Below are 56,996 nucleotides of genomic sequence, written 5' to 3' on the forward strand. Positions count from 1 at the left end.
AGGTCCGGGTCCTCGGCCCCCACCACCCCGACACCCTCACCACCCGAAACAACCTCGCCTCCTGCAGAGGGGAGGCGGGGGACGCAGCCGGAGCGGCACAGGCCTTCGCCGAGCTCCTCGCCGACCAGGTCCGGGTCCTCGGCCCCCACCACCCCGACACCCTCACCACCCGAAACAACCTCGCCTCCTGCAGAGGGGAGGCGGGGGACGCAGCCGGAGCGGCGCAAGCCTTCGCCGAGCTCCTCGCCGACCAGGTCCGGGTCCTCGGGCCCGACCACCCCAGAACGCTCAACACCCGGAACAACCTCGCCTCCTGGAGAGGGGAGGCGGGGGACGCGGCCGAAGCGGCACAGGCCTTCACGGACGTGTTGGCCGACCAGGTGCGGGTGCTGGGCCCCGACCACCCCGACACCCTCACCACCCGGAACAACCTCGCCTCCTGGAGAGGGGAGGCGGGGGACGCGGCCGGAGCGGCACAGGCCTTCGCCGAGCTCTTGGCCGACCAGGTCCGGGTCCTCGGCCCCAACCACCCCGACACCCTTGCCACCCGTAACAACCTCGCCTACTGGAGAGGGGAGGCGGGGGACGCGGCCGGAGCGGCACAGGCCTTCGCCGAGCTCTTGGCCGACCAGGTGCAGGCCCTCGGGCCCGACCACCCCAGAACCGTCAACACCCGAAACAACCTCGCCCACTGGCAGGAGCGGGAGGGGGATGTGGCGAGGGCGACGGATGGTCGCCCGTGAAGGGGCCGGATCGCTTCTTGCATCCGCTGCGCTACCCACCCGGCTTGCCGGTAGCTCGCTGCCGGTCCCACGGTGCCCACTCCGCATCCGGCGTTGAGGAGGTCAAGGATCTTCTGCCTGGCGGGCGGCGCTCGAGCGTACGGATCGACGGGGCAGCCGCGATGCCCGGGGCCGGCTGCGCCTTCATGACCCTGACCCGTGGTGGCCCGGCTTCCGCTGGGCACCGCCTGGACGGTGTGGGCCGCGGCGCCGGGTCGCAGTGGCGGTGTCCTACACGGGTGCGTCCTGTCCTGCCCCGAGGGGGCGCCCCACCCGGGCGGGCCTGCGCTCGGCCAGAGCGCTCACCGCGGTGATCACCACGGCGACCACGACCCCGCCCAGGATGGCGGTGGACGCGTCGGCCACCTGCAGGACCACCGCCGACAGCGAGGCCGTCAGGCTGTATCCGGCGCCCTGGACCGCGTACATCATCGAATACCCGGCGGCGTGGGCGTGTTCGGGCAGGCGGTCGCGCAGGCTGAGGCTGCGCGACACCATCACCCCTGACTGGAGCACCCCCGCCGCCGCGAGGGCGACCGCGATCCCGGGGAGGCCCGGCAGCACCGTCACGAGGGCGACGCAGCCCGCCGTCGCGGCGAGCAGCACCAGGCTCTGCACCCGTACCGAGCCGGGCCAGGTGCGCGACCCGTAGCAGAACGCCCCGAGTGCGCTGGCCAGCGCGAACCCGGCGAGCAGGATCCCCGACCAGCCGAGGGCGATGCCGCGGTCCTCCAGCAGGGCGGGCAGGACCAGTTCGGCGGTGGCCAGCATCGCCATCGCGGCTGCGCTCGTCAGGTAGACCGGCCAGCCCTCCAGCAGGGTGCGCGTCATCGGGCGGCCGGTGTGCTCCTTCCCGGGCGCGGCGGCCGCGGGCTCCGGCAGCAGCAGGAGCAGGGGGCACGCTGCTGCGGCGAGCACCGCGGCCAGGACCAGCGGCGCCCCGGGGAAGACCTGCAGGGCGAGGAGCACCACGACGGCCGGGGCGGCCGCCCAGGTGATCTGGGTGAGTACGGCCTCGGCGCTGAGCGCGCGCGGTACGGACTCCTCCGGGACCAGGCGGGTCAGCAGGGACCGGACTCCGCCGGGGCAGGCTGCCGGGGCTCCGCCCGCGAGGAACGCGAGGGCGAGCCGGACGGGGGCGGGGGCGTCTCCGGCCAGCGGCAGCGCGGCGAAGGCGGCGGCTCCCACCAGCAGTCCCGCGCTCAGCTCCCGGCGCATCGGCCTGCGCGCGAGGCGGGCGCCGAGCAGCGGCGCGCACACCACCTCCCCCAGGACGTAGGCGGAGGCCAGCGTGGCGCCGAGCGCGTAGCCCCCCGGATTCCCGCGGCTGAAGAAGACCAGCGCCAGGGGGGCCATGGCCACGGGGGCCTTGCCGGCCAGGGCGGCCAGCGACCAGAGCAGCACGTCCCGGGTCAGGAGAGCCCGGTAGCCGGACCGTTCGGCGGCCATGGCGCTCAGCCCTCCGCGCCCAGGCCGGCGAACAGTCGGGCCACCCGCTCTTCGAGCTCCTCGGCGTGCGCCAGGGTCTCCCCGACCACGCAGTACTCGCCGAAGCCGCCGCTCGGGCTGTTGTCGTCCACGGTGATCAGTACGCCGGTACGGGTGGCCGGGTCGTAGCCGAGTCCGGACTCCTCCAGCGAGCGCACCGTCTGCGCGAAGGGCGGGAAGGTGCAGCGCCGGAGCTCGACGAGCACCCGGTCGGTGAAGTAGTCGCCGCCGACGACGCGTTCGCCGATCCGGTGGATGTGCGTGGACCCGCCGGTGCGGCAGTTGAACTCGTTGACGAGGATGTCCCGATCAGGGGTGACGATGGCGTCCACGCTGACGATGCCCCGGTAGCCCATGGCGTGCAGCGGCTCGCACAGCCGGGCCGCCGCCTCCAGGAAGCCGGTGAAGTCCACCGCGTCGGCCGAGGCGGAGGGGGCGGGCACGATCAGCCCGTTGAGGACGGGCTTCATGCGCATCTCGCCGTGCCCGGTGAACTCCACTCCGTGCTCCTCCACGCGCAGTTCCGCGTAGACCGGCACCGATGCGGGGACGTAGTGCTCGATGACGACGCTGCCCCGGCCCCCGTCGGTCAGCCACGGCCAGCGGTCGGTCAGGTACTTCTCCAGCTCCTCGCGGTCGGCGGCGACCACGGTCCGCTGCGCGCCGAGGGGATCCACCCCGGCGACCGGGCTGACGATCTCGTTGCCGAAGCCGGCCACGTGGAAGTCCTGCTTGAGGATGGCGGGCAGTCCGCGGGACAGGAACCGCTCCCACAGGAACCGGGCCGCGTCCTCCTGGGCGGTGAAGACCCCGCCTTCCGGCACGGGGGCGCCGACGCCTCCGGCGATGGCCCGGAAAGTGGCCTTGCTGTTGAGGAGGCGGCCGCCGCTCTGGTCGAGGAAGCCGAAGCCGGCCGTGACGCCGTCCAGGCCGAGGGCGCGCACCAGGACGGCCACCGAGCTGTCGAAGTGGAACGGCAGGACCTGGTCGACGCCGTGGGCGGCGACCGCCTCGCGCAGCTCCGCCACGAACGCCTCCCCGCACAGCCGGTCGCGGGAGAGGACGCCCTCGCCGTACCGCCCCGGCGGGGGCACGAGCACACGTACCGCATCCCGGTCGATGCCCAGCTTCCCGGTCACATGGCGCAGGAACTCCTCGTCCGGGGCCGTCGGCAGGACGAGGACGTCCCCCTCGCTCAGGCACCAGGCCATCCGCTGGGCCTGGTTGCCGACGTAGCGGCGGTATTCCGGCGTGAGCGAGTCGAGGTCTCCGACCATTTCCTCGGTGCGCTGGTTGCTGATGATCAGGGTTGCCATGGTGGGATCTCTTGTTTCCTCGGGGGATGTCGACGGGAAGGCGCGGGGTGAAAGGGCCCGCGGGGCCGGGCCGTACGGGGTCCGGGCCCTCACCATGCTGGTGTCGGCGCCGTTCGGCGGCCACTACCCGACCGTGTAGGAAGGGGGCCGGGGGCAGGACTACCCGGGTGAGTAGTCCCCCTTGCGCGGTCCGCTGCCTAGCCTTTTCCGCATGATCACTACGACGGAGAAGCCCGTTACTGATGCCGAGATATTCGCCGCCCACACCGGCGGAAAACTGGCCGTGGAGGTCACCACCGCATTCGGCGACGCGCGGTCCCTTTCCCTCGCCTACACCCCGGGCGTGGCCAGGATGAGCGAGGCGATCGCGACGGATGCCGCGCTCGCCGCCCGCTATACGTGGGCCGGGCGCCTCGTGGCCGTGGTCACCGACGGCACGGCCGTACTCGGCCTCGGCGATGTCGGCCCGCTCGCGGCAATGCCGGTGATGGAGGGCAAGGCGGCGGCGCTCAAGAAGTTCGCCGGTCTCAACGCCATCCCCCTCGTGCTGTCCACGACGGACGTGGACGAGATCGTGGACACCGTGGTCAGGCTGCGCCACTCGTTCGGGGCGGTCAGCCTGGAGGACATCGCGGCGCCCCGCTGCTTCGAGGTGGAGGCGCGGCTTACCGAGGCGCTGGACTGCCCGGTGATGCACGACGACCAGCACGGCACCGCCATCGCCGTACTCGCCGCCCTGCGGGGGGCAGCCACGGTCCTGGGGCGGCCCTTGCACACCCGCCGGGTGGTGGTGTACGGAGCCGGGGCCGCGGGTGTGGCCTGCGCCCGGATCCTGCTGAGCGCGGGAGTCGCGGATGTCACCGTGCTCGACTCCCGGGGCATCCTCGTCCCCGGCCGGGCGGGCATGAACCCGGTCAAGGCGGAGCTGGCGGCGGTGACCAATCCCCGGCGGCTGCGCGGCGGCCCGGCCGAGGCGCTGCGCGGAGCCGACGTGTTCGTCGGCGTGTCGGGGGCGCGTGTCGCGCCCGAGTGGATCGCCTCCATGGCCCCGGATCCGGTGGTCCTCGCGCTGTCCAGCCCCGAACCGGAGATCCACCCGCATCTGGCGGCCCGTCACGCCGCGGTGGTCGCGACCGGCGGCAGCGACCACCCCAACCAGGTCATCAACACCCTCGCCTCGCCGGGCATCTACCTCGGCGCGCTGGACGCCGGAGCCACCCGCATCACCGAGCGCATGAAGCTCGCCGCCGCCGAGGCGATCGCCGCGGTCGCCGCGCCCGACTTGGCCGCGGACCGGATCGTCCCGCACTCCCTGGACCCGCGGGTGACGCCGGCCGTCGCCGCCGCGGTCCGCGCCGCGGCCCAGGGGAGTTGATACTTCCGGCCGCACGACCTGACGTTCTCCGTCTCCGCCGTGGTGCAATACCGGTCGGTCGACCGGAAGGCGGTGGGCCGGGGTGCTCAGGGAGAGAACGTATGTCTGCGTTGACGGCCCTTTACGGACGTGAGAGGGAACTCCGGCGGCTGGGCGGCTTCCTGGACAGAGCGGCGCACGGGCACCCCGAACTCCTCGTGGTCGGAGGGCAGGCCGGCGTCGGCAAGAGCCGGCTCCTGCTCGACGCGGCGCACCGCGCACGCCGTCGGGGGTTCGCCGTCCACCAGCACCACGCGTCGGAGCTGCGCGGCGGTGCCGGTGCCGTCCTGCGCGAGGCGGTGGGGTCGGCCGGCCCGCCGCCGCTGATCGTCGTCGACGATGCGGAGCCGGGATCCGCCGAAACCCTGTTCGACCTCATCCGCTCCACAGGCCCGGCGGCCCGGCCCCCGGTCCCCGTCCTGCTGGCGCGCAGTGCGGGCACCGGGGGTCTCGACCCGGCGGCGGAAACCTCCTGGGAGGGCGCCGGCAGGCCGCCGGCCGCCGGTCTGGAGCTGGCGCCGCTGGAGGAGGATGCGGTGCGCGAACTCGTCGCCGACCTCCTCGACGTGGCGCCCCAGCCGGCTCTGCTGGACGTGGCGGCCTGCGCCGGCGGCAATCCGAGGCTGATCGTCGAACTGCTGGAGGGCCTGCGTGAGGAGGGCCGGATCGGCCCCGACGGGGAGCTGGTGCGGCTGACACCGGGCCGGCTGCCGTCCCGGGTCCAGGCGGCGGTGGCCGGCCTGCTGCGCCAGCTGTCCCGGGAGTCCGCCCAGCTCCTGCGGGTCGGTACCGTGCTGGGCCGCACGTTCCAGCTCTCCCAGGCCGCCGCCATGCTGGGCACCGGTACGGCGGCCCTGCTTCCCGCCCTCGACGAAACCCTCACCGCGGGAGTCCTGCGGCTCACCGACGAAGGAGTCACCTTCCGGCAGCCGCTGCTGTGGCGTGCCGTGTTCGAGGCGATACCGCCCAGCGTGCGCTCCGCCCTGCACGAGGAGGCGCGCCGGCTCGCGCCGGGGCACGACCTCCCCGCCCGTGACCTCGCCTCGCTCGGCCGTCAGGGCGCCGCGCGGGCCAGGCCGGGGAGCGCGGCGGACGACGGGGCGGGGGTGACGGGCGCCCTGGCGACGCTGCTGGGCTCGGGGTACGTCGAGTCCGCGCTGCTGCTGGCCCGCAGCGCGCTGAACGGGCCGCTGCCCCGCAGCGAGGTGACCGCGCTGCGCCGAGTGGTCCTGGACCTGGTGATGGTGGGTGCGGGCGGGGCCCCGGGCGGCTTCGGCCCGGTCGGCGCGGAGCAGGCCCTGGCGGCGATCGACCGCCTCCACGACGGCGGTCCCGAGGCCCGCCGCGCCGCGGCGACCGCCCTGGCCGGACTGCGGTGGAGCGAGGGCAGGGCGAGCGAGGCGCTGCGCTCGGGCGCGGCGGCGGTCGAGCAGCCCGTCACCCCCGACACCGCCGCCGAGCGCGCGTACCCGCGGGTGGCGCAGGCCCGGCGGCTGATCTGCGCGGGTGAGCCGGACGCCGCCCGCGCGCTGATCGCCCGCGTCCTCGCGGACACGCCCGCCGGTCCCCTCGCCGTCTTCCGGCCCGCGGCCGATCTCGTACGGGCCGAGGCCCACGCCCGTGCCGGGGAGTCCGCCGAGGCCGAACACGCCGCACGCACCGCTCTCGACGCCTTGGAGACGGCCGCCGACGGGGGGCCGGCGACGCTTCTGGCATGGGCCCGGTCCACCCTGTGCCGGGTGGCGCTTCGCCGCGGTGACGCCGCAGGTGCCGCGGCGCAGCTCGCGCGGCTGCGGGAGTTCGGGCCGGAGGTGACGGAGCTGGCACCCGTACCGGCCGCGTGGCTGGAACTCATGGTGGCGCACGCGCAGGGCGAACACCTGGCCGCGACAGCTCTGCTGACCGGTCCCGGGCGGCACCTGCCGTCGCTGCGCCCGCTCCACCTGGCCGAACCGGGTGCAGCCGCCTGGTTCGTCCGCTTCTCCCGTACGGCCGGGAACCCGGAGCCGGGCCAGGCCGCCCTGCGTACCGCCGAACTCCTGGCCGCGGCCGACCCCGACGCCTCCTCCTTGCGGACGGCGGCCCTGCACGCCCGGGCCCTGTTCGAATGCGACCCGGACGGTCTGACCCGGGCCGCCGCCGAGCACACCGACGCCTGGGCCGGGGCATGCGCGGCCTCGGACCTGCGGACGCTGCTCGGGGCGCGCGGCACGTCCGCCGCGGGGCGCGGCCGGTCGTGGCTGGTGAGGGAGCACGCCGGCCGCTATGCCGTGGTCGACACCTCCCCCGAGCCGGCCCGTGCGGACGCGGCGGTGGCCGGCTGGGACGAACTCGGCGGAACCGAGCGCACGATCGCCGCGCTCGTTGCAGACGGCCTGACCAACGGCGAGGTGGCCAGCGCGGTGCATCTCTCCCCGCACACCGTGAACTACTACCTGCGCAGGATCTACGCGAAGCTGGGTATCCACTCACGCGTCGAACTGGCCAGGCTCGCCCTGTCCGCACACCGGACGGCATGACGCTGATCCGGGAACCGCCTCGCGGGATGGCAGGATGTCCGCCACCTCCACGTCCGCCTCGTCCCGCGCGGCAGGCGAGCCGCGGCTTCGGCCCGACGGGTCACGGTTCCGGGGTGGCCAGGCCTGTTTTCCAGGCCCAGGCTGCGATGCCGACCCGGTTGACGGTCTTGAGCTTGGCCTGGATGTTGGCGATGTGGGTTTTGGCGGTGCCCGGGGAGATGAAGAGATCGGCGGCTATCCGGGCGTTGGTGTGGCCGCGGGCTATCAGGCGGACGATTTCGCGTTCGCGGTCGGTCAGCGGATCCGGCTCGGGGGCCCGGGCCGGCGGTGGCGCCGGTTCTGTGAGGCGGCGCAGGAGGCGGACGGTGATCTGGGGGCTGATGAGTGCGTCACCCTCCATGGCCGCCCGGACCGCCTCGATCAGCAGCGCGGGCCCGGAGCGCTTGAGCAGGAAGCCGCCGGCGCCGTGGTGGAGGGCGGTGTGCACGTAGTCGTCCAGGTCGAAGGTGGTCACCACGATGACCCGGGTGGAGTGCGGGGCCTGCGGGCCGGCGAGGCGGCGGGTGAGCTCCAGGCCGTCAAGGCGCGGCATGCGGATGTCGGCCAGGACGACGTCCGGGCGCAGGCTGCGGGCGAGGTCGTAGGCCGTGACTCCGTCGGCGGCTTCGCCGACCACGGTCATGTCGGGCTGTGAGTCCAGGACGAGCCGGAATCCGCTGCGGACGTCGTCCTGGTCGTCGGCGATCAGGATGCGGGTCGGGGGTGTGCCGTTCACGAGGGTCCCTTCGTCCGGAAGGGGGCGTCCGCCGGTGCGGGTGCCCCGGGCAGTACGGCGACGAGCCGCCAGCCGCCTTCGGGGCGGCGGCCGTGGGAGAGGGTGCCGCCCGCGGCGTGTACGCGTTCGCGGATGCCGGCCAGGCCGCGTCCGCCGTGGCCGTCACCCGCCCGCCGCAGGGGCATACGCCCGGCCGGCGGTCCGCCGCCGTCGTCGGCCACCTCGACCCGGAGCGCCCGATCGCCGCCGGCGGTGCGGGCCGGGGTGAGGGTGATGTCGACGCGCGAGGCGCCGGGGGCGTGGCGGCGGACGTTGGTGAGGGCTTCGACGACCACCCGGTAGGCGGTCGAGCCGGCGGCCCGTGAGAGGCCGGTCGTGGCACCGGGCGCCACGTGCAGGCGGGCTGCCGGGGCGGGTGCCGTGGAGGAGAACCGCTCGACGAGGGCGGCCAGGCCGTCCGCGCCGGGCAGCGCCTCGACGCTGCCGGCCCGGGCGTCGCCGCCGTCCGCTTCATGGAGCGTCTTCACCATCCGGTCCATCGACGCCAGCGCGCTGTGGCCGGCCGCCTCGATGCGCTCCAGGGCTCTCAGGGCCTGCCCGGGGTCCGACTCGGCCACGAAGCGGGCGGCCTGGGCCTGCGCGACGATGCCGCTGACGTCGTGGGCGACGAAGTCGTGGAGGTCGCGGGCGAGTTCGAGCTGCTGGGTGCGGCGGGTCTCCGCGACCAGGCGCTGCCTGCGGTGTTCCATCAGCCGCGGATAGCCGCCGGCGGCGGCCGCGCCGAGGACGGGCAGGGACCAGAACGCCGCCGCGCCGGCGAGCGTCAGCATCGAGGGGTCCGGGAGCAGCGGCAGCGTCCACGCCGCCACCGCCGCGCCCGCCGGCAGGGCCGCCCCGGCCGCGTACCGCGAGGGGGCCCAGCGGACCGCGATGACGAGGAGCACCAGCAGGACGGCGGCTTCCCCGAGCCGGGCCCACGCTGCCTCGGGGGCGGCGGGCGGGGCCGCGAAGGCGGTGGTGGCCAGGGACAGGGCGGCGGCGAGCGACAGGGCCGGGGCGAGGCGCGTGCGCGAGCGGGGCCAGCAGAGGGCCGTCCACAGCAGCACCGTCGCGGCGGCGATCGCGGACGGCGCCCCGTAGGACTGCGGCGTGCCACCGTGTACGGCGCAGAGGGCGGCGAGCGCCGTACCCCCCGTCATGAGCGCGGCCGCGGTCAGGACGGCGTCCCGGCGCCCGTACTCCGTTGGTTTCCCCATTCGTTGATCTTAGGGGTGCATGCCGGCCGGCTCCCTCTGCCGAACGGGAGAGGGGGACGGCCCGCCGGGGCGGGGGATCCGCTGATCGGCAGATGGTCCGGGTGCGGCCCGTGCGGCGAGGGTGGAGCCCGTCGTCGAGACCACGGCCGCCGACGCGGCGGCCCACCACCCAAGGAGCTCCCATGCCCGGCATCCTCTCCACCCCCCGCCGCCGGTCCGCCGTCGTGGCGCTGGCCGCCACGGCGGTCCTCGCCGCCCTGGGCGGGCCGTCCTCAGCCGCCGGGAGCGGGCAGGGCAGCCCGGCCAGGGTCGGTGGCAAGGGGCGGATCTTCTACGCGTACGCCCCCGACGACGAGATCCGCTTCACCGTCGACGCCACCGCGGCGCCCTTCAGCCGCCCGCTCGACGGGCTGCCGGCGGGCATGCCCACCGACGCCCGCGGGACGGTCGCCATCTCGCACCGGGTGGCCCGGACGCAGGAGATCCGGACGGCGGAGGCCGCTGTGGACTGCCTGGTCACGGCAGGTGACACCGCGACGCTCACCGCTGTGGTCACCAAGTCCGCCGACCCGGCGGACATCGGCACCCGCTACGGGATCAGCGTCAGGAGCGGGGGGCCGGGCCGCGGCCGGCTCGGCTTCAGCTGGGGCGTCGGGAACCTGGACGTCGTCGACGGCAAGCCGGTCGCGCCCAAGGTCGGGACGTGCATGGCGCCCGCTCCCTTCGCCCCGGTCCGTTCGGGCGGCTTCACGGTGGCGCACCGGGAGCTGCCGCCGCTGCCCGCCGGAGCGCAGGCCGGCACGGCCCGGTGACGGGCGGACGCCCGGGGACTCGGCGTCACAGGCCGGCCTCGGCCCGCTCTCGGAGCGCCGTCCAGCCTGCGCCTCGCCTGCACGGCGGCGGACGTGCTGCTGTGCCCGGAGGCCGCCAACCCTCCGCCATCGATGATCAGAGGGGTCACCGCGGCTGGCCCGTGTGACGGCGCGGATGAAGACGCCTTGGCCGCCGACCTGGGCCAGGGGTCCAATCCAGTGGGCGGCCGAGCCCGTGGTCCTCCGTCAGGCGGCGGCGCCGATCCGCTCCGCGAACCGGCGGATGCCCGGCGGGCAAGGAGGAGAACCAGCGGGCGGCGGTCACATACCAAGCCCAACACCAACCTGACCAAGCACCACTAGCAGCGGAGACGAGGGGGCGGGCGCAGCCGGTACCGCTTCTCAGTTGTGGGGGGTGGGTTTGTCGCTGCGGCGGAGGGCGCGGGAGGCCAGGGCGTGGAGGAAGCGGACGTAGGGCGACCAGCGGGCGGGGCGGGAGACCGTTCCGGTGCAGGCGAGTTCGGCTCGGTCGAAAGCGTCCTCCATGCAGGCGTCGTGCATCGGGCGGAAGACCAGGGGCCAGGTGATCCGGGCCTGGCCGCGGGGGGACATGGTCAGAGTGTGGTGCAGGCGCGTGTGGTCCGGGCCGGCGGGCAGGACAGCCAGTTCGTGGAAGCCGTGGAAACCGCTGGGGCCGGTGAACTCGAAGCGGATCCACTGCCCCGGCACGTATCCGGCCACGGTGTACCGGACCGGTCCGTGGCCGCCCACGGCGCCCGGTTCCAGCGGGCGGTCGAACTCCATCGGTGACCAGTGGCGGCCGGGCCAGAGCCGGTCGCCTTCCCCGCTGGCCAGCGTGTCGATGAGTGCGCCCACCTCGCCGGTGTGTGCGGCCAGCAGGCGCTCGTGGACGTTGTAGACACCCATGCCGTCTCCCCGTGCATCTTATTGGAGGCATACCTCTAATAATTTGGAGGGTACCCTCTGTTTCATGGCGAGACCACCCCGCTTCGACACAGGGCAGTTCCTCGACGCCGCCGTCCACCTCGCCGCCGCCGGCGGACCGGCCGGCGTGACCATGTCGGCCGTCGCCCAGGCCGTCGGGGCGCCGAGCGGTTCCGTCTACCACCGCTTCACCGGCCGCACGGCTCTGCTCGCGGAGGTGTGGCTGCGTACCGTCGAGCGCTTCCAGGCGAGCTACACCGACGTGCTCGGCAGCCAGGAGGACCCCCGCTTGGCGGCGCAGGCGGCGTCCCGGCACGTGATCGCCTGGAGCCGCCACCACCCCGAGGAGGCCGCCCTGCTCCTCTACGGCGCCGCCGACTTCGACCGCGCCCAGTGGTCGCCGGAGCACACCGCACGCGCCGATGCCGGCAACCGCCGGACACTCACCGCGGTCCACGGCCTCGGCGAGGCCCTGGGCGCCACCGGCGAACAGGCGCGGGAGCGCATCATGCTCGCCCTGATCGACCTCCCGCTGTCCATCGTCCGCCGCCACCTCCGCGCGGGTATGGAACTTCCCCCGTACGCGGAAGCCCTCGCCGAGCAGTGCACCGCAGCGCTCCTTCCACCGGGCTCCGCTCCGGCGGCCCCCGCGACCGGTGATACCCCAGCCGGCGACATCGGTCCGGAAGAACAGCGCGGCGGCGACCGGGACCGCGTCTGAAGACTGCGTGCCGGAGCACGCCTGCCCACAGACCGCCGCCGGCTCCCGCATCAGCTGCGGCAAAAACCGCACCGCGCGCGGAACTGCGGCCTCCCGCCCCTCGCCGCCGCGCGCTGGGCAAGGGCAGGACGGCTTCGAAGGCCCCGTCCGCCGCTGCCGACCGCGGACCGGCCGCGCTGCTCATCTGCGGTCGTGTCGACGCGGCGCTCGTGCCGGGTGCGTTCCTCCGCGCTGACCGGCACCCCGGTCATCCTCAACGCCCTGCCCGGCGAGCACAGCGCCCCACCGAACATGCCCGCGGCATGTGGCAGCGCGCTCGCTCCCTCGCACCGCACATGAGCATGCCCTGCGAACCGGACTCGCACCTGGCCGATATTCCATACGAGTCGACCCGTATGGAATAGTGGGGAGCATGATTTCTTCCCCTGCGGGGCGAGGGCGCCCCAGAGACCAGCGATCCGGTGCAGCGATCATGAAGGCGGCCGGCGAACTGCTCATGGAGAACGGCTACGCGGGGCTGTCCATCGGCGCCGTCGCCGCGCGAGCGGGCGTCGGAAAGGACACCGTCTACCGCCGCTGGTCCGGCAAGCCGGAACTGGTCTACGAGGCCGTCTTCACCACCGCCGACACCGCGGACGTACCGGACACCGGGACCTTGGCGGACGATCTGGCGGCCGTGGTCCAGTCGCTGATCGAGGAGTTCTCCGCGCCGCCGGCCGCAGCGGCCCTGCCGGGACTGCTCGCGGACTTCGCCGCCGCACCGGAACTGCGCGCGACGATCCGCTCCCGATTCCTCCGGCCGGCCAAGGAACGGCTCGTCGTCGTGTTCGACCGGGCCGAGCAGCGCGGCGAGACTGGCGAAGACCTGCCGGTCGATCTCGTACTGGACACCCTGGCCGGGGCGGTCTTCTTCCATCTGGGGCTCATCGGCGAACGCCCCGGACCGGATCTGGCCCGGCGTATCGCCCAAGTGATCGCCAAGGGAATCGAGGCCCGGTGAACGGCTGGCTGCTTACCGCTGGAGGCATCGCGGCGGCGACCACGCTCATCCACGCCGCCGCCGGCGGCCGCTCGGTCGTCCGCCCGCTCCTGGGCAGCGAGCTGGCCGCCGAACCCAAGCGGACCCTGCACGTCGTTTGGCACATGGTCACCGCCGACCTGCTGATCAGCTCGATCGCGCTGCTCGCACTCGCCTTCGCGGCCGCGCCCAGCACGGCGCTCGTGGTCTTCATCGCGGCCCACTACCTCGCCTACGCGGCGGTGTTCCTGGCCGTCACACTGGCCGCCGACTGGCCACGGCCGCTCCTGCAGCTCCCCCAGTGGATGCTGCTGCTGCCGGTCGCCGGCCTCGCCCTCATCGGCACCGGCTGAACCGGCGCCTCCACCTGCCGGATTGCGGACGCCCCACGCGCTTGGCGCCCGGCCGCGTCCTCGCGGCCGCGGTCGGGCGTGAGCGCGCACGGCCGGTGGCTGGGCCGCAAGCGCGAGCCCGCCCTCCCAGCCGGCCGAAGACGCTGCGTCTGATTCTCGGCGAGGAGGCGGGCGTCCGAGGTCCGGTGCCGCCGCGCCGCAGGAGGAGCGGTGGCGGGGGTAACCGTCGGGGGCCGCGATCACGAAGGTGACCCCCTTGCCCGTCAGAGGCCGGCCTCGGCGCGCAGGCGGGCGGCCGTCTTCGTCGCGTCGTAGTCGGCCGGGACGCCCTCGACCAGGACGGCCTCGCCCGCCATGTGGTTCGTGCGCAGCGGGAGGATGGCCTGGTAGGCGTCGGAGGCGTACCAGGCGCGGGCCCGTTCGATGTCGGGGAAGCCGATGACGACGACGGTGCCGGGGAAGGGGCCTTCCAGGACCTCGACCTGCTGGCCGTGCACGAGGAAGCGGCCGCCGAAGGGGTCCATGGTCGACTGGACGGCCTCGATGTAGGCGAGGATGTCCTCGTTCATCGTCTCGGGGCGGAGGTGGGCGATGGCGTAGGCGTTCATGGTCTGCTCCCCTGTCGGCTGTCGGCTGTCGGCGGCAACCGGTCCGCCGGTGCGGACCGTTGGTCCGATCCTGTCAGCGGGCGGCCCCAGTGGCGATTACCCCGGAGGTCATGCCGGAGCGGCGGGCTGGAAGGTGCGGCGGCAGGCGGTCAGAGAGACGTTGACCTGGGACCAGGGCTCGGAGATGGGCGCCCACGGCTCGTTCACGGTCGCCGCCGCCGTCCCGGGCTGCTGACGGCTCTCGCCGCTCGTGGCCCGTGCCTCAGGCCGTTTCGTACTCGCCCTGGATCCGCATGTGCGCGCCGGCTGCCCAGGTGTAGGGGATCCGGCCCGGGGGCACCCAGCCGCCGTCCTTCGGGCGGCATGCGAAGACCGTGGCGACGCTGCCGCCCTGCGCGATGACGGGAGTGAGTCCCTTCCATGTGCCGCGGGTGCCGTCGCGGTAGCGACCGGTGCCCTGCCAGCCCCACTCGGCGCTGCCGACTCCCGCCGCCGCGAGCGGCAAGGACGCCTTGACGTCGCCGGAGCCGAGCTTGCTTCCGGGGCCCCAGGTCAGCTCGGCGACGTACAGGACGGTGTCGCCGATCCGTGCGTACCGGCCGCCCGGGACGGACGAGCCGAGGGCGGCCAGACCCGACCAGGCCGGCGTGTACGGCGTCCAGGTCAGGCCGTCGGCCCGTCGGTAGGTGTCCCAGCCGGTGCCGTTCCAGCGCAGCAGATCGCTGCCGTCTCCGTGGTACCGGCCGCTGTGAGGGTCTGCGGCTGCGGCCAGGGAGAGGGCTTGCTTCACGGTCGGCCGGTCTCCGGGCCTCTTCGCGAGCAGGGCGGTGATCAGCGACGCCAGCGCGGTGTCGCCGCCTTGCAGTGGTGGCGGATCGTGCAGTGCCACCGCCGCGAACGAGGCGGTCGGGGTGTCGCGCCGGAAGGGCGAGGTGCCCTCCACCGCCTCGTACAGGGTGGCGCCCAGCGAGAAGAGATCGCCGGCACCCTGGTCCTCGCCCCCGTTGAGCCTCTCCGGGGCCATGTACTCGGCCGAGCCGACGACCCCGCCGGTCGCGGTGAGTCTCGCGTCGGCCAGGTGGACGGCGATCCCGAAGTCGGTGAGCAGCACGTCCCCGTCCCGGGTCAGCATGACGTTCGCCGGCTTGAGGTCACGGTGCACGATCCCCGCCGTGTGGGCCGCCTCCAGGGCTTTGAGCAGTGCGGTGGCCACCATGGCCACGCGCGGCGCCGGCATCCTGCCCTCCACCCGCAGGTACTCGCTCAGGGAACACCCTTCCACGAGGCGCATCACGATCCAGGGAGTGCCTTCCTCGACCACCACGTCGTGGACGGCGACGATGTGCGGCTTGTCGCGCAGCTTCGCCGCGTTGCGGGCCTCTCGTGCTGCACGGGCCAGCCGTTCCTCCCGTTCGTGCTCCGAGCCGGCCTGCTGCGGCAGCCAGACCTGCTTGACGGCCACCCCCACGTCCAGGACCTCGTCGTGCGCCCTCCACACCCGTCCGAACCCTCCGGAACCCAGGAGACCGACGAGCCGGTAGCGCCCGCCGATCGCCCGGCCCGGCTGGGCCTGCTCCGTCAACTTCGCCCGTCCTTCCGTGGGTTCCGTTCCGGTCCCGCGTAGGGCGGCCGGGATCCGAGGCTACGGACTCGTGACGCGGGCTTCAATGACGCGGCATCTGCGCGCTCGCGCCAAGGCGCGCGGATGCCGCTCCTCACCGCCGCCCTCGCCAAGACGCCACCGCCGCGGAAGCCGCCGGTGGCCTCGGGGAGGATGCCGGACTGCACCGTCCCGAGCGTCGGGGTGCGGCGCAGACGGGGCGCTCGACGACGTCGGCGTACGCGCTCCGGTCGGAGACCGGCACGACGGCGGCGCCCACCCCGGCACCCGGATACCGTCGAGCGCGACCAGGCGGTGCTCGTCCGGCTCGGCGGCGTCAAACGCCTCCCCCACGCAGGCCAGTGTCTCGAAGGCGGCGTTGCCCTCGTGGAGGCCCGGCTGGTGGATCGCCACCCGTTCGGCGGCCAGGAACGCACCGAGGATGGAAAGCTGGTCCGGATCAGGGCGGGCGGACAGGAATTTCCGGAACGGGGGACGTAGCCGTGCGAGACCGAGTCGTCGGAGGCCGCTACCGGTTGGTGCGGGAGCTCGGCGAAGGCGGCATGGGGAAGGTATGGGAGGCGCAGGACGAGACGCTGGGCCGACCTGTCGCCGTCAAGGTGATCTCCCTGCTCGCCGGTGGCGGAAGCCGCGGCGACGAGGCACGCGCAAGGTTCCTGCGCGAGGCACGGATCACCGCCCGACTGCAACACCCCAACGTCATCACCATTCACGACTTCGGTGAGACCGATACCGGGGGCAGCAGGGTCCCGTTCCTGGTGATGGAGCTGCTCCGAGGCGAGGGCCTGGACGCGATGGTGCGCCGAGGTGCTGTCGCCCTGCCGGACGCGGCCCGGTGGGGCGCGCAGATAGGGGATGCCCTCGCCGTGGCGCACGAGACCGGGATTGTGCACCGGGACATCAAGCCGTCCAACATCATCGTCACGCCTTCCGGCAACGTGAAGGTCCTCGACTTCGGCATCGCCAAGGCAGCCGACCCCTCCGCGACCGCGGACCGACTCACCCGGACCGGCTTCATCGTGGGCACACCCCCCTACATGGCGCCCGAACAAGCACGCGGCCTTCCGGAACCGCGGAGCGACCTGTACGCACTCGGCTGCCTTCTCTTCGAGCTGATCACCGGCCGACTGCCGTTCCAGGCCACCGACGCCCTGGGCTACGTCACGGCCCACCTCACCCAGGAACCCCCAGCCCCCAGCCGGGTGTCCCCGAACATTCCACCCGCCTGGGACGACCTCGTACTGAGGCTGCTGCGCAAGGACCCCGATCAGCGGTACCCGAACGCAGCCGACATCTCACGGGCGCTGCGACAGCTTGACCACGCGCCGGTGCCCCCGCCACCGGGCCAGGATCCCCGAGGCATACTTCTGGCCAAGACGGCGCGCGCCATGCGGACGTCACTCGAGCACCGGACGGCCGTCTCGAAGAATTCGCCGGGCAGCGGCGTCCCTGTGCGGCCACCGCAGGTGATGACGCCGACTCAGGCGCCGCGCACCTCGTCGCACGCCTCCTTCGAGATGTCCTGGACCGGCCAGGAGCAACTGGACACCTACGTGGCCACACCGCGCCCGGCTGCTGTCTCGCTCGCCGCCCTGCTGTCCTCGGCGGTGGCGGCGGCCGGCATCTACTTTCCGCTGCGTCTCGGGCTCGTTACGCCGGGAGCTGCTGACGGCCAGGAGGGATGGCTCGCCGTCATGGCGCTCGGAGGGGCGTTCGGCGGGTTGGTCGCACTGTGCTGCATCGCCGGTGTGATCGTGGAGACACTCGCGATCTTCAAGCACGCGAGGATGCCGAAAGTGAGATCCCGGTGGGCGCTTCACGTCGGGCCAGACGGGATCACAACCGGAAGCGCCGCCGGACGGCTGAAGATTCCATGGGACCAGATCCAGCGCGTCAGCATTGAACAAATCCGGAGCCCTCTGGCGTACCGGTACACGGGAATCCATATCGACCTGGAGCCCGGCGCCGGCAAGCCGACTGTGCAGCGGCCGGCAGGCTGGCCCTATCCCCAGCCGGACACCCTCAAGGACGGCGCGCGCCTCCCGCTCTGCGTGCTTGGCCCCATGACGGAAATGCAGCGAAACGAACTCATACAGGCCCTTGCCGGGCACGGCGCTCACCGATGGGTCCCGTCATTTCAGTTCACGACGCTCCCGGTTGACCTCGGGAGGGCCGCCTCTCCGTCTGCTCCGCGCAGTCGGTGAGCTGGTCGGTGAACCGCCGCACACCGCGGAGTCGGGTGTGCAGGGTTCGTTGGGTTGCGCGGCTGTCGAGGCGTACGTCGAGGGGGCCGGGGTGGGGGCTGTGGGCGCGTAGGGCTGTGGGGAGCCGGGATGGGTCGAGGCCGTCGCGTCGGGCGATGAGGGTGCCGAGCTGGTGGCGGCTGACGGCGTCGGGTCCGGCGGCGTGGTGGATGCCGGATGTCTCGCCGGCTGTGACTTCCAGGAGGGCGGCGGCCAGGTCGGTGACGTGGACGGGGCAGCGGATGTCGTCGGTGTAGAGGGCGCCGTGGCGGGTGCCGGTGGCGAGGTCGTGTACGAGCTTTTCGTGGGTGGAGCGTCCGTGGCCGATGATCAGTGAGGTGCGGACGACGGCGGCCTCGGGGTGGACGGCGAGGATGCCGGTCTCGGCGGCCGCCTTGGCTGCGCCGTAGGGGGTGGTGGGGTCGGGGAGGCTGGATTCGTCGTAGTGGACGCGGGTGCCGGAGAAGACGGCGTCGCTGGAGACGTGGACCATGCGGGTACCGTGCTTCGCCGCAGCGATGGCCAGGTGGATCGGGCCCTCCGCGGTGACCCGCCAGTCCGCCCCTCCACTCGATACGTTGATGATGGCGTTGGGGCGCACCCGGGTGAGGGCGGAGTCGATACTGTCTGCGTCTCGCAGGTCGAGGAGGTGCCAGGCGGTGGGAGCTGTGGTGGCGGGCTTGGTCGCGTAGGTGGCGGCCGTGGTGTGCCCGCCTGCGCTCGCCTGCCGGATGAGCTCGGCACCCAGGAACCCGCTGCCACCGATGATCAGAGTGGTCATTCCCGGCACGCCAGTGCCGACAGGGCGGGCTTCGGTGCGGGTTCGAAAGCTTCCGCATCGGCCGGACCCGGGCGTCTCCGCGTCGGACTTCGGATCGGCGTACGGCGAGAGCTCACCCGGCCCTGCGCGGTCCACCCTCCGGTGCCGGAGCCCGGCCAGACGGGCATGTCCGGATGTGACAGAACATGGTCATTGCGGCCGTCGCAGCGGGGCGAAATGATCGGCACATGCTCCCACCGCACAGGGTCGTCATCGCCGCCTTCCCCGGCGTCGACCTGCTCAACGTCACCGGTCCCGCCGAGGTGTTCTCGATGGCCACCCGGGTCGCCGGCACCGCTCGGCCCGGGTACACCGTCCGCATCGCGACCGCGGCCGGCGAACCGGTGGCCACCGCGAGCGGGATCCGGCTGATGGCCGACCTGACGCTGGACCAGGTGCACGGCGACGTGGACACCCTCCTCGTGTCCGGTGCCGTCCGCGTGGACGGCACCGGGGTGGAGCCGGTGCTCGACGGCGGGATCATCGACTGGCTGCGTGAGGCGGCGCCCGGTACCCCCCGGGTCGCCTCCGTCTGCTCGGGCGCGCACCTGCTGGCCGCGGCGGGCCTGCTGGACGGGCTGTCCGCCACCACCCACTGGCGTACCGCAGCGAGGCTGGCCGCGGACCACCCGAGTGTCACGGTCGATCCGGACCCGATCTTCGTCCGGGAAGGCCGTCTGTGGACCTGCGCCGGCATCGCCTCGGGAATGGACATGGCGCTGGCCATGGTCACCGAGGACCACGGACCCGAACTCGCCCTGGCCACCGCCCGCACAATGGTCATGTACGTCAAACGCGCCGGTGGACAGAGCCAGTTCAGTGTGCCGCTGACGGTCCCGGCCGACCCCGGCGACCGGATCGACGACCTGCGCGTCTGGATCGGCGAACACCTCACCGAGGACCTCTCCGCCCAGGCCCTGGCAGGGCGGCTGCACGTGAGCGTGCGCCACTTCTCCCGGCTGTTCCTCCGCCGCACCGGCGTCACCCCGGCCGCCTACGTCGAATCCGTCCGGCTGGAGGCAGCCCGCCGGCTGCTCCAGGACAGCAGCCACGGCCTGGCCGAGATCGCCTCCCTCAGCGGCCTCGGCTCCGTGGAGAGCCTGCACCGTTCCTTCCGCCGCCGCCTCGGCACCACCCCCGCCGAATACCGGCGCCGCTTCCGCTAGACCCGAAGCCCACCGACCGCCCGCGGACCACCGCGCGGCGGAAGACCGCCATGCCCAAGGAGAACAGCGTGTCCCGAACCAAGGTCATACCGATCCCGGTCATGGGCCGGCACACCGTCAACGCGTACCTGCTGCTGGGCCGCCGGCCCGTCATCGTGGACGCGGGGACGCCCGGCAGCGGCCGCAGGATCCACGACCAGGTCGCCGCACACGGGGTGGACCCCGCCGACGTATCCCTGATCATCGTCACGCACGGCCACATCGACCACTTCGGCGCCGCCGCCGAGCTGCACCGCCTGACCGGGGCACCGGTGGCGGGGCACGTCGCCGACCTCGGTCCCTTCCGCGCCGGACGGGCCCGCGAACCCTACCTGCCCACCGGTCCGATGGGCCGCCTCATGGCCCGGCACAAGAACCTGCACCTGAAGGTCGAACCGTTCGAACCCGGGGTACTCGTGACCGGCGAAACCGACCTGGAGGACTTCGGCGTCACAGCACGCATCATGCCCACCCCCGGACACACCGCCGGATCGATCTCGGTCCTCACCGGGGAAGGAGACCTCGTCGCCGGCGACCTGATCGCCAACTCCTTCTTCGGTCTCGTCCAGGGCCGGCCGGCCAACCCTCCCTTCCACGACGACCCGCTGCTCAACCTCGCCAGCCTGCGGAAGATGCTCGCCCTGAACCCGACCCGGCTCCACGTCGGGCACGGCACCCCCCTCGAACCCGACCGCGTCCGGCGCTGGGCCTCCCGGGAACACCGGCGGCTGTCCCGGCTCGAACGAACCGGACGCATCCGCACCCGCGCGGAAGCCGACACAGCCTGACCGCCGGGCCGGGGACGGGGACGGCGCCGGCCCGGCCGCGTAGAGCGCAGGCCGGCCGGCTGCGGCAGCAGCGGACCGGAGAAGGGCTGGAGATCGGCGGGTCGTTTGGCGGGGCGGTGCGCCCCCGATCGCGCGGGGGCCCCGGCCTCGCCGGCGCCGTCGGGCATGGGGCGGGAAGCCGCGAAGCCGGGGTGCCCGCAGGCATCCCGGCTTCGTCGTCGACGGCGAGGAAAGCGGGGGGACTAGTTCAGTGGAGTGGTGAGAAGGAAGTCCGCCCATGGCCTCGCCGGGGCCAACGGTAGCAGTCAGGCCGGGATCAGTGCGCGCAGGTTTTCCGGGGTGATCACCACTGACTGCGGGTGGAGTCCTTCCGGGCGCTCCAGGCCGATGTACGTGACCGGGCCGTTCGGGGGCTGCGTGCCGTCCCACCACGTGGTGGCCGTGGCCCCGTCGGCCATCAGGCCGATCAGGTGCCGGACCGTCAGCTGGTCGCGTTCGACGATGCCGCGCACCAGGGTGGCGACCGACACCCTGTTCCCCTCCACCCGGTTGGCGGTCGGGCTTCCCTTCAGGTACAGGTGCAGCCACTTGGCGCGCCACCTGCCGTCGTCCCCGCGCAGGAACACCAGCGGCAGGGCGACCCTGCCCGTCCCCCGCATCTGCGACTTCATGCGGACCGTGCGGGGCTCGAAGGGGCGGCCCCTCTGATCGGCGTCGCGCAGCATGAAGCCGAAGAACGACTCGGCGACCTCCTCGAAGCCCTCCCCGGAGAAGATGTTGACCTGCGGGACGATGAAGTCGCCGCGTACGGCGTCCAGGCGCAGGTTGATGAACTCCGAGGCGCCGTCGGGCGCGCGGGCGTCGGTGATGTCGCCGGAGTGCTCGCCTTCGATGTCCTGCAGGGCCGTGTACGACAGCCAGGTCAGCGTTTCGTACGACCGGTCCAGCATGAGCGCCGACAGGTCGAAGTCGGTGCTGCGCTGCGCCTGCCGCCAGTGGACGAAGAACCGCAGCAGTTCCCCGTCGACGGGGGAGACGGAGCCGCGCGGGAGTACGCCGAGCCCGGCGGCCGTCGCCTTGCCGCTGAGCGGCAGCGCGACGTCGAGGACGGCGGGGTCGACCAGCAGGTGCCCCGGCTCGGGGAGCCGGCGCCGCGTCTCGGCATCAAGGGCCGCGACGAGGCGCTTGGCCTCGGGCTCCGGAACGGGCGGGCGGGTGTCCGCAGTGACCCAGGCGCGGCCCCCGCGGTTGACGAAGAAGCGGCGCGGGCGCGGTATCCGCTCCCGGATGCGGTTGTGGAAGTGTTCGCGTACCGACAGCAGGACGCGGCCGGAGACCTGCGGGACCGCCTCCTCGGCGGCGGCCGCGACCGCGTCGCGCTCCGCCTGCCCGGGGCAGGCGCGCAGCAGGCGGTCCAGGGAGCGCAGCAGCTTGCCCGGGGCGGCGGATGCCAGCAGCCGTGCCGCGCCCGTGACGTCGTCGGCGCCGAGCAGTTCCTCGACGCGGCTGTCGAGGGTACGGGCCTCCTTCTCGCCGCGGGCGACGGCGAACACGTCGGCGGCGTGCGGCCAGCGCGGGTACTCGTGCGGGTGGAGGCGCTCGCCGAGGCGCTTGAACGCCTCGCGGTGCGCGGTGACGTCGGCAAGCTTGGCGGGGGACGCGGCGACGACCGCGTCGAGGCCGGCGAGGAGGGCCCGCCGGACCGGCCGGGGCAGCGGCCGGAAGCGGGTCGGTTCGGCGAGGGACACGTCGCCGTCCGACAGGGCGCAGGCCAGGCGCAGGGCGTCGGTGACGGTGTCCAGCAGGAGGTCCGCGCCGCGGTCGAGGCGGGCACGGTTGACGACGGCGCGGTTCTCCCGGACCGGGATCTGAGCGGGCTGCGGGCCGTCGGCGCAGTGCCCGGCGAGCACCGCGAGGTCGCGCAGGCCGTCCTCGCCGAGCGGCGCGGCACTGCCCGCCAGGGCCAGGTACAGGGCGGTGGCCTCGGCTTCGGGGGTGCTGCCCGCGTGCAGGACCGTCATGCGGTCCCCGGCGGCGGCGATCAGTTCGTCGTGCGCGGTGAGCATCTCTTCGTAGGTGTGCCGGTAGGTGCCGTACGTCGGGAGGGTCAGCAGGTCGACGACACCGGACCGGAGCTGGTCGAGGGTGCCGGCCCGGGAGGCGTCGCCGTCGAGCGCCTCGCGGATGCACTGCATCCAGAAGTCGAGGGTGTCCGGCACGTTGGCGGGGAAGTCGACGAAGTAGACGTTGTGCCGGACGTGGTCACCGACCATCGCGCGAACGGTGTCGAGGGTGCGTGACGCGGTGTCGAGGACGGTCTCCTCGGCCAGGCACGAGAGGCGCTCCAGCAGTTCGCCCGAGAGCTTGAAACCCACGGACATCAGCGCTGCGTCGAACTGCCGCGCGGCGGCGCCGCCTTGCCCGACCGGCCCGGAGGGGGCCGGGAGGCGGTGGGTGTGCCGGATGACCAGGGATTCGAGAGGGTGGGCCATCCGCGCATGATCCCAGACCGCCCGGCCGGCCGCACACACGTTTTCGACAGCCGGGGCCCGGCCGCAGCCGGGTGCCGGTTCACCGCGGGAAGCGGGGGCGCGTACCGAGTACGCCTGCCAGACCGCCTGCGCCTTGCAGACGAATGCTTCGGCCTCAGCCGCGCCTGCACTTCCTGCCACGCGCGCTGAGCACCTGCACCATGAGTACGGTGACAAGCTGACCTGAGTACGGTGACCGTTCAGCGCCCGGCCGCAGCCGGAGTGTGCCGTTGGGCAGGACTCGTGGCGCCGCTGCCGCAGGCCGTCGCAGTCCTGCTGACCGTGAGCTTGTGAACGTCCCGCTCAGGATCCGGCTTGCCGGCGGTCAGGCGCGCCCCGAGGCGCGGGGGCGGGGACGGCTCGCTCCCGCGCAGGCGCGGGGTCAGCCGGCCAGCCCCGGAACCGAGCGTGCCCGGCGGGCACTGGCAGATTGCACCTGCTGCTCGTGCTCGGCACCGCAGCCGCGGTATCCGGCTTCTTCGTCGTCACCTTCCCCTCACGTGGACGCCGCGGAGGACGCGCCTGGGCCCCGACCCAGGGGGAGGAGGTCGGGGCCCAGGCGCGGGACAGCAGTCAGCGGCGGAAGGTGTCCTTCACGTCTTCCTTGGCGTGGCGGGCGTGGCCCTTGGCCTGATCAGCCTGACCCTCTGCGGTCATCCGCTCGTTGCCGACGGCCCGGCCGACGGTCTCCTTGACCTTGCCCTTGGCCTGCTCGGCGTGCGCCTTGCTCTTCTCCGTGCCCGACATCGGGGACCTCCTCGTTGCTGTACCGGATTGGTCGTGACCGCTCTCTTGCTCCCGATCGCCGGCCGTAAACAGCACCAGATGGCCGGGTGGCTGTGGCAAGGCACCGGCTGCCCGCTCCTGCCGGCCGCTGCTCCGAGCCGTAGAGCCCGTTTCATCGGTTGGCGCGGGGGCTGGCCGGCGACGTCCTTTGGACTCTGGCAGGACCGCCCGCCGAGACGGACGCTCGGCGATTCAGCCAGACATGGTGGGCGCGCGCATCACAGGCCTGCGAGGGCGAGTAGCTGGTGCATGGCTGTGGTCGGCAGGTGGGGGTTGGCGGCCGCGGTGGCCGCGACGGATTCTGCGCAGGTCAAGGTGTCTGTTCAGGGGTGGAGGCGGAAGAGGCGGGGGGCGGCGGGCGCTGTGGGGGTCGAACGTATGATCCGGCCATGCAGCGTGACGTGATCGATGACGTGCCCGTTCTGTGGGCGGAGGCTCCCGGACCTCTTGAGGCCGCCCTCATATTCGGGTGTGGGGTGAACGACGAGACGTTCAGGCACCTGGGCGTGACGCATCTCGTCGAGCACCTGGCGATGAGTACGCTGCCCCGGCTCCACCACGAGCACAACGCGTCGGTCTCGCTCGCCCTCACGGATTTCACCGTGTCGGGGAGTGCCGTGCAGGTGACGGAGTTCCTGGCCCGGGTGTGCGAGGCACTGTCCGCGCTGCCTCTGGAGCGGATGGAGCGCGAGGCCGGTGTGCTGGCTGCCGAGGGCGCCGGGGTTGCCGATCCGACCAGCGCGGAACTGCTGTCGTTCCGGTACGGCACGGTCGGCGCCGGACTGGCTTCCTGGGACGGGCCGGGGCCCGACCGGATCCCCGCCGAGGCCGTCCGTGACGTCGCCGCCCGCTACTTCCATGCGGGCAACGCCGTCCTGGTGCTGACCGGCCCGCCGCCGGAGGGGCTGCGCCTGCCGCTGCCCGGCGGCCCGCGGCCCGAGCGCGGCAAGCCGCAGCCGGTGGTGAAGGCGGGGCCGGGCTGGTTCCGGGCCGAAGTACCCGGCCCCGGTCTGGCCCTCCACGGCGACCTCGACGACCCGGCGCTGGTCCTCGCCCATGCCGTGCTGCAGGAACGGCTCCGGCAGCGGGCACGGCACCAGGAGGGCTTGTCGTACGAGGTGGGCGGCGGCCGTATCGCCACCGGCGCCGGGCACGGCGAGTACACCCTGTGTCTGGATGCCCGGGAAGGCCAGGAAGAGCGCGTGGCCGAGCTGCTGTGGCAGGAGGCCCTGCGGATGGCGAGCACCGGAGTCACCGAGGAGGAACTCGCTGAGGAGCTGGCCGGTTTCCGCGAGGCCTGGCTCGACCCGCGGTCGACGCCGTCGGAACTCGGCGAAGCGGCCGCGTGCCTGCTGCTCGGCCTCGACTACCAGGACGCGCAGACCCGGCTGGACGCCCTCGCGGAGGTCACTCCGGAACGGGCGCGTCAGGCGTTCACCGCTGCGCTCGCCACCGCCCTGCTCGTCGTCCCCTGCGATGTGGAGGTGCGGTTGCAGCGGCTCGACGGCGCCCCCCTCGCCTTGGAGCGCTGCTCCACGACGGGGGTGCTCCCGCCCGACGTGCGGGTTTTCAAGCCGTCGCTGCTGAAGCGGACCGTCTCTTCCGCCGCCCGTGCGGCGCGGCTGGGCGTGGGGCCTTCGGGACTGTGGTGCCACGACGCCGACCATGATGTGCACCATGTGCCTTTCGACGAGGTGGTGGGCGTCGAGATGCGGGGCGCGGGCCGCGTGGTGTTCGGCTCCCGCGGCTGTCTCGTCCCGGTGGTGCCGGAGCTGTGGGCGAAGATCGGGCCCGCCGTCGCCGCCGTCGACGCCGCCGTACCGGAGGCGCTGCGCTACGAGACCTCCGGCCTCCTCGGCGGCGGGGACGACTGACCGGCCGGTCGGACAGGGCCGGCGCCTGGCCCGCGCGGACGTCCGCCACGCCGGGGGAGGTTCCTCGTACGCGAGCGTGCTCGAGCGAGGTCGGGCCCGGCGCTGCTGCGGGCGCGGGACCGCAGCAGCCGGTGAACCGGATGCCGCCGTCCCGCCCCGGCGGCTGCCGGTCGGCTGGGCCGTCGGCTGAGACGAGCCGCCTTGTGCCGCCCGTGGCAGGAGGCAGTTCCTCGGGGGCCCCTTGAGCAGTGTCAGAGCGCCAGGTCAGGCACCGGTCTTCTTGTTGAACCATCCGAGTGAGTGGGCGGCCACCGCGCCGACGCTGAGGATGCCCAGCGGGACGATCTTGAACCAGACGGCAGCGGCTTCCACGGCCACGAGCAGGGCGATGGCGCCGGCGGCCAGCGCTCCGAGCACGAGCATGCCCAGCACGACACGAATCTTGGAAACCAACGGACGACCCCCCGTGTTCAGCCGCACTCTCCTGACCGGACAGCGCGCACTATCGAATGGACAAGAGACCGTACAGGTACGGGAGTTGGGTGTGTCAATCCCGGCAGCGTCGCGTCGGAGCGCCCGGCGCACGAAGGCTCGGACGGCCTCCGCGGCTCACCGCCCGGCCCCGGTCCGCCCTGCTGGACACCCGGCACCGGGGGCCGCTGCCGGGGCTGCTGCCGGGCGAGGCGTCCGCGACGGCCGACGTGCCGCTGGAGCCGGGCGACCGCCTGCTGCTCTGCACCGACGGGCTGGTCGAGCGGCGCGGTGAGGACATCGAGGCGGGCATCGGCTCCTTGCGGGAGCACCTCGCGGAGTGCGCGGGCGGCGACGCCCGCCGGACCCTCGACGCGGTGGTCGCCCGGTACGCCGGGGACCGGTTGGAGGACGACACCTGCCTGGGGTGGTCGAAGCCCTCTGCCACCGCGCCGCCACCGCGGGTCCGGCGGTAGCCGGCCGTGGTGTCAGGCCGAGTCCGCGCGCTGTCCCGCGATCGCCTCGGGGCGCAGGAGGGCGGCGAGCCGCTCGGGCGGGAGCAGGCCCTGCTCCAGGACGAGTTCGGCGACGCCGCGGCCGGTGGCGAGGGCCTCCTTGGCGATGCCGGTGGCGGCGGTGTACCCGATGTGCGGGTTGAGGGCGGTGACCAGGCCGATCGAGTTCTCGACGGTCGCGCGCAGCACCTCGGTGTTGGCGGTGATGCCGTCCACGCAGCGCTCCGCGAGGGTGAGGCAGGCCGCGCGGAGGTGCGCGACGGACTCGGAGAGCGAGTGCAGGATGATCGGTTCGAAGGCGTTGAGCTGGAGCTGGCCCGCCTCCGCGGCCATGGTGATGGCGACGTCGTTGCCGATCACCTCGAAGGCGACCTGGTTGACGACCTCGGGGATCACCGGGTTGACCTTGCCGGGCATGATGCTGGAGCCGGCCTGGACCGGCGGCAGGTTGATCTCGCCGAGGCCGGCGCGCGGGCCCGAGGAGAGCAGGCGCAGGTCGTTGCACGTCTTGGAGAGCTTGACGGCGATGCGCTTGAGTACGCCCGACATCTGGACGAACGCGCCGCAGTCCTGTGTGGCTTCGACCAGGTTGGCCGCGGTGACCAGGGGCAGGCCGGTGATGTCGGCGAGGTGGCGGCGGGCCGTCTCGGCGTAGCCGGCGGGGGCGTTGAGGCCGGTGCCGATCGCGGTGGCGCCGAGGTTGATCTCGTGGATCAGCTCCACGGCTTCCGCGAGGCGGCTGCGGTCCTCGTCGAGCATGACGGCGAACGCGGAGAACTCCTGCCCGAGCGTCATCGGCACGGCGTCCTGGAGCTGGGTGCGGCCCATCTTCAGGATGTCGCGGAACTCGACGGCCTTGCGGGCGAAGGCCTCCTGGAGGACGGCCATGGCTTCGAGGAGGCCGTGCACCGCGGAGGCGGTGGCGATGCGGACGGCGGTCGGGTAGACGTCGTTGGTGGACTGGCCGAGGTTGACGTCCTCGTTGGGGTGCAGGTGCCGGTATGCGCCCTTGGGGTGGCCGAGGAGTTCGAGCGCCCGGTTGGCGACGACCTCGTTGGCGTTCATGTTGGTCGAGGTGCCGGCGCCGCCCTGGATGACGTCGACGACGAACTGGTCGTGCAGCTTCCCGCTGCGGATCTCCCGGCAGGCGGCGGTGATCGCGGCGGCCTTCGCGGGCGCCAGCAGGCCGAGTTCCTCGTTGGCGAGGGCGGCGGCCTCCTTGACGGCGGCGAGCGCGTCGATGAGGTGGGGGTTCGCGGATATGGGGGTGCCGGTGATGGGGAAGTTCTCGGTGGCGCGCAGGGTGTGGACGCCCCAGTAGGCGTCTGCGGGGACGTCGCGGTCTCCGAGCAGGTCGTGTTCGCTTCGGGTGGCGGCGGGCATGGGTGTGCGGGTCCTGTTCCTGAGGGGGTGGGCCGGGTTACGGCAGGGAGTGCGGTCGGGCGGGGGCGGGGGCGGCCGCCGGGGCCAGTGCCGGGACGGGCTGTACGGCGCCGAGCGGGCGGCCGCCGCCGGTGACGGGCTGCTCCGTGAACCGGGTGAGCAGCCGCGGGTCGGCCCCGGCCAGGGCCAGGGCCGCGGCCGTCACGGGGATGCGTGCGCGGTTCGCTCCGTCGGCGATCTTGACGGCCACGGCCCGGCCGTCGGGGAGGGCGGCGACCTGGACGCCCTCGAAGCCGTCCTTGGCGATCAGCCCGGGTACGGTGCGCATCAGCTCGGCGACGTCCCGCCCGGCGCCGGAGGCCATCTCCGGGTGGCCGCGCAGGGCGTCGGCGACCCGGTGCTCGGCCGTGCCCGGCGCCGCGGTGGCGATGCGGGCGGCGGCGCGGGCCAGGCCGTGCAGGGAGACCGCGAACAGCGGGGAGCCGCAGCCGTCGACGGTGACATGGGCGGTGCGCTGCCCGGTGAGGTCCTCGACGGTACCGGCGATGGCCCTCTGGAGCGGGTGGGCGGGGTCGAGGTAGGTCTCCAGGGGCCAGCCGGCCAGTCTGCAGGTGTACAGCATGGCGGCGTGCTTGCCTGAGCAGTTCTGGGCGAGCCGGGAGGGCGGGCGCCCCTGCCGCGTCCAGGTGTCGCGGACGGCCGGGTCGTAGGGCAGGTCCGGGACGTTGCCCAGGTCCTCCTCGGTGGCGCCGGCCAGGGTGAGGATCCGCCGGACCCCGGCGAGGTGGCGTTCCTCGCCGGAGTGGCTGCCCATGGCGAGGGAGAGCAGGGCGCCGTCGAGGGGCAGGCCGGCCCGCACCATGGCGGCGGCCTGGACGGGCTTGAGGGCCGAGCGGGGGTAGCAGGCCGCCTCGGTGTCGCCGAGGGCGAAGCGGACCTCGCCGCAGCGGCCGAGGACGACGAGGGAGCCGTAGTGCACGCCTTCGATCAGGCCGCCCCGGGTGACGTGGGCGACGGGTTCGTGCAGGGGCTCCCGTATGGCGGGCGCGTCAGCGGGGGTGGCGCTGCGCATCTGTGGCTCCTTCGACGGGTGCGGGTTCGGCCGGGGGTGGGGGGTGTGCGGAGGCTTCGGCGGCGGCGTGCCGGCGGCCGCGGATCGTGCAGGGGCGCCGTCCGGTCAGCGGCTGCTCTTGACGGCGGCGGCGCGGGAGAGGCGGCCGCGGATCGCGTACCAGCCGGCGACCAGCGCTCCGGCGATCAGGGGCACGCACAGCACGGTCGTGCGTCCCGCACCGCCGTCGGCGTACATGAGGACCAGCACGGAGGCGAGGAAGGCCAGGGTGATGAGCTGGGTCCACGGGGAGCCGGGGAGGCGGTAGTCGGGGCGGGTGAGTTCGCCGGCACGGGTCTTCCGCCAGAAGAGCAGGTGGCAGATCATGATCATGCCCCAGGTGGAGAGGATGCCGAGGGCGGCGAGGTTGAGGACGATCTCGAACGCGTCGTCGGGCACGACGAAGTTGAGGCCGACGCCGAGGACGCACACGCCGCTGGTGAGCAGGATGCCGCCGTAGGGCACCTGGGTGCGGCTCATGCGGGCGGTGAAGCGGGGGGCGGAGCCGTTGGCGGCCATCGAGCGCAGGATGCGGCCGGTGGAGTAGAGGCCGGAGTTGAGCGAGGACATCGCCGCGGTGAGGACGACCAGGTTCATCACGCCGCCGGCGGCCGGCACGCCGATGCGGGAGAGCACGGTCACGAACGGGCTCTGGTCGGCGCTGTAGCCGTTCCACGGCATCAGCATCGACAGCAGGACGACCGAGCCGACGTAGAAGAGGCCCACGCGCCACATGATCGAGTTGATCGCCTTGGGCATGATCTTCTCGGGGTTCTCGGTCTCGCCTGCCGTGACGCCGACCAGTTCGACGGAGGCGTAGGCGAAGACGACGCCCTGGACGATCAGCAGCATGGGCAGCAGGCCGTTGGGAAAGATCCCGCCGTTGTCGGTGATCAGGGAGGGGCCGGGGACGACGCCGTCGACGGGGTGGCGGGTGGCCAGGAGGAAGATGCCGAGGGCCATGAAGAGGGCCAGGGCGCCGACCTTGACGATCGCGAACCAGAACTCCAGCTCCCCGAAGATCTTCACGGAGATGAGGTTCACGGAGAGGACCACGGTCAGCGCGATGAGGGCGATCGCCCACTGCGGGACGTCGGAGAACATGCCCCAGTAGTGCGTGTACACGGCTACGGCCGTGATGTCGGCGATTCCGGTGGTGGCCCAGTTGAGGAAGTACATCCAGCCGGCGGTGTAGGCCCCCTTCTCGCCGAGGAACTCGCGGGCGTAGGAGACGAAGGCGCCGGAGGACGGCCGGTACAGGACGAGTTCGCCGAGCGCGCGGACGACGAGGAAGGCGAAGACGCCGCAGACGGCGTAGGCGATGAACAGCGAGGGCCCGGCTTCGGCGAGCCGGCCCCCCGCGCCGAGGAAGAGCCCGGTGCCTATCGCGCCGCCGATGGCGATCATGTTGACGTGCCGGGGCTGCAAGGACTTGCTGTAGCCGGTGTCCCCGGCGTCGACGTGACGGGTGGACGGGCGCTTCTCGTCTTTGAGGAACTGCTCGCTCACGCCTCGGGTCCCCCTTCTCTGGGGCTGTTGGTGCGCTTGGGGTGCACGATGTCGGTGAGGGTCGTCTCGACCCGGTGGAGGTGGTGGGACATGGCCTCGACCGCGTCCGGTTCGCAGCCGTCGATCAGCGCCTCGAAGATCGCCCGGTGCTCGCGGTTGGACTGCTCGCGGCGGCCGCCCAGCTCGTTGAGGAAGGTCGACTGGCGTGCCAGTGCGTCGCGGATCTCCTCGATGACCCGGCGGAAGACCGGGTTCCGGGAGGCCTCGGCGACCGCCAGGTGGAAGACGGTGTCGAGGGCCACCCAGGCCGTGGTGTCGGTCTCCTGCTCCATCCGGTCGAGCAGGTGGGCCAGGTGGTCCAGGTCCTCCGGGGTGCGGCGCAGCGCGGCGTACCCGGCGACCGGGATCTCGACGTGCCGGCGCACTTCGAGCAGGTCGCTGGCGGCGTAGTCGCCGAAGGTCGGGTCCTCGACCGTGTTCGCCACGACGAAGGTCCCCTTGCCGGTCTTCGACACGGTCAGACCCATGGCCTGCAGGGCGCGGAGCGCTTCCCGCAGAACGGGCCGGCTGACTTCGAGGGTGCGGCACAGTTCGGCTTCCGAGGGGAGCTTGTCGCCCACCGCGTACTCGCCGCGCTCGATGGCGTTGCGCAGGTGGCCGAAGACCGCTTCCATCGCGCTCACGCGCCGCGGCCTCTCCCCACCTGTCTGGCTGTCTGACAGGTTCACGGGCTGATCTTGCGGGCTGCCGAGCCGGGCTGTCAAGGGTCCGCCGGAACCCGTTCCGCTTGCCGGTGCTGCGGGATCAGGCCTCTGCGTCCAGGGGGGACTCCTCGCCCAGGCGGGCCCGCCAGTCGCCGACGAGGTCCGCGGACGTGGAGGCCAGGCGCGCTATCTCCTCGTCGCTGCGCCCGTCTGACCACGCCAGGACCCGCGTCACGGTGCGGTTCCGCGCGGCGCGGCACTCCCGCAGCATGTGCTCGATGCGTTCGACCTCCTCGCCCTCGCGGACGAGTTGCCGGTCGACGGCAGCCCGCTCCTCGGCGCGCAGCCGCCACAGGTAGGCGGACAAACCCATCAGGGCCAGCCCCTCCTCCTGCGCGGCGCCCTGGAACTCCTCGGCCAGAAGCGACAGGACGCAGTCCGGCACGTCGGCGAGGGTGGCCCCGAGGGGTTTCGCCGCCTCCCAGGCGCTCCTGCCGGCCTCCGTCGCCTCCAGCCAGGTGCGGGCGTCCGTCGGAGTACGGTCGCCACAGGCGCGGGCGCGGTGGGCGTACAGGGCGGCGCGGTGGCCGTAGAAGGTGAAGCCGTCCTCGATCTGCCGGTCGGCCGCGCGGCAGACGCGCCCCGGAACGCCGCCGTAGCCCGATTCGGGCCGGTAGTCCGCGTAGGCGTCGAGCTCCGCGTCGGTGGCCGCCTCCCAGGCGGGGTCGCACAGGTCGGGGTTGCTGTCAAGCAGGGCGCCGACCTCGACCCGCCAGGCGGGGACCGGGGACATGCGGAGCCTGGGCCACACCACGTCCTCGGAAGCGCGGAAGGTGTGGGTGGCGACCCGCTCGATGTCGTCCCAGGCGGTGGCCGCTTCGGCGGACCACTCCGGATCACCCTCCGGCCCCGTCCGGTGGATCGAGTCGACGAGCCGCTGAACGGCCGGCAGTACGCCGAGCGCGAGCTCGTGGAGTTCCGCGGCGGTGAAGAAGCGCCAGGAGCAGCCGTGTTGCTCGTCGTGCGTCATGTGGCTCAGGAGCTGCACCAGCACGCCGGGGGCCGGCAGCATGCCGTCGCCGAGCGCCTTGCGCGGGACGCCGGGCAGCCGGTCCTCCACGTCCTCGCGCGGAGCCCGCCAGTCGACGTCGCCGAACCAGACCGCGCCGGTGCGCGCGTCGACGGCGAGCCACTGCTGGTATCCCACCCCCGGGCCGTACCGCTGCTCCTGCTGCTCGGCGTCCCTGTCGTGCCAGACGTACTCGGCGGGGGGCGGGTTCAGTTCGGCGGCCAGGAAGCCGTCCTCGGGGCGGTAGCCGGTGAGGATGCAGGCGGTTCTCGGCGCTTCGGCAGTGCTCATGAGGGGTTTCCTCTCGGTGGAACAGCAACCTCCGCAACCGTAGTGCGCTTGTCGGCCAATAGTTCAACATTCAGCCATTTGACCGACTCGACGACACGGGAGGCCAGCCTTCCGGCTCCGAAGGGGCGGAGAGGTCTACGCGCGTTCGGGACGAACGGCAGGTTGTCTCGTTTTCATATGTTCGGGTGTGCAGCTGCCGCCCCGTCACGACCTCGCGGCGGACTCCGGCGCGGCCGCCTCCGGCGCGGCACCCTCGCCGTCGGGGGTGTCCTCGCGGTGGAGGAAGGCGGCGAGGAGGTCACCGACGGGGTGGTCGGCCTCCAGCGGGTGGCGCAGGGAGACGCTGGGATCGATGGTGTAGCGGTTGCGGCGTCCCACCCGGGTGCGCGTGAGGTAGCCGGCGGCTTCCAGGTCGGCGACGATGATCTGGACCGACCGTTCGGTGATGCCGATCCCGGCGGCGACGTCGCGCAGCCGCACCTCGGGGTCGCGGGCCAGCCACAGGAGCACCCGGGCGTGGTTGGTCAGGAACGTCCACTGGTCGCCGCGCGCCGATGAGCTCTTCATGGACTCCATCATACGAACTCGGCTTCGCATATCCATCCCTTCATGCGAACCCTTATTGACGAAAAAGTTTTCGCGTAACGGTTGACGCATGTCGTTGGCGGAGTGACGCTGGAGGGGATTCCTCCCGTTCAGGAAGGCGGGCCGCAACCATGACCCGACACCTCCACCACCCCGCCCACCACGGCGTTCCGCGTCTTGCGCGGGCCGGCCTGGCCCCGCCCGTCGCCGGAGTCCTCACCGACCGCATGGACGACGTGGCGGTGGCTGAAGCAGCCGCCCGGATCGCGCTGGCCCGCCGTGCGCCCCTGCTGCTGATCGCCGTGATGCCCCCGCACACCGGCCGCTCCGGCCTCGGACCGGCCGCCGCGCCGGTGCGGGCGGTGCTCGCCCGGGTCATGCCGAAGGTCGGCCCCCTCCGCCTCGGCTACATCCCCGAGGCCTTCCTCCTCCCCGCCGCAACCGCCCCGCGCCTGGCGGCGGCGACCGGACTCCTCGCGCTCGCCGCCCGACACCGGGCCCGGGACCTGGTCGCGGCCCGCCGCGGCCCGCACGGGCTCGACGCCTTCACCCTGATCGAAGCCGCGGCCCTGCGCGGCGGCCCCCGCGTCCACGCCGTCGCCCCGGCCCTGTGGAACCCCCTGCGGACGCCGCCGCCTCCTGCGCACCCCGCCGGCGACCCGCTGCGCGCCCGGAGAGGAGACGTCCCGCGATGAACGACCTGTCGTTCGCCGTCCCGCTGTGGGTGTGGGCGGCGGTCACCGCCGGCATCCTGGTGATGCTCGCCGTCGACCTCGTCGCCCACCGCGACAACCACGTCATCGGCTTCAAGGAGGCGGCGGTCTGGAGCGGCGTCTGGATCGCCATCGGCCTCGGCTTCGGCCTCATCCTCTGGGCCTGGCAGGGCGGGGAGGTGTCCTCCACCTACTACGCCGGCTACCTGATCGAGAAGGCCCTGTCGATCGACAACGTCTTCGTCTTCGCGCTGGTCTTCTCCTTCTTCGCCGTCCCCGACGCCTACCAGCACAAGGTCCTCTTCTGGGGCGTCCTCGGGGCCCTCGCCGCCCGGCTGGTGTTCATCTTCGTCGGCGCCGAACTCCTGGAGATGTTCTTCTGGACGGCCTACCTCTTCGGTGCGTTCCTGATCTGGACCGGCTGGAAGATGGCCGTCTCCAAGGACGAGGAAGTCCACCCCGACCGCAACCCCGTCGTCCGCCTCGTCAGGAAGCTCATCCCCACCGACCCGCGGTTCCACGGCGACAGGTTCTTCATCCGCAAGAGCGGCAAACGCGTCGCGACCCTGCTGTTCGTGGTCCTGGTCGCCGTGGAGGCCACCGACCTCATCTTCGCGGTCGACTCCGTCGCCGCCGTCCTGGCGATCACCACCAACACCTTCCTGGTGTGGACCGCCAACGCCTTCGCCGTCCTCGGACTCCGCAGCCTGTACTTCTGCCTCGCCGGGCTCCTGCGCCGCTTCGCCTACCTCCACTACGGCCTCGCGGTCCTCCTCGGCTTCGCCGGCGTCAAGCTCATCCTCTCCGAGACCCCCGTCGGCAAGCTCCCCATCCCCCTCACCCTCGGTGTCATCGCCGTGACCATCACCGTCTCCATCGCCTGGTCCCTGATCGCCACCCGGGGCCGGCCGCCCACCGACCCCGACCCGCAGCCCACCGCCACCGGCACCGGCACCGGCACCGGCACCGGCACCGGCAACCCGCACACCCAGGAGCCGTCATGACAACGACCCGGGCGGCCCGGCCGGCCCCCGTCCCACCGGCCCCGCCGAAGGCGCACGTCCCCTGCTCCGCCCACCCGGGGAGCCCGCGGTGACCGCCCGGGTCGTGGTCGGCATCGACGGCTCCGCCTCAAGCCTCGCCGCCGTCGAGGCCGGGACGCGGGAAGCCCGGTGGCGCGGCGCGCAGCTGCACCTGGTCCACGCCTTCATCTGGCCGGCGATGCACGTACCCCTGGGACCGTCGCCGCTGGGCCCTCCGGAGGGAGGCCTGCGCAACATGGCCCGGCACCTGGTGGCCGAGGCCGAGGAGCACGCCAGGACGGTGGCCCCCGACGTCGAGGTCACCTCCGCGATCGTCACCGGCGAACCGCTGACGGTGCTCCAGGCCCAGTCCCGCACCGCGCAGCTGACGGTGATCGGCTCCCGGGACATGGGCGGCCTCGTCGGCCTGCTCGTGGGCTCGACCGCGGTGCACCTGGCCGCCCGCGGCCACTGCCCCACCCTCGTGGTGAGGGCCGCCGGCGACACCGCGGGGCCCATCGTCCTCGGCGTTGACGGATCACCGGCCGGGGAACGGGCGATCGAGTTCGCCTTCGCCGAAGCGGCGCTACGCGGAGCCGACCTGCTCGCCCTGCACGCCTTCACCTCCTGGAACACCCAGATGCCCCCTCCCGTCGACCCGGCCCTGCCGTACGCCGGCGTACCCGGCGCGCTCGCCCAACGCGAGGCGACCGTCCTGTCCGCAGCCCTCGCCGGCATGCAGGAACGGCACCCGGACGTGCGCGTCGAACGCCGGACGGTGCGGCAGGGCAGCCGCGAGGCGCTGATCGAAGCCAGCCGCACGGCCCAGCTGCTCGTCGTCGGCGCCCGAGGGCGCGGCGGATTCACCGGACTGCTGCTGGGCTCGGTGAGCCAGGCCGTGCTCCACCACGCCCACTCCCCCATCGCGGTGGTCCCGGCGGCAGCCGGCACGCCCGTGTGAGCAACGACCGGCCGCCGCAGGGCACCGCCGTTCACCCCGGTCCGCGGGCTGCCCGGCAGCCGCCCGCGCGGGCCCGTCCGGGCGTACGGCGGACGCCGGCCCTCCAGTGCCCGCCGCCACCTGCCGAATACCTGGACATCGCCGACGGACGGGGTGAGGGGCATGGACGTCAACGAAGTGCTGCTGCCCGGGGTCGGGCTGCGCTACGAGTTCGCCAACAGCGACGGCGACCGGATCGGCGTGGTGGCCCGCCGCTCGGGCGACTTCGAACTCGTGGTCTACGGGGGTGCCGACCCCGACGAAGCACGGGCGGTGCTCCGGCTGACCGAGGAGGAGGCCGACACCCTCGCCGAGATCCTGGGCGCCCCGCGCATCGCGGAGCGGTTCGCCGACCTGACCAAGGAGGTGCCCGGGCTCATCGCCGGACAGATCGAGGTCCGCGCCGGGTCGCCGTTCAGCGGCCGCCCGCTGGGAGAGACGAGGGCGCGTACGCGGACCGGCGCGTCGATCGTGGCGGTCGTCCGCGGTGAGGAGGTCGTCCCCTCGCCCGGGCCGGCGCACGTCCTGCGCGCCGGGGACGTCCTGGTGGTGATCGGAACCCACGACGGAATCAACGCGGTGAAGCAGATCGTCCAGGGCTGAGCGGATGAAGATCTCCATCGCCCTGCTGCTGGAACTGGGGATCATCCTGACCGCGCTGAGCCTGCTCGGGGCCCTGGCGCGGCGCTACGCGCTGTCCCCCGTCCCGCTGTACCTCCTCGCCGGACTCGCCCTGGGCGAAGGCGGCATCGCGCCCGTCCCCGCAGCCGGTGCGTTCGTACAGGCGGGGGCGGGCATCGGAGTCGTGCTGCTGCTCCTGGTCCTCGGGGTCGAGTTCACCGTCCCCGAGTTCACCGTGAGCCTGCACCGCCACCTGCCCTCCGCGCTGGTCGACCTCGTGCTGAACGCGGCGCCCGGCGCGGTGGCGGGATGGCTGCTCGGACTGGACGCCGCCGGCATCCTCGGGCTCGCCGGCGTCACCTACATCTCCTCCTCCGGCATCATCGCCCGCCTCCTCACCGACCTGCGGCGCATGGGCAACCGGGAGACCCCGGCCGTGCTGTCGGTGCTGGTGCTGGAGGACTTCGCGATGGCCGCGTACCTGCCGCTCCTCGCCGTCCTCGCAGCCGGGGGCACCTGGCGGCAGGCGCTGCTGGGAGTGCTGCTCGCCCTCGCAGCGGTGCTCGCCGCATTCACCGTCTCGTACTGGTGGGGACACCACCTGGGACGGCTCCTGGGACATCCCGACGCAGAGCAGCTCCTCCTGCGCGTCCTCGGCGTCACGCTCATCGTCGCGGCCCTCGCCGAAGCCGTCCACGTGTCCGCCGCCGTCGGGGCCTTCCTCGTCGGACTCTCCCTGACCGGCCGGACCGCCGAGCGGGCGCGGGAGGTCCTCAGCCCGCTGCGCGACCTGTTCGCCGCCGTGTTCTTCCTCGCGATCGGCCTGTCCGTACACCCCGGCTCCCTGCTGCCGGTCCTGCCGGCCGCCCTGCTCCTGGCGCTGGTGACCGCCCTGACCAAGGTGGCCTCCGGCTGGTACGCCGCCCGGCGCGACGGAGCCGGATCCAGGGGACGGCTGCGGGCCGGCACCGCGCTCATCGCCCGCGGCGAGTTCTCCCTCGTCATCGTCGGCCTCCTGGGGATGCGCCAGGACCGGCTCAGCGCCCTGGTGGCCGCATACGTGCTGCTGCTCGCCGTGGCCGGGCCCGTGATCACCCGGTTCGCCAGCCCGCCGCCGACGGGCACACCCCGGCCCCGGCCCCGCCGGGAGGCGAGGCCGCCATGAACGGCCGGCGACGGCTCGGCAGGGCCGCGGCCGGCCGGGCACCGGGATCGGTCCCGAGGCTGCGCTTCCCTTCGCATCGCCCAGACCTGAACGCCCCTGCAGCTGCCTCCCGTGAGCGGCATCCGCGGGTACGGCGAATCATCAGGGCGCGTCCGGGCAGAGCTCGGCCTCGCCCCCGCCGAGCGGCCGGTGGGGGCGAGGCCGTGAACCGGTGTCAGTCCAGCAGCGCCACGCACTCCCGGAGCAGCGGCTCCAGGCGCAGCAGGTGGTTCTCCTCCCGGTCAAGGACCTGGAGGGCATCGAGGCAGGTGACGATCCAGCGGGCCTCGTCCTCGTCCTCGATCCGGAACGCCACGGCGGTCACCGCGCTCTCCAGGTCGAACGAGGTCTCCTTGAATTCCTCTGCGAGGGCCCGGTAGCCAGTCGCGAGCAATGGGTCCGCGAACACCCCGGCCGCCTCGGCGAAGGCCCGGGCGGCGGCCCGGTCCCGGCGCAGGCCGGCCAGGCGGTGCAGGGCTGCGTCCGGGTCGCCGAGTTCGCCGTGGAGACGGTGCGCCCTGTCGACCAGGATCGGCCAGCCTCCGGTGAGTTCGTGGAGTCGGTCCAGGCGGTCCTCCGTGTGGAACTCCTCCACGCGCTGGGCCCACCCGCGCAGGCTTCGGCGGTCGTGCCGGCGCAGCACGACGGGGGCGGCCGAGGTGGGTTCGGTGCCGGTCAGCAGGGGGCGCCACAGTCCGAGCTGGTTGGGGTCGGTCACGATGACCACGGCGCGCGTCACGCCGGGTGTGGTGGGCAGCATCGTCTCGGCCTGGTCGACGGCCTGCCGGGGGGCCTCTGGGCGGGCGTCCGGGTAGCGGGCGAAGTCGCTGATGACGACCCGCCGCTCCCGGGGGCGGCCGCCCGTCAGCTCCTGCTTGTAGACACTGGGCTTGCCGACGGCCGGCAGGGTCCAGTCGGCGATGCGTCCGGCGATCGCACGGAGGGTGTCACCGACGTCCGCGACTCCGGTCGCGGCGGTGCCGAGCACGACCCTCGTCTGATTCGACCGCTCCCCCAGCAGGTCGTCGAGCTGGATGATGGTGAGCGGCGCCGGTCGGCCGTCGGGCAGCTCGGGGCGGCCCTCCTGGACGATGCTCTCCTGCAGCTCGCAATCCTGCTCGGCCCTGAGCAGACGGGCGTCCACCTCATGGGAGGTGCCGATCATGCGGAGGGCGTTCGGGCCGCGCAGGTGCCAGCCCTGGCCGTCGTGGTTGGGCGCGAGGACGCCGAGGCCCACCATTTCGGAGAGGTAGGCGCGGAAGCCCTCGGTGTCGAGCTGCTCGAAGCCCTTGCGCCAGAAGGTCTCGCACTCCTCGCGCAGCTCGGCGTCGCTCAACCGTACCTCCAGGCCCCGGTGGCGCGCGTGGTAAGCCAGGACGTTGGCGATCACGTCGTAGCGGTGGTCGAGGCTCAGGGTGTCCTTGAACGCCGCCGAGATGCTGTCCCGCAGCCCGGTGTCCGACTCCACGACCTCGATGTCGCCGATCTCAACCGCGTACGGAGGTCCTTCGGCTCCGCGTCGCATCCGCTTGCGGTGCATGACCTCCACCAGCCGGTGGCCGAACATCTGGAGCAGGAACGGCTGGTAGGAGCAGTAGCCGAGCACGCGGTTGACGAGGTCCATGTCCTGGAACTCGAAGCCGAGCGCCCGCATCGGGTCGACCAGCAGTTCGGCGGCGGACTGGGGCGCGAGCGGGCCGATCACCTTCGGAGTCTGGGCGAGATGGCTGAACGGCCCGTTGCTGGCGAGCTTCGTGAAGCGCTGCACGGAGTGCAGGCCGGCGAAGACGACCTTGGCGCGGTCCTTGGTGTCGGTTCCGAGGCCCTTGAGCTTCTTGGTCTGGTCGAAGCGGGGGGCGTCGGCCTCGAAGAACTGGTCGCACTCGTCGAGCAGGATCAGCAGACGGCGGCGGGAGTCCCCGTCGAGCCAGGCGCCGATTCCGGCGCGCACCCGTTCGGAGATGTCCTTGACGGACTTGCGTCCCTGCTGCCCACCCAAGACCTCGGCCTTCCTGAGCTCCCGGTCGAGGACGCTCCACAGCGCCCCGAGCCCCAGTGAGCTGCCCTTGCCGATGTTCTCCTGGTCGAGGTTCACGTACACCGCCAGCTGGTAGCCGGGGCGCTGCCCTTCGAAGCGCTCCCCCGCATCGCTGAGGAGGGCGGACTTGCCGAGCCCGCGGCCGCCGAAGATGACCTGCGTGCCCAGCGGGTCGAGGACGCTCTTGCGTTCGGCGTCGCGGCCGTAGAACATCTCGCCGCCGATCCGGCCGCGCTTCTCCCTGATGTAGGGGTTGACGCCGGAGAACGGCAGCAGGGTCTGGGTGGCGGTGCTGACCTGGCGGTTGCCGCGCGCCGCGAGGTAGGCCAGGGCGGCGTCGTCCACGACCATCATCGGCTGCAGCCGGCTGGAGCCGGCGGCGAGTTCGACACGGGCCCCGCGGCTCAGGGTGCCGAAGTAGGCGACGAGGAGGCTCTTTCCGCTCGTGTCGCTTTCCGCCAGGCTCATGACGACCTTTGCGGGCGGGCGGCCCCAGACCAGCAGCACGCGCAGGGTGCCGCCCTGCTCGCGGATCTGCGAGCCGAACGCGGGCGCCTTCGCCCGTCCGTTGATCTCCACCTCGGTCGCTTCGAACAAACGGTACTCGCGTCGGCGGTGCGACCTTTCGTCCAGCGGCTTGGCGCTCTTGGCGTCGTAGCCGAGGAGCTTCAGGGCCGGGAGCAGCTGCCTTCGGGCGGACACTTCCAGCCGGTCCTTCGGCTCGGTGGCGCCCAGTGCCCGCCACTCCTCAAGGGCATCCGCGGCCAGGGCCGCCTCGTCGGTGGAGAGTGCGCTGTAGTCGAGGACGGGGATGTCCGCATGCGTGCCGCCGGACCGCACGAGGTCGACGAGGGTCCAGTCGATGCCCTTGGGCAGGCCGTCGGGCACGGCCGGGAAGAAGTCCGTCAGGTGGGACTCGCCGGCATCGATCTCCGGGACCTCCTCGCCGATCTCCAGGAAGTAGACGAGGTCCGCTGCCGTGGCCAGGCCCCCGGTGTCCAGGTGCCTGAGGACCTGTGCGCGCAGCTCCTTGCTGGGGTCCAGGGCGTCAAGGCGGGCGCGGATCCGGTCGGCGGCCTGCTTCCGGAAGTCGGGCAGGGCGTCCCGTACCGTGTCGAGGGAGCGCCGTACGGCCACGAGGTCGTAGGTGTGGGAGTCGTCGAGCCGCCGGATGGCGTCGGCGAGGAGCTCCTGGAGGCTCAGGTCCTGGTCGTCGGTGACGGCGCCGTCGGCCTGGGCGCGGTGCAGTTCGGCGACGAGTTCCCGGTGCTTCTCACGCAGCTCCGCGCGTCGGGACGCCGCCCGGGCGTCGATCTCGGCCACCGCGGGCAGGGGGAGCGCCCCGGGCTGCGGTGCGGGCAGCAGCCCCCGCCCCGCCAGCTCGACGAGCGTCCGCGCCGCGGCGAACGCGTCGTGGGCGAGCCGCTCGGCGAGGGCGTCCTGCCAGCTCCGTTCGACCGCTGTGAGCAGCCGGGCGAGCGGCGGGCGTTCGTCGACGCGGTCGCACACCTTGAGCAGTTCCACGTCCAGTACGAGTTCCGGGTCCACCGGGTTCTCGGCAGGTGCGGCCGCTGTCTTGCCGGCCAGCAGATCGAACAGCTCCTCCATCGACGCGTGGGCCGCCCAGGCGGTCGCGCCGTTGACGGCACCGGAGCTTTGGGCCAGTTGCAGCAGTTCGCCCAGTGCCGCGTCTCGGCCGTCCAGCAGGGACCGGCGCAGCGAGGAGATCTCCTTGACGGCCCTGTTGCCGTCGGAGCGGTCACCCCGGCGGATGGTGTCGACCACCAGGCACCACTCCTTCGCCAGGGCGGCGACCCGCTCCACGAGGTGCACCAGGTCCTGCCGTCCGGAGCCCTGGAGGGGCTTGCCGCTGGGCGAACGGTGTTTGCGGTCCATACGGTCGATCTCGTTGTTGATGTCGGGCAGCTTCGACAGGCGCTCGGCCTGCTCGCGGACCCGGGCCGCCCCGTCGCGGTCGTCGGCGGCGACCGTGCCCAGCATGGATCCGAGGAGCCCGTCGTCGGCCAGCCACCGCTTGGCGATCTCCGTCGCCCGTGCGAAGCGGAGCCGAGGCGGCAGAAGGTGGGTACGGCACTGCTCCAGCAGCTCCTGCAGCCGGGCCTCCGCTCCGGAGACGTCGGCGCTGACCGCCAGCGGCGAGGCCGTCATGAGGGCCCCGCTGAGGGCGCGGTCGGCGACGGCGGTCGCGGCCTCCGCAAGCCTTTCCGGCAGCCGGGGCGCCAGGGCCTTCAGCTGGGCGCCTGCCATGTGGTCCCCGGTGATCAGCGCCGTGCGCAGCAGGGCGGGCAGGAGGACGAGCTCGCTGCCCTCCGCGTCCCGGCCGGCATACCCGCCGTACTGCTGGAGCAGGTCGGCGGTCAGCCGGGCGCCCTGGCTGTCAGCGGGCGTCAGCAGCCCGGCGGCGCCGGCCAGGCGCAGCGCCACGACCTGCGGCTCGGGGTGGCCGGCCGCGCCCGCCACATGGTGGGCCAGTCCGAAGCGCCGTTCCACGACCAGCTGCGTCAGGACGCTTTCCGTGGCCGCCTCGTCAGCGTTCGCCTCGTCGGCGGCGGGGGCGGGGACGGGCTCCTGCGGGGCCGGCTCGGCCGACAGGGCGTCGCTGTCGTGCGGCGCGGGTCCGGCAGGCAGGGGCATGGTCTCAGAGACGGCGGATGCCGTCGGCTCATGGGCGGCCGGCGCGATCGGCGTGTGGTCGGTGCCGGCCGGGTCAGCCTCCGGCTTCGCGACGGGCGCTTCGGATGCGTGGACGGCGCGGGGCCGGCGCCCCTCGAAGGCGCGGTCCGCCGGCGCCGCGGCCGGGGCGTCCGTCTGCTCGGCGACCGGCTCGACAGGGTCGGCCGTCGTGTCGGCAGCGGGGGGCTCGTCGGCCGCCCCGGCGGCGCCTCCGGTGGTGCCCACCGTCGGCTGTCCCTTCGGCGCCGGCGGCTCTGCGGCCGCCTCCGGCCGGGCCAGGACCAGGTGGTCGGCGACGAGCACCGCCATGGCACAGCCGGGCAGCACCTGCACCACGCGGTCCTGTAAGGCCAGGATCTCCGCCGCCTCGTAGGCCTGCCGCCCCTGGCGGAGCAGCCGTGCCAGGTCGGCGAGGGCGGCGGCCTCCTGCCGCTGCGGCTGTTCCCACAGCGCTGCGTCGAGCAGACGGCGGGTCTCGGCACGCACGGTCTCGGCCGCGAGGGCGGCGGGGGTGCTGTCCGGCAGGGCGGCGACGCCGAGCAGCTCCCGCAGCGCCTCCCGCGCTTCGCGCTCGTGCTCGCGTGCTGTCCGGTGCTCGCGTGCGGCCTGCGCCATGTCCTCCAGACGACGGGGCACCCCGGTGATCCCCGCTGCCCGGAACACCGCGCCGGCGCTGTCGAAGGCGGCGCCGAGCGCGCCCAGCGCGGCAAGGTCCTCGTCGTGCGGAGGGCGGCCGTCCGACACCGCACCGGTCGCGTTCCCCGCGGCCTGCCGGGCCGCCGCGAGGGCCGACTCCACCTCTCGGCAGGCCGCCTCCAGGTCCGGCCCCTCCGCGCCGCCGACCCGCGTGTCCCCGGCCTCGTCGCCCGCGGCCGCGGGCACACCGCGGGGGGCGCCGGGCTCCGGCACGGCCGGCATGGCACTCTCGGAGTCACCTGCGGACGACCCTTCGAAGCCCTTCCACAGGCGCTCCAGGTCCGGGTACGCCGCCCGGACGGACCGGGCTGCGTCGGTTACGGCGGCCAGGCGTACCGGCTGCTCCTCGTCGGCCGCCTCCGTGAACCAGTCCCGGTCGGCCGCCCAGGCGAGGACGTGCGCATGGAAGACGGAGGCGTTGCACCAGGCGAACACCGTGGTCCGGATCAGCGTCGCGCCCCATCGCGCGACGGGATCGGAGACGGTCTTGCCGTTGCCGCCCTGTGCGAAGACGGCCTCGCCGATCTGGTTCATCACAGTGGCCGTGAGGTCGCTGATGCCGCAGCGGCACTTGTGCTGCCGGGCGTCGCGCCGCAGCCGTGAGAGGACGTCCTGGCACAGCGCCCTGCCCGCGCGCCTTGGGGCTGCCATGCGGATGCCCAGGTTGCCGAGCAATGCCTGCCGGTGTGTGGGCGGCAGGGAGTTGAAGGCGAGTTCCACCATGTCGGCCGTGAGCTCGTTCACGGCGGCGCCGACCGGGTCCTCCAGGGCGTTGAGCGCGGAGGCCAGTCCTTGCAGGGCCTCGGCTGAGACGGTGGGCGGGGACAGCGGCGGCCCCGTTATGACGTGGTAGCGGTCGTGCATGTACGCCTGCTCCGTTTCTGCGGCTGGTGGTGTGGGTGTGGGATCGGCTCACGCGGCTCCGAGCCGAAGGAGAGGGAGGTGGCGGGGCGGGTGGGGCATGGAGGCGCGGCTCAGCGGCCGCGCATGTGTTCGGTGACGAAGGTGTAGCCGTAGGGCAGTTCCCAGCCGTCCGCCTTGCCGAGCCTGCGGCAGTGGTCGCGGAAGGCCGCCCGCTGTGCCGCGCTGGGTGAGCAGCCCGGGCGCAGGCGCCGCAGGTGGCCGGCGACGAGCTGGAGGGGGAGCTGCCCGGCGCTGTCCGGTTCCATGTCGCCCCACGGACGTATCACCCGGCGCCGTAAAGGGCGGTAGGCGATCAGGAGGATGACGGGCTGCCCCCCGCGGGCCGGATAGTGCGGCTGGCCCCAGCCGTCCCGGCTGCCGAGGGCGGACTCCAGGCGGCGCTCCGCCAGGAGTTCGACGACCGCCGCCTCCAGCGCGAGTTCCTGCGCCCGTGCGGGCGGGCGCCCGTAGGCTGCGCTCGGCAGGACGGAGCGGTCCAGCAGGGCATGGCCGTCCGGGGTCAGCAGCCCGCAGCGGCGCACGGTGCGCATCACGAGCTGTCGCGGGCCGAGACCGACCGCGCTGTCGCCGTGGCGGTCGCTGCCCGGGGCGTCCTCTCTGGTGAGCACACGGGGGTCGTAGCAGTGCCCGATCACACGGTCGCCGACTTCCAGCGTCTCCTTGAGCTGCGTTGTGGCCGCGCGGATCACCGTTCCGCCGCGGGGCCAGAACAGTTCGAGGAAGAGGCCGGGGAAGAAGTCGCCGGGCCAGGCGATGCCCGCCAGCCGGCCCGGTGTTTCGCCGAGTTGGGCGGTGACGCCTTGTATCGCCTGGTGTGCGTTCGTGGTCCGGCCGGCGTGGTCGAGTTCGAGACGTGCCCTGATCCGCTGGCCGTGCGAGCGGCGGAGTCCGCGCAGGACGTACGGGTGTAAGGGGAACCAGCCGTCCATCAGGTGGGCCAGCCGCACGGGCGACCGCCACGCGACCCCCTCGGCGTCGTTGCGCAGGAGTTCGCAGGGGCCGAGGTCGGCGTCGTCGGCGAGGGGCTGATCGACCGGATCGACGTCCGCTTCCGGCTCCGTCCCTGCTTCCGCTTCCTGCTCCGGCGGAGCGGAGACCGTCGACGCCCAGCCGCGCCCAGACGGGGTCAGGGGGTCATCCGGCGGTTCGGCACCGCCGGGATGGTGCGACCTCCAGACGCCCCCGCTCTCGAAGGCGTCGTCGAGCGTGACCCGGCAGCCGTTCTCGAACACGCCGTTCTCGCTGTCCCGTCGGACGACGTCGGCGAGCGTCAGGTTCGCCCGGCACACCGCCGAGGCGTACCCCACTCCCTCCAGCAGTTCCGTGGCACCGGGCACCTGGCGCAGCCGCGGTCCGACCGCCGTGTACACCGTGACCGGTGCACTGAGGCCATGGCGCCGCTTCGCCGGCGTGGCCGCGTGTTCCACCGCGGCCGCGAGGGACCTGAGGTCGTGGCCGCCCAGCGGGCCGGTATCGCGCCAGCACTCCGCCAGAGAGGGCCGGGTCACGGCGTAGTGGCCCCAGGTACGCAGCGAGGCGCTGGACAGGAGAGCCGCCCGCACCGTGTCGAGCAGCCCCAGCAGCCCCGCCCGCAGCAGGTCCCCGCCCGTACCGCCCACGAGTTCGGCTAAGGACACGGGTACGAAGGGGCTGAGCAGCTGCTCGCGCCCCGTGGTCAGCAGGTGGTCCGCGTAGGCCGTCAAGTCGTCCCGCCGGGCGGCTTCCGGGGACGGGTGGGTGACGTCGACGACGACGTGCCCGTCCTGGTTGAGTCGGCGCCGGCGCGTGCGCAAGCGGTGGAGCTGGGCATGTGACAGGCGCAGGGCCGGGCCGAAGGCATCGAGATCCGGAACCAGGAGCTCTCGGCGGCGCAGAGCGGGGCCGCTCGCCGGCCTGCCCGGGCCCTCGGCTCCCGCGGGCGCCCCGGACACCCAGGCCGGGACGTCCCCCAGCGGCCCGACCTCCGGATGCGCGCCTTCACGGTAGACGATCTCCGCATAGAGCGGGTCCGATCCCGTGGCCACGCACACCATGGCACCGACGGGAAGTACGGGAGTGCGCTCCCCGAGGGTGACGACGGGGAAGTCGTCGAGGCGCAGCGGACTGCCGCCGTAGCCGTCGCCGTTGAGGTTGAACCCGAAGTACACGGCGTTGAAGGCGACCGCGGTGTGCACCGGTGCGCGGCGGGCGGCGACCACCGCTTCGAGGTAACGCACCAGCGGCTGCAGCTCACCGTCGGGTATCGCAGCGCGGCCCCGTGTCATGGAGGGGGTCAGCAGGGGCTCGTCACCGTATGGATCGAGCACCTTCGTCCGCCCGCTGCCGCCAACCGTTGCCGACACGTACGGGTCCCCACCCATGGCACCTCCACCGCACTGGGCGCACCACCCGATCCACCTGCGGTAATTCCCTCAGCCTACGCGGAGACGTGCTTTCCTGTGGCACTTTCCTCGGTTTGCGAACGCTGACGAGTAAGGCCCCGTCCCCGCCGATGACGCCCGAGCGGCGGGTGTGGGCCAGAAGAGGCCGTGCACGCCCCCGAGGTCCGCGGTCAGCGGGAACGTCGCGCTGGGCTTCACGGTGCAGCCGGCCATGGCGCGCCAGGCGCCGTCTTCGCGTACGCGGTGGAACCAGATGATGAACACGACGATCGTGGGCAGCATCGTGACTACCTGGAGCAGCCCGGCGAGGATCGTGAGCGCCGGGGACAGGCCGAGGTCGAGGGACGGACAGCCGTTATCCGGGGCGCGGGTGCCGATCGGCCGATCGGCACCGGGCTGCCCGGGGCCGCCGTACGGCTGCCGGGGCCCGATCTGGCCGAGGTGCCGGAGGGCGAGCCCGGCGAGGTGTACGTCGCGGGGGCGTAGCCGGCCCGGGGCTACCTGGGGGGGCCGGGCCTTACCGCCTAGCGCTTCGTCGCCGACCCGTACGGGCGGGCCGGTACGCGCATGCACCGCACCGGCGACCTGTCGTGCTTCACAGGCCGGCCACGGCGCGCTCCCGCAGGGCCGCCCACGCCTGCGCGCCGGCCTCCGGGCACAGCAGCACGTCCGCCGCCGTGCAGGCGAGGGCTTCCGCCGCCGCGAGCAGGACGCGGCGCCCGCGGGGAGAGGCGGCCGCCTCGGCGAACCGGGGGGTGTGGTCGGAGCCGTCCGCCGCGTCCATGATGGCGAGGAACGGGTGGATGGCCGGCACACGCGTGCTCACGTTGCCGATGTCGGACGAGCCCAGGTACACGCCGGCCTCCGGTTCCGTCAGGCGGATCCCGGCCCGTGCCAGGTGCCCGGTGAACCGGGCGGTGAGGACGGGGTTGTCGCGGAAGTGCTCGTACCGCGCCCCTGCCCGCTCCACGGTGGCCGTGGTCCCGGTGGCCGCGGCCACGCCTTCGGCGCACCGCTGAAGTTCGCCGGCGAGCGCCTCCAGAGCGGCCGTGGTCGCGCCGCGGAGCCCGAACAGCCCCTCGGCGTACTCGGGGACGATGTTGGTGGCGCGTCCGCCGTCGGTGACGATGCCCTGGACGTGGGAGCCGGGCGGCAGCCGGCGGTGCAGCACGCCCAGCGTGTTGAAGAGCTGGACGAGCGCGCCCAGGGCGTCGATGCCCTCCGTCGGGTTGCCCGTCGGGTGGGCGGCGCGGCCGTGGAAGCCCACCCTGATCTGCGCGCTGGCCGTCAGGGGCGCCCACGACCAGTCGTGGACGCCCGGGTGCACCATCAAGGCCGCGTCCACCCCGTCGAACACCCCCGCTTCCACGAGCGCGACCTTGCCGCCGCCCCGCTCCTCCGCGGGCGTGCCGACCGCCAGGATCGAGCCCTGCGGGCCTCCGAGCGCGCCCCGCACGGCGAGGGCCGCGCCCAGGCCGGCCGCGGCGATCAGGTTGTGCCCGCAGGCGTGGCCGAGCCCCGGCAGCGCGTCGTACTCCAGCAGCAGGGCCACCCGGGGCCCTTCGCCGCTGCCGGCGCACGCGGTGAACGCGGTGGGCAGGCCGGCCGCACCCCGCTCGACCCGGAAGCCGTCCCGCGCCAGCTCCGCCGTCAGCAGCCGGGCCGCCCGGTGCTCCTCGTAGGCCGGCTCGGGGTCGCGGTGGAGCGTCAGGGCGGTGTCCCACAGGCGGTCGGAACGATCGGCAACCTCCTGCCGGATCCTGTCGTACACCGCCTCCGGGGCGGGGACGGGCCGGCCGTCGGGGCCGGGGTGGCGGTCGGTCACGGCGACTCCTGGGTGGGCGGCAGGGTGCTGCTGTGCGTGTTCCACGGCAGCGGCTCCTGATGCGCCGCGTCGGGCGGGCCCACTGTCAGGCGGGGTGGTGGGGCGGGCGGCGAGGGGGTGTTTCGGCGCAGTGGACGCAGGTGGTGGTTGCCGGGCGGATTTCCAGGCGCTCCGGCGGGATGGGGTTGCCGCAGTGTTCGCACCGGCCGTAGCGGCCCGTAGCGAGGCGTTCCAGGGCGCGGTCCAGTTCGTGCAGGTGCTCGCGGGTGCGGGCCAGGAGGGCGGCTACGTGGGCCCGCTCGAAGGCGGTGCTGCCGCCCTCCGGGTCGTGCTCGTCGTCGACCGCGACCAGGGCGTTCGCCGCGACGATCCCGTCGTACTCGCGGCTGAGCGCGGCCGCCTCCGCGAGGGTGTCGGCGCGGTCGGCGGCGAGGCGTGCGTAGGCGGCGGCGCCGGCGGACGGGGTGTCCGCGTCGGGGCCGTGCCGGGGTGCGTCGGCCATGGCGGCCACAACGCCGGCCCTCGGTCGGCCATTCCCCGGACGGCCTTCGGAGGAGGCGCGGGTTCTACCGGGCCGGGATGGGCTGCGTGAGGTTCAGCGCGTTGCCGTCGGGGTCCAGGATGTGGGCGACGCGACGGCCCCACGGCATGTCGTTGGGGCCGCTGCGCACCGAGCCGCCCAGCGCCTCCACGCGGGCGAGCGTCCCGTCGACGTCCTCGACGCCGATGCTGAGCAGGATCCGCGGCGCCGTGCCGGTCCCCGGATCCGCGGTGGCCACCAGGCCCAGCTCGGTGTCCCCGATGCGCAGGCCGAGGTAGAAGGGCGGCCCTTCGGCCGGGAACCGGAACACCTCCTCGGCTGCGAACAGCTCCGTGTAGAAGCCGCGGAGTAGGTCTTGGTCGGCGGTGATGATCACAGGCTGGATGGTGGACATGGTGCCGGTGCTCTCCCTGTCGAGGACGGTCGCGTCGAAGGGGAGACCGGTACGGCGCGGCGAACTCATCGGCACCACCGCTTCCGCGGCGGCGCTTCAGCGGAGGGAGTGGGGCCGCTGGTGTCGGGTGGGTGGGGTGTGGCTCAGGCCGTTCTCGTCGAGGGCGTTGAAGACGGTCGTGCGACCCGTTTCGAAGACGAAGCTGACGTCGACGTTTCCCTGCGCCAGGTCCCGGCCGGTCCATTCGAGCAGTTCGACGTCCTTGAGGGGCAGGCCCAGCTGGGCTCGGACGCCGAGGAGGGGCGCGGCCCGCCACCGGATGTCGAAGCCGGGCCATCGGACAGGGGTGCCGGGGTCGATGGTGTTCCAGGTGAGGGAGAGGTCGCCGAACTTGTGGTGGTTGATCTCGACCTGTTGGCCCTCGAAGTCGAACAGGACGGGGCAGTCGCAGAACCACTCGTCGTCCCGGAGGTCCCAGACGAGCCAGACCCTCGTCAGGGTCCGGCCGACCAGGTCGCGCAGGCGGGGCCCGTGAGCGCGCACGACGTCATCGCGGCGGTTCAACCACAGGGGTCGGTAGCCTGTGACACCGAAATCGAACATCGGGTCATCGTGTCAGAACTGCGCGCCTGCGCGTCGGCTCGATCCGGCCCGGGGAGGGCGCGCCAGTGGGCTGGGACCTGGAGATCGTGCAGCCGGAGGGGGCCGGTGACACCGACTACCGCTTCAACAGATCGAGCATGGGGTACGCGAAGGCGACGATGGCCCGCCTCGGGATGCTGTCGTACGAGGACCCGCCCGATCCCCGGCTTGAGGACTTCGGGCTGACGCCCGAGGATCTCCGGGACCCGCACGGCGGGCGGGCCCCCGAGGCCCTTGCGGCGTTCACCGCCGCCTGGCGGGACTGGCAGGCCGAGCGGCCTGTCGGCATCCCCCACTACAAGATCGGCGAAGGGAACGACGGCTGGCTGGTGACCCCGGCCGAGATTCGGGCCGCGCTCGCCGCGTTCGATGCGCAACCGGATGAGGCGAAGGCCGGGACCATGGCGGAGGAGCCGCGCTGGGACGAGTGGATCGGCTTCCTGCGCCGGGCGGCCGATCACGGGGGCTTCCGGGTGGAGTGACATCGGGCCGCGCCCTGCCGGCTGCGGCCCGCCGGTTGCCGTCAGGATTCCTCTGCCCCACCGGCGGAGGAGCAGGTCGCCCGGCGTCTGCGGTAGGCGATCGTGCCGGACACCGCGAGGAGGAGGGCGGCCGCGGCGGCCGCGCCGAGGGCCGGGTGTTCGGTGAAGAGGCGACCCAGCACGGCGAGCGCGCCGAGCCCCGCGGTCGCGTAGATCAGCGCCCAGGCCGCCCCGCCGATGAACAGGGCGGGGAGGTACCTCACCAGTGGCATGCGCATGCTGCCCGCGAGCAGGTTGGCGGCGGTCTGGAAGCCGACGGTCAGGAAGGAGACGGCCACCACCGGGGCGCCCCAGCGCTGGATCGCCCGCTCGACCCGCTGGAACTTGGCCGAGGAGATCCGGTCGGCGAACCGGCTGCGCCGGGCTCCGGCGCCGGCGAGCCAGCCGACGGCGAAGGTTCCTCCGGCGCGGAGCAGCACGATGACGTAGAGGGCTCCGGCCGTGAGCGCGATCTTATCCACGGCGCCTCGTCCCGGTCTCCGGTCCGGCGTACGGGAGGCCTGTCACCCGCATGGGTGCTCCGTCCCCGCAGGGGCGCGGCGCGCACGCGCCCGGCCGTCGTCTCTCACCTGCGCCCCGCCTCTGACTGTTCCGTTCCATGGGTTGCCACCTGCGGCAGCGGTTCCCGAACCTGCAGCCAGGCAAGGCCACCCTAACCGAACGCGCATCGGGGGGGTACAGGGCACCGGCTCCGGCCCGCAGGCAGGTCCCCCCACGCAGCAGCGCCGTCAGGGGCCTGGGATTCCAGGAACCTGACGGCGCCAGTGCTGGGGGAACCCGCTGGCACAGGTTCCGGCCCGGTGTGGTGCGTGTCGAGTTGGCTACCGGCCGGGGAAAGGCCGAGATGGGAAGAGAGGGCGAAAGGGGGCAGTGAAAGGTTCCAGGGCCGCTGCCGAGTCCGAAGCGGACAGAGGGCAGGCCGTTTCCGGAAGGCGTACGTCCCCCCGGAGTGGCGTGGCCGGACGGCATCCCTATGGCCCTTGCATAACCCTCTCCTCCACCTGTGGAGTGCGCGAACAAGGAAGAGAGTGCCCCACCCCCCGGGGGCGGCGCTACGGCCCGTTTCAGTTCGTCCCACCTTCGCGTGGAACGCCTGCTCCCACGCCGCCGCAGGTCAGCGCGGGGGACGGGCGGCGTGCGGCGGCGTGGTCGCGGGCCGTTCCGCCCCCGTGTCCCGGTTCCCCGGCTCCTACGCGCTGGGCGCGGTGCCCGCGAACCGAAAGAATTTGCCGGAGGTGTCTGATCCGCCGGCTCTGGCAGGCCGTCAGATCGCAGGGGCACCGGTCGAGTTGGCTACCAGTCGCGAGGTGGATTTGAACCGCAAGACGAACGACACGCACACCGCTTCCCCGCTGATCCCCGCCGTGCCCGCCGTCATGGTGGTGCTCGTCCTCGGGGTCTTCACCGGCCTGGTCCTGGCCGGGATGGACCTGCAGACGGCCGCGGTCACCGTGGGCGTCGGCGGCCTGCTGGGCATCGAGCTGGTCCGCCGGCTGGTGCAGGCCCTCCCCGCCCGCCGCTCGCGGTAGCGGTGGGGCGCGGGACGAGCGCCCGTGCTGAGGCGGCCAGGAAGGAACTGGCGGAGTGGCTCCGGTCGCTCCGCCCGTCCTGGCTCTCCTACAGCCGCATGGCGCAGACGTCGCAGCAGATCGGCCATCCCGCCTCCGCGGCGGCGCTGTGCCGGGCGGACAAGGGCCGCAGCCTCCCGCCGTGGAAGACCGTCGAAGCGTACGTCCGGTGCTGCGGCGGTCCGGTGGCCGAGGCGAGGAAGCTCTGGCAGCGGGCGGCGAAGGCGGCCGTCGACGCGCGGGGCACCGCCGTCCCCCTGCCGAGGAGCGCGCCGGCCCTCCCCTACGTGATGGAGCCCGCCGATCTCCTCCAGGCGATGCGTGAACTGCGGGTGGCCGCCGGGCAGCCGACCCTGCGCACTCTGGAGGAGCGCGCCGCCGTGCCCGGGGCCGGCGGGGTGAGCCGCCTGCCCAGCACCACCATCGGGGACGTCCTCAAGGGCAGGCGCGGGTGCAGCGAGACGGTGCTGCTGCACTTCGTACGGGCCTGCGGGGTGACCGGGGAGCACGAGATCCGCCAGTGGCTGGACGCGTGGCACCGCGTCGAGGCCTACAAGCGGGAAGGGGCCGCCTCCCGGTACACCAGGGCGTCCTGAGGGCGCCGGGCGCGGAAAAGCGTTCCGGGGCGCGGGTGGGACGGCCGTAGGCTCCGCGCATGAGTGCGAGGGATGAGACGGTTCGTGCGGTCAACCGGCTGACCGGCCGCTGGGCCGAGGCCGCGGTCGCGGCCGACGGGCGTACGGGGAGCGTGCTGACCGCCGCCGGGGTCTGGCCGCTGCTGGCGCTGCTGGCGGACGGGGCCGGCGGGCCGGCCCGGGCGGAGCTGTCCGCGGCGCTCGGCATACCCGCCGGCCGGGCCGCCGGCGCAGCGCGGGAGCTGCTGGCCGCGCTGGGGCGCGTACGGGGGCTGGCGGCCGCGACCGGGCTGTGGGCGCGGGCCGACCTGCCGCTCGACCCGGAGTGGGCGGCCCGGCTGCCGGAGGGCGCCCGGGGCGGGCTCAGCGGCGACCCGGCCGCCGACCGCAGGCTGCTCGACGAGTGGGCGGCAGCGCGTACGGGCGGCCTCGTCGAGCGGATGCCGGTGCAGGTGACCGAGGGCACCCGGCTGGTCCTGGCGTCCGCCCTGGCGCTGCGGCTCCGCTGGATACGGCCGTTCCGGGAGTGGCCGGGGACCTTCCCGGAGGGGCCGTGGGCCGGCCGGGAGGTCCTGCGGCTGCTCCGTACGACCTCGCTGCTGCACCGGGTCCGGGTCGCGGGGACGCCCGCCGGGCCCGTCACCCTGCTCGAGGTGGTCGGCGACGGAGGGGTGGACGTCCACCTCGTCCTCGGCTCCCCGGACGCCCCCGCCGGGCAGGTCCTGGCCGGCGGCATCGCCGCCGCGACCCGGGCCGTGCCGTCGGTGGACGGCTTCTCCCTGCCCGAGGGCGCGCCCGGGCCGGGGCTGCGGGTCGGCGTCGGGGCGGCGTACCGGCCCGAGCCGCGGCTGAGCGTGGACACCGTGGCCTTCTCCGTCGACGCGGACCACGACCTCCTGGAGCACGCCGGGCTGTTCGGCCTGGAGACGGCCCGCACGCCCGCCCCCGCCGGCCACTTCCCCGGGGTCAGCCGGGATCCGCTCCTCGTCGACTCGGGCCGGCAGGCGGCCGTGGCGCGGTTCCACGCGAAGGGGTTCGAGGCCGCCGCCGTCACCGCTTTCGGCGCGGTGGGCGCCGCCGCGCTTCCGCCGCCTCCCTACCGGGTGCGGACCGTCGACGTCCGGTTCGACCGGCCGTTCGGCTTCCTCGCGGTGCAGCGGTCCTCGCGGCTCGTGCTCGCCGCGGGGTGGGTGGCCGAACCGCTCGCGTACGTCGCGGACGAGGGCTACTACGACGACGATGACGAGGACGAGGGCTGGGACGGCGGGGAGTGAGCGGGCGGCGCTGCCCGGCCTGCCGCCGGGTTGCGCCGGCCAGGGTGCCTCCTATGGTGGAAGCAGCACCACTCCGCGGACGATCCCCCTGCTGCCGGGCCTTCGCGTGCCGGCGGCCGGCCGCACCGACTCCGGGAGGCGCGGATGCTGAAGGCTCCGCTGCAGCCCCTGAAGAGGGGCGACCACGGCCCCGAGGTCGCGGCGCTGTACGGATACCTGCGGCAGCTGGGGTACGCGCCGTACTCGCCGCCCGCCGCCGACCACTACGACGAGCCGCTCGCCGGCGCGGTGCGCCGGTACCAGGAGTGCTTCGGTCTGGACGCCGACGGCGAGGTCGGCGAGCGAACCCTGGCGCAACTGCGCCGGCCGCGCTGCGGGGTGCCGGACCTGCTGCCCGGCACCACGGCGGTGCCCCGGGCGGTGCCCGCGATCCGCGCGTGGCCCCGTACGAACCTGACCTACGGATTCATGCGGCACACAGCCGATCTGACGCCGGCCCAGGCGGCCGCGGCGGTCTCGCATGCCTTCGCCACCTGGGCCGCGGTGACGCCGCTGGCGTTCCGGCACGTCCCGCCGCCGCTCGCGGTCAGCGGCGCCGTGCGCGCGCTGGCCCTGGCGGTCCGCTCCGGGCCGGCCTTCGACCGTGCGCAGGCGGCGGCCGTGCAGGCGCTGGCCCGGCTGTACCGCGTGGACATCCTCGTCGGCTTCCTCGTCCGCGAGCACGGCGATCCGCCCTCCTTGCTCGGCACCCCGCCGTTCGACGACAGCGCGCTGGTGCTGGGGCACGCGTGGCCGCCGCCGTCCACGGCGGCACCGGAACCCTTCGCGGGCGGCGTCCACTTCAACGACGCCCCGACCTGGACGAACCGGCCCGGCCTGCTCACCGACCTACAGGCCGCCGCGCTGCACGAGATCGGCCACGCCCTCGGGCTGGGCCACACGACGACCGGCACGGACTCCGTGATGACGGCCTCCGGCGGCGACGGCCGGCGCGAACTGGCCACCGCGGACATCGAAGCCGTGCAGCGGCTCTACGGGCCGGCGCGCTGGCCGCGCGACCGGACGGGCGGCCGCTGAGGACCGCCTGCCCGGCCGGCCGGCGTGGCAAGATCAACCTCAGTGGTCGACCGTTGGCGGCAGGGGTGGGGTTGTGAAGGCAGGACGCGCTGTGCGCGGTCTCGCGGTGCTGGTGCTCGCGGGGGCGGGGGTGGCGGGGTGTGCCGGGGAGCCGGGTGGCGCCGGGCCGCTCGGGAAGACGGCCGACGCCGTGGCGAAGGCCGGGTCGGCCGAGGTCAGCGTACGGGTGGCGTCGCCCATGACCGGCGGCCGGCCGGTGGAGATCAAGGGCGCCTACGCGTGGGGGAACGGGTACGCCATGGACGCCCGGACGGCGGGCGGGTCGGCGCTGGAGGAGGGCGGCACGGGCGGGACCTCCGCGGTGCGCCTGGTGGAGGACTCGTACTACTACGAGACCCGGAACGACCCCGAGGGCAAGCGGTGGCTCAGGCTCACGGCCGCGGAGGTCGGAGGGGGGTCCGATGCGGAGGCCCTCGGCGGGCCGGCGAACGCCGTATCCGCCATCACGGCCCTCGCCTCGGCGAAGGACGTCGCCAGGGTCGGCGAGGAGGACGTGAACGGCAGGCAGACCACCCGCTACAAGGCGACCATCCCGCTGGGGAAGCTGCACAAGGACGCGGAGCGGCCCTGGCACGGCGTGGTTGCGCAGGGTGTCGACATGGTGGCCGAGGTGTGGGTGGACGGCAAGGGCGTGCCCCTGCGGCTGTCCCAGACGGCGGGCGCCACCAGCGTGTTGACGGAGTTCCTGTCCTACGGTGTCCCGGTCTCCGTCTCCGCCCCTCCGGCCGGAGAGACCGCCGGGGACGGGTCCTAGGATCCCGGTATGGCAACACGACTCGTGCAGATCAACATGAAGGCGCAGGACGACTCCGCGCTCGGCCGGTTCTGGGCGGAGGCGCTGGGGTGGGGGATCGACAGCGAGGCGCCCGGGGTGACGAACCTCGAACCCGTGGGCTTCGCCTATCCGGACCCGTCGGCCGTCTGCATCGACCTGATCGCCCGGCCCGAGCCCAAGACGGTGAAGAACCGGGTGCACATCGATCTGGCCACCGCCTCGGCCGCCCACCAGGCGGAGTTGGTGGGCCGTCTGAAGGATCTGGGGGCGACACTCGCCGACGTTGGCCAGGGCGATGTCCCGTGGACGGTCATGGCCGACCCGGAGGGCAACGAGTTCTGCGTCCTGGAGCCCCGTCCGGTCTACCGGGACACCGGGCCGATCGCCGCGGTGGTGGTCGACTGCGCCGACCCGCGGGCCATGGCCCGGTTCTGGGGCGGGGTGACGGACTGGACGGTGGTGGAGACCGCGGACGACCACGCGTCGCTGCGTTCCGCCCAAGGCGTCGGCCCGTACCTGGAGTTCGTCCGGACCCCCGACGCGAAGACGGTCTGGAACCGCGTCCACCTCGACATCGCCCCCTACCGCGGGGACGACCTGGAGGCGGAGGCCGCCCGGCTGCGCGCCCTCGGCGCGGCCGACCCCGGGATCGACCAGTCCGGGATCCACTGGAAGGTGCTGGCCGACCCGGAGGGCAACGAGTTCTGCCTGCTCACCCCGCGCTGACGCGGGCCGGGGGGCGGCCGGTGCGGACCCGTGGGCGCCGGTGCGCGCCGCGGGTCCGCCCTCGCCTCCGTAGGCGGCCGGGGCCGGGCCCCGGTCAGGCCGCTGCCCCGGTCGGGGCGGGCGCGGCCGGG

General features: G+C 73.5%; 50 protein-coding genes (1 of these 50 cut by a window edge). 25 read left to right on the forward strand and 25 right to left on the reverse strand.

The genetic code is table 11. The features are described 5' to 3' along the window. Positions 1-743: tetratricopeptide repeat protein (locus ACZ462_RS21280; protein WP_467802916.1), on the forward strand; the 743-nt coding region annotated here is incomplete at its 5' end. Between the two features lie 270 nt (positions 744-1,013). On the opposite strand, the gene ACZ462_RS21285 is transcribed toward ACZ462_RS21280, so the two are convergent. After that, positions 1,014-2,231, reverse strand: a complete 1,218-nt coding sequence (locus ACZ462_RS21285) for an MFS transporter (RefSeq protein ID WP_467802918.1) — start codon at positions 2,229-2,231, stop codon at positions 1,014-1,016. 5 nt (positions 2,232-2,236) lie between these two features. Continuing rightward, positions 2,237-3,586 (reverse strand): preATP grasp domain-containing protein, encoded by a 1,350-nt coding sequence (locus ACZ462_RS21290; protein WP_467802920.1) that lies wholly within the window; start codon positions 3,584-3,586, stop codon positions 2,237-2,239. Positions 3,587-3,797: 211 nt separating this feature from the next. On the opposite strand from ACZ462_RS21290, the gene ACZ462_RS21295 reads away from it, so the two are divergent. Beyond that, the gene (locus tag ACZ462_RS21295) at positions 3,798-4,961 is read left to right on the forward strand and encodes an NAD(P)-dependent malic enzyme (protein WP_467802921.1); all 1,164 of its coding nucleotides are present in this window, start codon (positions 3,798-3,800) and stop codon (positions 4,959-4,961) included. 101 nt (positions 4,962-5,062) lie between these two features. After that, entirely contained in the window at positions 5,063-7,519 is a 2,457-nt protein-coding gene (locus tag ACZ462_RS21300; protein WP_467802923.1) for a LuxR C-terminal-related transcriptional regulator, read from the forward strand. A gap of 100 nt (positions 7,520-7,619) precedes the next feature. On the opposite strand, the gene ACZ462_RS21305 is transcribed toward ACZ462_RS21300, so the two are convergent. Both ACZ462_RS21305 and ACZ462_RS21310 read right to left on the reverse strand, forming a co-directional pair. Beyond that, complete coding sequence (locus ACZ462_RS21305; RefSeq protein ID WP_467802924.1) at positions 7,620-8,294, reverse strand: response regulator; 675 nt, start codon at positions 8,292-8,294, stop codon at positions 7,620-7,622. Further along, a complete protein-coding gene (locus ACZ462_RS21310; protein WP_467802926.1) occupies positions 8,291-9,550 on the reverse strand; it encodes a sensor histidine kinase in 1,260 nt (419 codons plus the stop codon). The genes ACZ462_RS21305 and ACZ462_RS21310 overlap by 4 nt, the downstream gene beginning before the upstream one ends. 182 nt (positions 9,551-9,732) lie before the next feature. On the opposite strand from ACZ462_RS21310, the gene ACZ462_RS21315 reads away from it, so the two are divergent. After that, positions 9,733-10,362, forward strand: coding sequence for a hypothetical protein (locus tag ACZ462_RS21315; RefSeq protein WP_467802927.1), 630 nt, complete (start codon positions 9,733-9,735; stop codon positions 10,360-10,362). Between the two features lie 402 nt (positions 10,363-10,764). Here ACZ462_RS21315 and ACZ462_RS21320 read toward each other — a convergent pair whose 3' ends face one another. Further along, on the reverse strand, positions 10,765-11,289 hold the full coding sequence (locus tag ACZ462_RS21320; protein WP_467802928.1) for an SRPBCC family protein: 525 nt from the start codon (positions 11,287-11,289) through the stop codon (positions 10,765-10,767). A 64-nt stretch (positions 11,290-11,353) separates the two neighbouring features. Here ACZ462_RS21320 and ACZ462_RS21325 point away from each other — a divergent pair, with 64 nt between their 5' ends. From ACZ462_RS21325 to ACZ462_RS21335, 3 genes are all read left to right on the forward strand, one after another. Beyond that, the gene (locus ACZ462_RS21325; protein ID WP_467802929.1) at positions 11,354-12,028 is read left to right on the forward strand and encodes a TetR/AcrR family transcriptional regulator; all 675 of its coding nucleotides are present in this window, start codon (positions 11,354-11,356) and stop codon (positions 12,026-12,028) included. Positions 12,029-12,500: 472 nt separating this feature from the next. Next, entirely contained in the window at positions 12,501-13,028 is a 528-nt protein-coding gene (locus tag ACZ462_RS21330; protein ID WP_467802931.1) for a TetR/AcrR family transcriptional regulator, read from the forward strand. Continuing rightward, the gene (locus ACZ462_RS21335) at positions 13,025-13,399 is read left to right on the forward strand and encodes a hypothetical protein (protein ID WP_467802933.1); all 375 of its coding nucleotides are present in this window, start codon (positions 13,025-13,027) and stop codon (positions 13,397-13,399) included. Before ACZ462_RS21330 ends, ACZ462_RS21335 begins: the two co-directional genes overlap by 4 nt. Before the next feature lie 263 nt (positions 13,400-13,662). On the opposite strand, the gene ACZ462_RS21340 is transcribed toward ACZ462_RS21335, so the two are convergent. After that, positions 13,663-14,007, reverse strand: coding sequence for a DUF1330 domain-containing protein (locus tag ACZ462_RS21340; protein WP_467802935.1), 345 nt, complete (start codon positions 14,005-14,007; stop codon positions 13,663-13,665). Positions 14,008-14,269: 262 nt separating this feature from the next. Then, entirely contained in the window at positions 14,270-15,589 is a 1,320-nt protein-coding gene (locus tag ACZ462_RS21345; RefSeq protein ID WP_467802936.1) for a serine/threonine-protein kinase, read from the reverse strand. Between the two features lie 521 nt (positions 15,590-16,110). Here ACZ462_RS21345 and ACZ462_RS21350 point away from each other — a divergent pair. Beyond that, positions 16,111-17,832, forward strand: coding sequence for a serine/threonine-protein kinase (locus ACZ462_RS21350; protein WP_467802938.1), 1,722 nt, complete (start codon positions 16,111-16,113; stop codon positions 17,830-17,832). Here the strand turns inward: ACZ462_RS21350 and ACZ462_RS21355 are convergent. Then, positions 17,771-18,652: an SDR family oxidoreductase gene (locus ACZ462_RS21355; protein ID WP_467802939.1), complete on the reverse strand. Its 882-nt coding sequence runs from the start codon at positions 18,650-18,652 to the stop codon at positions 17,771-17,773. The genes ACZ462_RS21350 and ACZ462_RS21355 overlap by 62 nt on opposite strands. A 227-nt stretch (positions 18,653-18,879) precedes the next feature. On the opposite strand from ACZ462_RS21355, the gene ACZ462_RS21360 reads away from it, so the two are divergent. After that, on the forward strand, positions 18,880-19,857 hold the full coding sequence (locus tag ACZ462_RS21360; RefSeq protein ID WP_467802941.1) for a GlxA family transcriptional regulator: 978 nt from the start codon (positions 18,880-18,882) through the stop codon (positions 19,855-19,857). A 68-nt stretch (positions 19,858-19,925) separates the two neighbouring features. Then, entirely contained in the window at positions 19,926-20,684 is a 759-nt protein-coding gene (locus tag ACZ462_RS21365) for an MBL fold metallo-hydrolase (protein ID WP_467802942.1), read from the forward strand. Positions 20,685-20,989: 305 nt separating this feature from the next. On the opposite strand, the gene ACZ462_RS21370 is transcribed toward ACZ462_RS21365, so the two are convergent. Together ACZ462_RS21370 and ACZ462_RS21375 are read right to left on the reverse strand one after the other, a co-directional pair. Further along, a complete protein-coding gene (locus tag ACZ462_RS21370; protein WP_467802943.1) occupies positions 20,990-23,176 on the reverse strand; it encodes a hypothetical protein in 2,187 nt (728 codons plus the stop codon). Between the two features lie 612 nt (positions 23,177-23,788). Next, positions 23,789-23,962, reverse strand: a complete 174-nt coding sequence (locus ACZ462_RS21375) for a CsbD family protein (protein WP_467802945.1) — start codon at positions 23,960-23,962, stop codon at positions 23,789-23,791. A 515-nt stretch (positions 23,963-24,477) separates the two neighbouring features. Here ACZ462_RS21375 and ACZ462_RS21380 point away from each other — a divergent pair. Further along, positions 24,478-25,875 carry an insulinase family protein gene (locus ACZ462_RS21380; protein ID WP_467802946.1) on the forward strand — a complete coding sequence of 466 codons (1,398 nt, stop codon included), beginning with the start codon at positions 24,478-24,480 and terminating at the stop codon, positions 25,873-25,875. A 264-nt stretch (positions 25,876-26,139) separates the two neighbouring features. Here ACZ462_RS21380 and ACZ462_RS21385 read toward each other — a convergent pair whose 3' ends face one another. Then, a complete protein-coding gene (locus tag ACZ462_RS21385; protein ID WP_467803268.1) occupies positions 26,140-26,307 on the reverse strand; it encodes a hypothetical protein in 168 nt (55 codons plus the stop codon). A 77-nt stretch (positions 26,308-26,384) separates the two neighbouring features. Here ACZ462_RS21385 and ACZ462_RS21390 point away from each other — a divergent pair, with 77 nt between their 5' ends. After that, positions 26,385-26,822 (forward strand): SpoIIE family protein phosphatase, encoded by a 438-nt coding sequence (locus tag ACZ462_RS21390; protein WP_467802947.1) that lies wholly within the window; start codon positions 26,385-26,387, stop codon positions 26,820-26,822. Positions 26,823-26,834: 12 nt separating this feature from the next. On the opposite strand, the gene aspA is transcribed toward ACZ462_RS21390, so the two are convergent. The 6 genes from aspA to ACZ462_RS21420 form a co-directional block, all read right to left on the reverse strand. After that, positions 26,835-28,244 carry an aspartate ammonia-lyase gene (gene aspA / locus ACZ462_RS21395; RefSeq protein WP_467802948.1) on the reverse strand — a complete coding sequence of 470 codons (1,410 nt, stop codon included), beginning with the start codon at positions 28,242-28,244 and terminating at the stop codon, positions 26,835-26,837. A gap of 37 nt (positions 28,245-28,281) precedes the next feature. Continuing rightward, positions 28,282-29,316 carry an asparaginase gene (locus ACZ462_RS21400; RefSeq protein WP_467802949.1) on the reverse strand — a complete coding sequence of 345 codons (1,035 nt, stop codon included), beginning with the start codon at positions 29,314-29,316 and terminating at the stop codon, positions 28,282-28,284. Between the two features lie 105 nt (positions 29,317-29,421). After that, the gene (locus tag ACZ462_RS21405; RefSeq protein WP_467802950.1) at positions 29,422-30,864 is read right to left on the reverse strand and encodes an amino acid permease; all 1,443 of its coding nucleotides are present in this window, start codon (positions 30,862-30,864) and stop codon (positions 29,422-29,424) included. Beyond that, entirely contained in the window at positions 30,861-31,538 is a 678-nt protein-coding gene (locus ACZ462_RS21410) for a FadR/GntR family transcriptional regulator (RefSeq protein ID WP_467803256.1), read from the reverse strand. Before ACZ462_RS21410 ends, ACZ462_RS21405 begins: the two co-directional genes overlap by 4 nt. Positions 31,539-31,668: 130 nt before the next feature. After that, positions 31,669-32,928: a hypothetical protein gene (locus ACZ462_RS21415; RefSeq protein ID WP_467802951.1), complete on the reverse strand. Its 1,260-nt coding sequence runs from the start codon at positions 32,926-32,928 to the stop codon at positions 31,669-31,671. A gap of 204 nt (positions 32,929-33,132) precedes the next feature. Next, entirely contained in the window at positions 33,133-33,495 is a 363-nt protein-coding gene (locus tag ACZ462_RS21420) for a helix-turn-helix transcriptional regulator (RefSeq protein WP_467802953.1), read from the reverse strand. A 149-nt stretch (positions 33,496-33,644) separates the two neighbouring features. Here ACZ462_RS21420 and ACZ462_RS21425 point away from each other — a divergent pair, with 149 nt between their 5' ends. The 5 genes from ACZ462_RS21425 to ACZ462_RS21445 all read left to right on the forward strand — a co-directional run bounded on the left by ACZ462_RS21425 (position 33,645) and on the right by ACZ462_RS21445 (position 38,034). Further along, positions 33,645-34,208: a universal stress protein gene (locus ACZ462_RS21425; protein WP_467802955.1), complete on the forward strand. Its 564-nt coding sequence runs from the start codon at positions 33,645-33,647 to the stop codon at positions 34,206-34,208. Then, positions 34,205-35,230, forward strand: a complete 1,026-nt coding sequence (locus tag ACZ462_RS21430; protein WP_467802957.1) for a TerC family protein — start codon at positions 34,205-34,207, stop codon at positions 35,228-35,230. The genes ACZ462_RS21425 and ACZ462_RS21430 overlap by 4 nt, the downstream gene beginning before the upstream one ends. Before the next feature lie 88 nt (positions 35,231-35,318). Continuing rightward, positions 35,319-36,209 (forward strand): universal stress protein, encoded by an 891-nt coding sequence (locus tag ACZ462_RS21435; RefSeq protein WP_467802959.1) that lies wholly within the window; start codon positions 35,319-35,321, stop codon positions 36,207-36,209. A gap of 162 nt (positions 36,210-36,371) precedes the next feature. Further along, the gene (locus ACZ462_RS21440) at positions 36,372-36,851 is read left to right on the forward strand and encodes a cation:proton antiporter regulatory subunit (RefSeq protein WP_467802960.1); all 480 of its coding nucleotides are present in this window, start codon (positions 36,372-36,374) and stop codon (positions 36,849-36,851) included. 4 nt (positions 36,852-36,855) lie between these two features. Continuing rightward, positions 36,856-38,034 carry a cation:proton antiporter gene (locus ACZ462_RS21445; protein ID WP_467802962.1) on the forward strand — a complete coding sequence of 393 codons (1,179 nt, stop codon included), beginning with the start codon at positions 36,856-36,858 and terminating at the stop codon, positions 38,032-38,034. A gap of 214 nt (positions 38,035-38,248) precedes the next feature. On the opposite strand, the gene ACZ462_RS21450 is transcribed toward ACZ462_RS21445, so the two are convergent. Further along, positions 38,249-44,365 (reverse strand): DNA polymerase III subunit gamma/tau domain-containing protein, encoded by a 6,117-nt coding sequence (locus ACZ462_RS21450; protein WP_467802963.1) that lies wholly within the window; start codon positions 44,363-44,365, stop codon positions 38,249-38,251. A 110-nt stretch (positions 44,366-44,475) separates the two neighbouring features. Then, positions 44,476-46,767: a hypothetical protein gene (locus ACZ462_RS21455; protein ID WP_467802965.1), complete on the reverse strand. Its 2,292-nt coding sequence runs from the start codon at positions 46,765-46,767 to the stop codon at positions 44,476-44,478. A gap of 186 nt (positions 46,768-46,953) precedes the next feature. On the opposite strand from ACZ462_RS21455, the gene ACZ462_RS21460 reads away from it, so the two are divergent. Next, positions 46,954-47,292: a hypothetical protein gene (locus tag ACZ462_RS21460; RefSeq protein WP_467802967.1), complete on the forward strand. Its 339-nt coding sequence runs from the start codon at positions 46,954-46,956 to the stop codon at positions 47,290-47,292. Positions 47,293-47,401: 109 nt separating this feature from the next. Here the strand turns inward: ACZ462_RS21460 and ACZ462_RS21465 are convergent, their stop codons facing one another. The 4 genes from ACZ462_RS21465 to ACZ462_RS21480 all read right to left on the reverse strand — a co-directional run bounded on the left by ACZ462_RS21465 (position 47,402) and on the right by ACZ462_RS21480 (position 50,109). Continuing rightward, positions 47,402-48,631 (reverse strand): amidohydrolase, encoded by a 1,230-nt coding sequence (locus tag ACZ462_RS21465; protein ID WP_467802968.1) that lies wholly within the window; start codon positions 48,629-48,631, stop codon positions 47,402-47,404. Positions 48,632-48,716: 85 nt separating this feature from the next. Then, entirely contained in the window at positions 48,717-49,133 is a 417-nt protein-coding gene (locus ACZ462_RS21470; RefSeq protein ID WP_467802970.1) for a TraR/DksA family transcriptional regulator, read from the reverse strand. A gap of 64 nt (positions 49,134-49,197) precedes the next feature. Further along, a complete protein-coding gene (locus tag ACZ462_RS21475; protein ID WP_467803258.1) occupies positions 49,198-49,566 on the reverse strand; it encodes a VOC family protein in 369 nt (122 codons plus the stop codon). Between the two features lie 96 nt (positions 49,567-49,662). Further along, positions 49,663-50,109, reverse strand: a complete 447-nt coding sequence (locus ACZ462_RS21480) for a hypothetical protein (RefSeq protein ID WP_467802972.1) — start codon at positions 50,107-50,109, stop codon at positions 49,663-49,665. A 125-nt stretch (positions 50,110-50,234) separates the two neighbouring features. Here ACZ462_RS21480 and ACZ462_RS21485 point away from each other — a divergent pair, with 125 nt between their 5' ends. After that, a complete protein-coding gene (locus ACZ462_RS21485) occupies positions 50,235-50,690 on the forward strand; it encodes a hypothetical protein (RefSeq protein WP_467802974.1) in 456 nt (151 codons plus the stop codon). A 41-nt stretch (positions 50,691-50,731) separates the two neighbouring features. On the opposite strand, the gene ACZ462_RS21490 is transcribed toward ACZ462_RS21485, so the two are convergent. Beyond that, on the reverse strand, positions 50,732-51,211 hold the full coding sequence (locus ACZ462_RS21490) for a DedA family protein (protein ID WP_467802976.1): 480 nt from the start codon (positions 51,209-51,211) through the stop codon (positions 50,732-50,734). Positions 51,212-52,057: 846 nt separating this feature from the next. Here ACZ462_RS21490 and ACZ462_RS21495 point away from each other — a divergent pair. The 6 genes from ACZ462_RS21495 to ACZ462_RS21520 all read left to right on the forward strand — a co-directional run bounded on the left by ACZ462_RS21495 (position 52,058) and on the right by ACZ462_RS21520 (position 56,865). Continuing rightward, positions 52,058-52,279, forward strand: coding sequence for a hypothetical protein (locus ACZ462_RS21495; protein ID WP_468252591.1), 222 nt, complete (start codon positions 52,058-52,060; stop codon positions 52,277-52,279). A 98-nt stretch (positions 52,280-52,377) separates the two neighbouring features. Continuing rightward, positions 52,378-52,914 carry a hypothetical protein gene (locus ACZ462_RS21500; RefSeq protein WP_467802978.1) on the forward strand — a complete coding sequence of 179 codons (537 nt, stop codon included), beginning with the start codon at positions 52,378-52,380 and terminating at the stop codon, positions 52,912-52,914. Positions 52,915-52,973: 59 nt separating this feature from the next. Further along, positions 52,974-54,227, forward strand: coding sequence for a serpin family protein (locus ACZ462_RS21505; protein ID WP_467802980.1), 1,254 nt, complete (start codon positions 52,974-52,976; stop codon positions 54,225-54,227). A 144-nt stretch (positions 54,228-54,371) separates the two neighbouring features. Continuing rightward, positions 54,372-55,304 carry a matrixin family metalloprotease gene (locus ACZ462_RS21510; RefSeq protein WP_467802982.1) on the forward strand — a complete coding sequence of 311 codons (933 nt, stop codon included), beginning with the start codon at positions 54,372-54,374 and terminating at the stop codon, positions 55,302-55,304. Positions 55,305-55,395: 91 nt separating this feature from the next. Then, positions 55,396-56,118: an SCO4651 family lipoprotein gene (locus ACZ462_RS21515; RefSeq protein ID WP_467802983.1), complete on the forward strand. Its 723-nt coding sequence runs from the start codon at positions 55,396-55,398 to the stop codon at positions 56,116-56,118. Positions 56,119-56,127: 9 nt separating this feature from the next. Then, the gene (locus ACZ462_RS21520; RefSeq protein ID WP_467802985.1) at positions 56,128-56,865 is read left to right on the forward strand and encodes a VOC family protein; all 738 of its coding nucleotides are present in this window, start codon (positions 56,128-56,130) and stop codon (positions 56,863-56,865) included. Positions 56,866-56,959: 94 nt separating this feature from the next. Here the strand turns inward: ACZ462_RS21520 and ACZ462_RS21525 are convergent, their stop codons facing one another. Continuing rightward, positions 56,960-56,996, reverse strand: partial view of an NAD(P)/FAD-dependent oxidoreductase gene (locus ACZ462_RS21525; protein ID WP_467802987.1) — the 3' end only. It continues 1,166 nt past the right edge of the window; the window shows 37 of its 1,203 coding nt (coding positions 1,167-1,203); its start codon lies off the right edge, out of view; its stop codon occupies positions 56,960-56,962.

The sequence above is a fragment of the Streptomyces sp. NPDC031121 genome (assembly GCF_055570615.1).

Coding starts and splice junctions, on each gene's coding strand:
- ACZ462_RS21445 (WP_467802962.1), top strand. CDS start 36,856: ATGAAGATCTCCATCGCCCTGCTGCTGGAACTGGGGATCATCCTGACC.
- ACZ462_RS21360 (WP_467802941.1), top strand. CDS start 18,880: ATGCTCCCACCGCACAGGGTCGTCATCGCCGCCTTCCCCGGCGTCGAC.
- ACZ462_RS21295 (WP_467802921.1), top strand. CDS start 3,798: ATGATCACTACGACGGAGAAGCCCGTTACTGATGCCGAGATATTCGCC.
- ACZ462_RS21505 (WP_467802980.1), top strand. CDS start 52,974: ATGAGTGCGAGGGATGAGACGGTTCGTGCGGTCAACCGGCTGACCGGC.
- ACZ462_RS21450 (WP_467802963.1), bottom strand. CDS start 44,365: ATGCACGACCGCTACCACGTCATAACGGGGCCGCCGCTGTCCCCGCCC.
- ACZ462_RS21410 (WP_467803256.1), bottom strand. CDS start 31,538: ATGGAAGCGGTCTTCGGCCACCTGCGCAACGCCATCGAGCGCGGCGAG.
- ACZ462_RS21320 (WP_467802928.1), bottom strand. CDS start 11,289: ATGGGTGTCTACAACGTCCACGAGCGCCTGCTGGCCGCACACACCGGC.
- ACZ462_RS21340 (WP_467802935.1), bottom strand. CDS start 14,007: ATGAACGCCTACGCCATCGCCCACCTCCGCCCCGAGACGATGAACGAG.
- ACZ462_RS21420 (WP_467802953.1), bottom strand. CDS start 33,495: ATGAAGAGCTCATCGGCGCGCGGCGACCAGTGGACGTTCCTGACCAAC.
- ACZ462_RS21425 (WP_467802955.1), top strand. CDS start 33,645: ATGACCCGACACCTCCACCACCCCGCCCACCACGGCGTTCCGCGTCTT.
- aspA (WP_467802948.1), bottom strand. CDS start 28,244: ATGCCCGCCGCCACCCGAAGCGAACACGACCTGCTCGGAGACCGCGAC.
- ACZ462_RS21310 (WP_467802926.1), bottom strand. CDS start 9,550: ATGGGGAAACCAACGGAGTACGGGCGCCGGGACGCCGTCCTGACCGCG.
- ACZ462_RS21315 (WP_467802927.1), top strand. CDS start 9,733: ATGCCCGGCATCCTCTCCACCCCCCGCCGCCGGTCCGCCGTCGTGGCG.
- ACZ462_RS21285 (WP_467802918.1), bottom strand. CDS start 2,231: ATGGCCGCCGAACGGTCCGGCTACCGGGCTCTCCTGACCCGGGACGTG.
- ACZ462_RS21520 (WP_467802985.1), top strand. CDS start 56,128: ATGGCAACACGACTCGTGCAGATCAACATGAAGGCGCAGGACGACTCC.
- ACZ462_RS21355 (WP_467802939.1), bottom strand. CDS start 18,652: ATGACCACTCTGATCATCGGTGGCAGCGGGTTCCTGGGTGCCGAGCTC.
- ACZ462_RS21300 (WP_467802923.1), top strand. CDS start 5,063: ATGTCTGCGTTGACGGCCCTTTACGGACGTGAGAGGGAACTCCGGCGG.
- ACZ462_RS21325 (WP_467802929.1), top strand. CDS start 11,354: ATGGCGAGACCACCCCGCTTCGACACAGGGCAGTTCCTCGACGCCGCC.
- ACZ462_RS21400 (WP_467802949.1), bottom strand. CDS start 29,316: ATGCGCAGCGCCACCCCCGCTGACGCGCCCGCCATACGGGAGCCCCTG.
- ACZ462_RS21415 (WP_467802951.1), bottom strand. CDS start 32,928: ATGAGCACTGCCGAAGCGCCGAGAACCGCCTGCATCCTCACCGGCTAC.
- ACZ462_RS21290 (WP_467802920.1), bottom strand. CDS start 3,586: ATGGCAACCCTGATCATCAGCAACCAGCGCACCGAGGAAATGGTCGGA.
- ACZ462_RS21470 (WP_467802970.1), bottom strand. CDS start 49,133: ATGGCCGACGCACCCCGGCACGGCCCCGACGCGGACACCCCGTCCGCC.
- ACZ462_RS21375 (WP_467802945.1), bottom strand. CDS start 23,962: ATGTCGGGCACGGAGAAGAGCAAGGCGCACGCCGAGCAGGCCAAGGGC.
- ACZ462_RS21390 (WP_467802947.1), top strand. CDS start 26,385: ATGGACAAGAGACCGTACAGGTACGGGAGTTGGGTGTGTCAATCCCGG.
- ACZ462_RS21510 (WP_467802982.1), top strand. CDS start 54,372: ATGCTGAAGGCTCCGCTGCAGCCCCTGAAGAGGGGCGACCACGGCCCC.
- ACZ462_RS21475 (WP_467803258.1), bottom strand. CDS start 49,566: ATGTCCACCATCCAGCCTGTGATCATCACCGCCGACCAAGACCTACTC.
- ACZ462_RS21370 (WP_467802943.1), bottom strand. CDS start 23,176: ATGGCCCACCCTCTCGAATCCCTGGTCATCCGGCACACCCACCGCCTC.
- ACZ462_RS21330 (WP_467802931.1), top strand. CDS start 12,501: ATGAAGGCGGCCGGCGAACTGCTCATGGAGAACGGCTACGCGGGGCTG.
- ACZ462_RS21440 (WP_467802960.1), top strand. CDS start 36,372: ATGGACGTCAACGAAGTGCTGCTGCCCGGGGTCGGGCTGCGCTACGAG.
- ACZ462_RS21430 (WP_467802957.1), top strand. CDS start 34,205: ATGAACGACCTGTCGTTCGCCGTCCCGCTGTGGGTGTGGGCGGCGGTC.
- ACZ462_RS21500 (WP_467802978.1), top strand. CDS start 52,378: ATGGCGCAGACGTCGCAGCAGATCGGCCATCCCGCCTCCGCGGCGGCG.